Raw genomic sequence first — 57671 nt, forward strand, 5'->3', positions numbered from 1 at the left:
CATAGTTTAGTAACTTCTTCTCCATCTTCGCTACTTCATTGACGCCCCCCAAAATCTTCCTTGCTTCCACAGCAGTAATAATTTTTTGTTCTTTCAGCATCGTCGTATGCGCGCGATGAATCATAAACATCGCATCAAATAAGTAGTCACGCTGATCTTTGAAAACCGGTTTAAGCAGTTCGTCTACGTAGGTTTTCCCGGGAAAACAACCCCCATCTTCTAGCTCAAAATCTTCCTTTCTTTTATTCATGGTTTCACCTCATTGTACTAGAGCGTATTTTCTGATTTAACTCCGAAGAATTTATAAGAAATAATCATCACGATCGCAATAAGACCAACCTGAATCATGCCATAGGCTGCAGCCTGACCAAGATTAAACATCCTTAGTTGATTCATAATCTCAATGGAAATTGGGCGATTGTCTAACGTATACAACAAGACAGATGTCGGAAACTCTCCAACTGCCTGAACAAAAGCTAGCAGAGTTCCGCTTAGAACTCCTGGCATAATAATCGGCAAGACAACTCTTCTGAATGTATACAACCATCTCGCTCCTAAATTCTGTGCGGCTTCTTCTATCGAATCATCCATTTGCTCCAGTACAGCGTTCGTCGACCGCACGACGAGTGGTATAAAACGAATAAAATATGCGAGAGGCAAGATCCAGAATGTACCGACAAGTACTTGACCAAACGAGAAAATCGACTTACTGTTAAACGCTAAAATAAGATTCATTCCAACAACAGTAGCGGGTAATGCCCATGGAAGCATAACAAGAATATCTAGTAAATTCTTACCGAAGAATTTTCTTTTCACAAGTGCATAAGAAGTAATTATTCCGAATACAAAACATCCTAAGCATGCAATGAAAGCCATGATTAAACTATTACGAACCGGATCCCAGATATTCGGATCCTCAAACAGTAAACGATAGTTTTCAAGATTGAAAGAAGTAGGATACTTCTGCCACGTCCACGCGCCTTCTGGAACAAAAGATAGTATCGCTAAAACCGCATGTGGCAGTAAAAGCACAATCATCGCTACTATTCCAAGAGACACCATCATCCATTTTAGGATTGGGTTATTGACCTCACTTCTGTGAGCACCAATCCCTTTTGATCCCATTCGATAGTCTTTTCGATTTTGGAACCAACGCATAAATAATAGGAAGGTAATCGAAACGGCTGAGAGAATAACAGATTGCGTTGCCGCCATTTCCAAATCGCCATTAATTTTGGAAAAGTAGATTTGGAGACTTAGCACTCGATACCCTCCAGCAAGTAGAAACGGAGCACTAAAGGAAGCCATCGAAACCATAAAGACAAGCAGGGATGCTGCAACTAAAGCGGGTGTTAATAATGGAAATGTGACCTTCCAAAATACGCCTAAACGTCCTGATCCAAGATTGGCTGCTGACTCTTCCAGCGATGGGTCGACATTATTAAGTGCTGAAGAAACCGTCATATAGAAATACGGATACATTGTATAAGCGTGAACGAGAAGAATTCCCGTCACACCGCCTATGCTAAATGGAACTTCCTCTAAATTCAGTAAGTCTTGAAGCGCTACCGGGATAAGTCCCGCTTCTCCGTAAAGCCACATAAATGCCATTACTCCAACAAGTGAAGGTAAAACAATTGGCATGATCGCTATTCCTGAGAAAAAGGAACGACCAGGAAAATTATACCTTGTAAAAATAAACGCAAGTGGTACGCCAATACATGCACTTAGTAAAACAGATAATAAGGATATGTAAACCGAGTTCCATAGTGCTTCTAAATTTGCTTGTGCTTTCGGGCCAAAAAAGTCCACATAGTTTTGTAGAGTAAATAACCCATTTTTCTTAAAGCTTTCTATAAACGTTTCAACTGTTGGATAGAGAACATATCCAACGAGGACCAGGATAATCGGTATAAGAAGAAGGATCGTTTTTCTTTTCTCTGCATTTAACAATCTCTATCCCTCCTTTGCCACTGGAACGATTCGAACCTGATCAGGTGGTAGTTGAACATAAATATCAGATCCTTCTCGTAGATATGTACTCGGTCCCCGGTTTAAATCGGTTACTTTTAATGTGGTGTGACCTTCATTAACTTTAATGAAGCTATGAACAGACTCACCTGTGAATTGAACAAGATCTACTTTTCCTTTTAAAACATTCAAAGCTTCTAAATTTGTTTTTGATAAAATAATGGCTTCCGGTCGAACGGACATTTTAAAGCTGTCATTCTTACTGAAGACTTCTTCACCAGGGGGATCAGTATGAACAAGAAGGTTTAATGCCTCACAAAAAAACCCTCCATCCCTTTGCTTCACTTCAAACAAGTTCGTTTCGCCAATAAATTCAGCAACAAAATCATTTACCGGCTGATTGTAAATTTCTGTTGGTGTCCCAATCTGCTGGCAATTCCCCACGTTAAACACCGCGATGCGATCACTCATCGTAAGTGCCTCTACCTGATCATGCGTTACGTAGATTGTGGTAATTCCATATTCGCGCTGCAAGCGAAGAATTTCATTTCTCATCTCATCTCGTAATCTCGCATCAAGATTACTTAATGGTTCATCTAGTAATAAAATATCCGGCTCAATAACAAGCGCCCTTGCTAACGCGACCCGTTGCTGCTGTCCACCGCTTAACTGACTTACCTGACGATCAATAAATGCCTTTAAGCGCACTTTTTCTAACACATCTTCTACTCTTCTTTTTACCTCAGCTTTACTCACTTTTCTTACTTTTAACCCAAAGGCCACATTTTCAAAAACGGTCATATGAGGGAAAAGGGCATAGTTTTGGAAAACCATGCCCGTGTTTCTTTTTTCAGGTGACACTGTCGTCATATCACGATCATCGAATTTCACTTTCCCAGCTGAAGGATAATAAAATCCTGCGATCATCCTAAGAGTTGTTGTTTTTCCGCATCCACTTGGTCCAAGGAAAGTAAAAAATTCCCCTTCTTTAATCGTGATATCCAACTCTTTCACGGCAGTGACATCGCCAAATTGTTTTGTAATATTAGATAAGGTTACTGCAGTCATAACCAACAACTCCTCTTTCTGGAGATCTACTCTTCTTTTTGCTTTTCACTGTTTTTAATATTGTTGTCCCAGTATTCCATCCACTCATCAGACTTCTCCTGGAAAACTTCCCAATCGATCTCCATCGCATTGATTTCTGTTTCTTCAATCCACTCTGGAAGATCACTGATATCATCACGCGTTGGAATTCTGTAATATTTCTCGGCTAGCAACTTGGCAGCTTCTTCTGAATTAACAAACTCGTAAAAAGCTTTCGCAGCTTCTGGATGTGGCGCACCTTCAACAATCCCGATTCCTTCTGTTAAAACTGGAGTTCCACTCTCAGGAATCACATAGCTAAATGGATATCCCTTCTCTTCCGCTAACATAACAGTATCCGGCATATTCCAAACCGAAAGATTGCCTACGCCTTTCGCTACCTGGTTGTACATAATCTCTGGATTGGCCGCGTACTCTTTCGTATTCTCATCTAACTTCTGTAGCCATTCATACCCAGCATCAGGGCTATCAGTCTCTTTGTAATCCTTATAGATGATAGAAGAATAAATCGTGCGCATTGTACCTGAAGCAAGTGGATAACGAATGATTAATTCATCTTCCCATTTCGGATCCACAAGATCATCCCAGTCCTTCGGAGCGTCTTCTTCTGAGATTTCTTTATTATTGTAAAGAATCACTTCAGGTGTTTGAGAAGTACCTGTCCAATACCATTCTTCGTCATGATACATATCATCTAATGAACCAGCATAGCTTGGCTCATATTGCTGCAAAAGCCCATCCGTCTTGGCTTCATCGAACATCACTTGAGGTGCACCCCACCATATATCCGCTTGCGTATTATTCTTTTCGGAGCGAACCCTGTCTAGAATTTCCTGTGAACCAAGGTCGAGAAATTCCATGTCTACATCATATTCCGCTTCAAATTGTTTCTCGAATTCACTCAAAATATCTTTACCGTGCGGTGAGTATACGACAACCTTATCTTCCAAATCACCTTCACTTTCAGAGCCAGAATCCCCATCGCTACTTGCTTCTTCATTCCCTGCCATACACCCTGTTAGGATGATGCCGAACACTAGCATGGTAATTAACATCATCCATCGAAATTGACGTTTCATACATTCATTTCCCCCTTCTCATAATTGGATAATCGAATTATGTTCTTCAAGGAATAGCGCCGCTGCTCCAACGATTCCGGCTTCCTTTCCAAACGTTGACGGTACAATTTTGCAGCTCTGTGGTGTGAAATGCTCTACAATTTCAATTAACGAATGCTTATAATCCTCAAATGACTCGCTTACACCACCTCCTATAATGACGAGGTCTGGATCGAATAAAGACACATAATTAGCGATGCCAAATCCTAAATGTTCGATTGCTTTTTCAACCACTTCACTCGCATCCTCATCTCCTTTTTTCCAACTAATAAAAGCTTCTTTTGCCGTTAACGGCGTGTTCTTTACTTCAGAAAGTTTATTCCCGATGGATGAACCACTTGCGACACTCTCAAGAAACCCATAGCCCTCATAAGTGGGGTGATAGCTTTTTGCACTTTGAAAATCTGTCACTAAATATCCCATCTCACCCGCACTGTAACGACTTCCTCGAAAAAGTTTTCCGTTAATGATCATCCCACTGCCTATTCCTGTACCTATCGCGATAAAAATAAGATTTTGTAGCGACTTTCCGGCACCAAGCCACTGCTCACCAAGAACGCTCGTATTGACGTCATTTTCAACATAGATTGGAAACGGAAAGTACTCACTCGCTATTTTCCGAACGGGATACCGCTTCCACCGTAAACTAGGGGCATCCAATACAATGCCATGTTCCATGTTCGTTACACCTGGGACACCGATTCCCATCCCAAGGATTTTCTCATTACTTAACTGTAAATCACGAAGCATACTATTTACGTCTTTTTGTAAGCGCTTAAATAAATCTTTTTCAAGGTATTCACTTGTGGAAAATTCCCGATAAGCATGAACCTCTCCGTTTAAACATGTCACCCCAGAAGCTACTTTTGTACCGCCGATATCGACGCCAATCACATAAGCTGCTTTAGGATTAAAAACGAGATGAACAGGCTTCCGCCCCCCACTAATCGTCGATTCACCCGGTCCTTTCTCCTCGATCCACCCCTCTTGTAACAATTGTTCAACGATCAGTGAAACAGAGGGTTTACTAATTTGAATCCTTTTGGAAATCTGCGAGCGAGAAATCGGTTCAAAATCGCGAATACACGTCAACACAAGTTGTTTATTTATATTTTTGATAGATGCGGCATCGCCCTTTTGCATAAATGTGTACTCCTTTATAAATGATAAAAAACAAGCAGAAACATCCTTAGTTAGTTAAGGTTACTTACTAACGATTACTTTCATTTATAAAGGCTGAACAGAAAAATGTAAAATACTGTTTATGCCCTTTCTTACAAACTGAGAGTTATTTTGCTCAATAATGCTTCTAATTGCTATCTTTTAATATAAATTTAGAAAATTTTATTTATTTTGTTAAATAGTGACTATATGACTATCCAAACAGTACAAAAGTAGGTTCCATTTATTGGATTGATCTGCTTATAATGGTTTTAAGTTAGTTATATTCTGTTACTAACTAAGTTCAGAAGATGAAGGAGGATTTATTTGAAGGACCTGGGGAAGATTTTATTATCGTTGGTTTTGATCCTTTCTGCCTTTGGAACAAGCTCCATTAGTTTTGCGGAAGAGTCATCTACACAGGATGCAAACTTAGCATTGTGGGAATCTGTCGTTCCATTAACAACCACAGCAAGTTTCATGAATACGGGTGCCCATCCTGATGACGAGCGGAGTCATTTCCTCGCTTATTTATCAAGAGGGCAAGGTGTGGACACGTCCTTTCTACTCTCCACTCGTGGCCAGGGTGGTCAAAATGAAATCGGCAGCGAGCTTGGCGATGGACTAGGTATCATTCGCACAAACGAACTGCAAGCTTCATCGAAAGTCTTTGGAATCGAAACGTTTTTCTTAAACGAAGATTTTGAAGACAGCATCAAAGACTTTGGCTTCTCTAAAACACCTGAAGAAACGCTGAACAAATGGGGAGAAACGGAAACCTACGAACGACTCATTCACGACATCCGAACATTTAAACCAGACATCATTATGCCCTCTTTTCGCAACGTTGACTCCCAGCATGGTCATCACCGCGCCATGACATTGCTTACCCAAAAAGCATTTGAAGACGCAGCCGACTCTTCTGTTTTTCCTGAACAGCTTGAAGATGGCTTAACCACCTGGCAAGTAAAGAAACTCTACCTCCCTGCTGAAACAGAAGATCAAACCACCACTTCTATCCAAATCGGAATCTATGACGAACACTATGACATGACTTACCCGCAACTTGGTGAAAAAGCGCGTTACTTACACGAATCCCAAGGAATGGGAAGAGATGTTGGAGATGGCCCAGAAATCGTCAATCTTCAGCTAGTTAAATCAACAGTTGGCGATATTCCGGAACAGGAAGAAAGCATCTACGAAAACATTCCCTACGATTTCGCGGATTACGCTAACACCCTTTCAAAAGGCGGCAATAAGTACAAACAAAAGCTGATCCATCTTCAAAAGGATCTTGAAAAGGTGAAAAGTGCCTATCCTCACCACGAGAACGTACTAACTCAAGCTGAAAATGCGTACAAACAGATTCAAAAACTTATCAAGCAGATGGAGAAAGACAACAAGCTATCTGAGGATTTAAGAAACACTTTAAATCATAAGCTTCAAGTAAAAGAAGAACAGCTTACAAATACGATGTTTACAGCAGCCCAGTTGGAAGTAAAAGTTGAAGTAGCCGATCCACAATTAACACCAGGTGATACAACAAATTTAAGCGTTTCGATCATGAACAATGGCTTTGAAAAGATTAAAGATCTTTCTTCTACCCTTTCCATCCCAGAAGACTGGGTCATAAAAGGCCAGCATCACTCTTCCTCTTTAGCACCGGGAGAAGAGGTAATGTTCGATTACAACGTAAAAGCTACATCCAGAAACTATTATGATGCCTACACACCGGATGCGATTAAATCTAATATTCGTTTTAAAGTGAAAGGACAACCTGTTACAAAAGCCTTCACACCAACTGAACGCGTTGCCCTATTACCAGAGGTAGCTGTGAAACCATCTCCTGAGAATTTAGTGATGAACACAAAAGACATTGAAGAAAGTGTCACGATGGATGTAGAAGTTGAAAAATTTGCGGAAGGTGCTCTTGAAACAGACGTCTCCCTCCAGTTACCAGAGGGATGGACAGCTAAACCTGAATCGCAGGAAGTTTCATTTGGATCTGATGAACAAATGAAAGCCATTTCGTTTACACTAACGCCTCCACAGAATGTAGAAGAAGGCGAATTTCAAATTGTTCCGCAAGCACAGAGTGGAAACGAAACGATTAGTAAAAACGTCCAAATGATTCAGTACGATCATACTGGTACAAACTATTATGTATCAGATGCCGCGGTTAACGGCGTAGCCTTCCCGCTCGACTATCCTGAGGATCTTAAAATCGGCTATGTCGATAGCGGATTTGATAAGGTTGCCGATCAGTTATCGAATGTAGGTATGGATATTACCCAATTAACCGAGCAGGACTTAGCATCAGGAGATCTCTCTCAATACGATACGATCGTCACTGGAATCAGAGCGTATCTTTCAAGAGAAGACTTGCTACAGCATAACGAGCGCTTACTCGAATACGTCAACAATGGCGGTCACCTTGTCGTGCAATACAACAAACCATGGGATAACTGGGACACGAACACTACCGCACCATATGAACTAGAAATCGGACAGCCCTCGATCGAGTGGCGCGTCACCGATGAAGATGCTCCGATTAACGTATTAAAACCAGAAGCGACAATCTTTAATTATCCAAACAAGATCAAGCAATCAGACTGGAATGGCTGGGTGCAAGAAAGAGGCCTCTACTTCCCAATGAACTGGTCAGATGAATTTGAAGCGTACGTTAGCGTCGCTGATCCAGGGGAAGAGGCATTTGAAGGCGGAATTTTGAAAGCAGACTATGGTGAAGGAACGTACATTTATACAAACCTAGTCTGGTACCGTCAAATTCAGAATCAGGTACCTGGTGGGTATCGTATTTTTACTAACTTGGTTAGTTATCCTTATTACGAGGAGTGAGGTAAATAGAAGAACCGCCTGGAGATTTTCCAGGCGGTTTTTTTATCGTAGTTAGCTGTATCGATTTTTTTTGCAATCAATACTAGTCTAGCGTTTAATTATTGCTCTAATCCCGCTATCCCGTAGCCCCCGGCCCCAGAATGAGTCGAAATCATACCGCCCGCTTGGATCCATCTTATATTTTGAAATCCGCTTTCTTTGGCAACCTCATCCATCCGCTGCTTGATCTTTTCATCAAGACCTATCGAATAAATAAAATAAAGCTGCTCTCGATCGATGTGGAATTCATTTAAGTAATCTCTCAAAAGCTTTTCACTAGCTCCGATCATTTTCCCGCGATACTTCTTTGTAGACATGAGCTTTCCATCCTTCAACTCGATGCATGGCTTTATTTTCAACAGAGCTCCAATCAGTGAAGCCATATTGCTTACCCTTCCTCCTGCTTTAAGAAAATCAAGGCTGCCTGGGATGAAAGCCAGTCTTGATTTAGGAACAATTGCCTCTATTTTTTCAACTAAGCTTTCCGCTCCAATGTCAGGTTCTTTTTCTAAAACTTTAGCGGCATACAATACAATCGCAGCTAATCCTCCAGTAACGTTCAGAGCATCAATGAGAAAAATGTCTTCAAATTCTTCCGCAGCAATGACGGCATTTTGAAAAGAAGAAGAAGCTTTTGATGTATACCCAATATGTACAATGATGCAATCTGGGGAATTCTCTCTTATCGTCGAAAAAAACTCTTGATACTCATGAGCATTTGTAGAGGTAGTAGAAGGGATTTTTTTCGTGTGTTCGTAATAGTCATAAATATCCTGGACCGGCAATGAACCGTCTAAATAATCCTTACCATCCATAATAATGTGCATGGGAACGACTTGAATATCGTACTTTTCAGCTAAATCCTCCGGTATGTCGGCACCGCTTTCAGTGGATAAGATAATCCTTCGCATTCGATTTCCCCCTTGGTTATATTTAGGACCGTCTACACTCTTCCTGCATTATGCTTTAACTATACAGGAGAAAACCTTATTAGCGTTGTGATTCATTTTTATCCTCCTTACTTTTAGTACATTTAGGTGGATTAATTAGTACTTCAGGAGAGAGAAAAAACGGCTTCTTTTCTCTCTCGCATACGCATTTCTGCCAAAAACTTCCCACTATTCCCTCCGCAGTTTCATCACAATACTATTTTTCTTATGTAAAAATGGTTCAATTCCCAAAATAGAATCAAAGAATCGTGGAAAATTTAGCTCGATTCATCGTCAAGATGTATTGAAAAAGGTAAAAAACCCCTCTTGCATATGCAAGAAGGGTTTCCAATGATGGAGCATAGCGGGCTCGAACCGCTGACCTCTACACTGCCAGTGTAGCGCTCTCCCAGCTGAGCTAATGCCCCGTATTATGACAGCGATTTCCTGTCGACAAGATTTATTTTATCATAGCTTTTATTGTGAGGGCAACTTATTTTTTGAAATATGCGAAAGTACATAAATCTCATTTCGAAATGGCAGCCTCTATATCAAAAGCCCCTTAACATCATACCAATGTACATAAAGTATAATGTACACAAAGTATTTTGAGGGGCTTTTACTCATTCTAAAACTTTTCTTCTTCTTCCCCTGCTTCTTCTTTTAATTCCAACTTCCTTTTTTCCAACTCCAGTTTCTTTTCCTCTACCTCTAACTTCTTCTTTTTCAAGTCAAAATTCATTACAAAATATAAAAAGATAAACGTCATCCCAACGATTACGGATATAAATAAAAATAGGTCCAAACAAATCTCCTCCAATATTTAGCTTCGTTCATTAAGTATACTTATAAAAATAAACATCATGTTCATTTTTCTTTATTCAACCTGCAATGTTGGTTGAATAAGCTGTTTTAAACTGCCTTACCTCTACCTGTTTAGTGATGCTATACTAAAAGATATATACAATTTTGATAAGGGAGATGAATTCATGAAAGATATCCTTATCCAATATATGAAACGGTTTTCGGATCTCAGTGAATCCGAATTAAGAAAGCTGACAATCGATATTCCTGTTGCTACGTTTAAGAAAGGAACGGTCCTTTTACATCAAGGTGAAGTTCCTGACAAATGCTATTTTGTTTTAAAGGGATGTGTACGGCTTTACGGTGTCGATAAAAATGGAAAGGAGAATACGTTCAATTTCTATACGGAAGAACAAAGTGTCACGATTTTTAATCAGCATACTCCCGACAAAATTTCTCCATACTCTCTTAGCTGCTTGGAAGACTGTACGCTTATTGTAGGTGATTTATCTACTGAGCAGGAAGCTTACGACATGCATCCGGTATTAGAAGAACTGACTCGCAAAATGATTGAAGAAGATATGGGTGCTATGAGGGATAATTTCGCCTCCTTCATTTCTTCGACGCCAGAAGAGCGCTACCACAATTTGATGGAAAAAAGACCCGATTTAATTGACCGGGTTCCCCAGTACCAACTAGCAAGCTACCTGGGAATTAAGCCAGAATCTTTAAGTCGTATCAAGAAGAGGTCCTTATCTAATCTCAGGATTGTAGATTAGTCCATTGTTATTTTTCTTCCTTTTACGAATAACCAGATCCCAAAACCTAATTCACCGATGACCATGGGAGCCATCAGAATTAATTCTAGTAGCCCAATAACGTTTTCAATTTGTGGGATGAAATTGTACATGAAATGAACTAGCGAGTAGCTGAAGCCTGCTAAAACAACTAGAATACTAATCACTTTTGGTATCATTATTGTTTTCATTGCGATCAACCCGACTACGATCAGATGAAGGCCAAAAATGATTAATCCAAATGACCAAATGGCTTCAAAAGCTGTGATGGAATCCCTCGCTTGCTGTGCCACGCGCGATGACGTACCTAACTCTGAATTTTGAACAACACTATTGGTTATCACTAGATGTGAAACCGCATTGGCTAGAATGGCTGTGTAAAGGAAACGAAGCCAGCCGGCTAATAATGCGTAACCAGGATGAAACGGCTTCAAGAAAACATAAAAGCCCCACGAAATAATTAAATCCATAATGATAATGATGAGCCATCCAAGTACCTCAAGACGAAACAAGACTTGAGATGCTTGGATGTTTTTTAATGTTGTTACTGCATCTCCCTCAATGACTAATGAGCTATGAACATACCCTTGAGCAAAAAATGCAGCAAATGTCATGATAAGTAATGCAATTGCTGAAAAGACTGCTGCTTTTTGCTGCATGTTTTGATTAGTTGTTGTCTTTAATTCCATATAAGAGCCTCCTCGACTTTGAAGTTAAATCTATTGTATTTCGTCTGAGGAAGACTTTCATTGACTTAAATCAAGAATATACTATTTTTTAAAATTTGGGCAGGTAAATAGCTTAGTAGTTCGATTCTATTTTACTTCAAAATAAAACCCTCTTACGGTTGCAAGAGGGTTTCTTCTTGTTCTATTACATAATAAAAGTCGTATAACCAATAAAAGAAACGCTGTCCCAGCGTTTCTCATCTCTTATCTTCTCTCCCGACTCGTTAATCCCATTGCCACAAACCGTACAATGAGTGATGCCACGATACTATACACAATCAGTGCAAACACTGCAGAGAATTCAACGACATATTGTCCAGCGAATTCCGTCGTTGGAAAGATGTTTCGAAATGGATATAATAATGGCGCTGAAAAGTCATAGATCCACTGCACGAATGGAGCTGTTGGATTTGCGCTGAATAATTTCAGCAATATGCGAATTCCAAGAATCGCTTGGATAATGCCAAAGATCAGGCGTACGAGCGAGACGAGGAATGATGATAGTGCTCTCATGTTTCTTCACCCTTTTTGTCCTGTCATATCCTTTCTTTACCCTGTTGCGATTGATCACACACGTGTCGTTTTTTTCCAGTGATTGATGGGCATAATGGATGTGGAGAAAGGAGCGTTTTACTTTGAGATTACGTGACTTAGTTTATTATATATCCCGCTATCCGCCTGTATTACAACTAGGTGCACTGATTGTGCTGATTCTTATAACGATGGGCTTTATCATGCATCTGGTGGAGCCGGAAATGTTTCCGACCGTTTTCGATGGGGTGTGGTTTGCGATCGTGACGGCTTCCACGATTGGGTACGGTGATACATCACCTGAGACGGTGAGAGGGAAAGCTTTTGCGATGGTGTTTATTATGTTTGGCGCTGGCTTTATGACGTTTTATATGGCGAAGCTTGCTTCTTCCTTTGTGATGACGCAGGGTGCGCTTGGCCGTGGAGAGCGAAGTTACGAGCGAGCCAATCATGTAGTTGTGGTTGGTTGGAATTCGCGCAGCAGACATACGATCAAGGCACTGTTATCCAATCAGCCTGAACGATCCATCGTGCTCATTGATCATTCGCTTACGGAAAACCCACTTCAAAAAGAAGGTATTCATTTCATTCGTGGAAACCCTGGTGAGGACAGCACATTACGAAAGGCGAAGATTAGCGATGCGCATACCGTTCTTATCACAGCGGATCAGTATAAAAGTGAAATTGAAGTGGATATGCAAACAATTCTTACCCTTTTAACTGTAAAAGGGATCAACCCTTCGGTGTATACAATTGTGGAAATTCTTTCGCCTGAGCAAATTGTGAATGCTGAGCGAGCTGGTGCAAATGAGGTAATCGAAAGTGCCCACCTACTCAGTACAGTTATGACGAATAGCGTCTTTTCTCATGGGATTTCGACCACTTTACTTGAGATGTTAACGCATTTAAAGCCTAATCAGCTTGATTTCATGAGTGCTGAGTCGTTTAGTGAAGAGTCCTTTTGTGATGTAGCACAGCAACTAAATGAAAAAGATATCCTGATGATCGGTGTAAAAAGAGGGAGTGAGCTCGTCATGAACCCCTCCCCTTCATTTCTTATTGCATCTGATGATCTCTTACTCGTGATTCACACATAAGATGAGAGCGCGGCGTCTAGTTCTTTCACGTATCGCTCTCCGTATTTCAGCCATTCTTCATCAATTTCAGCATCTTTATTTGTGGGCTCTTGGAACTGATTAAACGACGCTGAGATATTCCCGATATTGCCCTCAGGATCAACACCTGCCTGATACATATGAGAGAGCATGAAAGGCTGTCCAATTTCAACAATTGCCCCATCCGCATCAAGCTCTTTTTTCACAGCTTTAATTGGTACTCTTAGAAAAAGATATCCGTCTTCATCATCGATTTTATAGTCGAAATAGCCGTGATCGTATTCCCAGCCGCCTCCATAGCTATAGCCTAATTGGCGGAGCTTGTCTCCCATAATACTAAGTTCGATCGTTTTCCCTTCAAGCACGGAATTCATTGGAATCATGTGCGCTTCCTCCCTGTTTACGTAGTCTACGCTTATCGTGTCCAATGAGGGAGATTTCATGAATAAAAAAGCGCAAGCGCTCGATTAGTTCCGACAAGTGCTGGAGCTAGACCTCACTGAATTTTATTCTTACTTATCTTTGAATAAAAAAAGAGAGCGCCGAGGCACTCTCTCTTGTTCGTTCTATTCGTTTGTCTTAAGGCGATCCTCAAGCTCAGCTTTTTCTTTTTCGAATCCTGGTTTACCAAGAAGCGCAAACATGTTTGTTTTGTATGCTTCTACTCCTGGCTGATCGAATGGATTCACGCCAAGTAGGTAACCGGAAACAGCACATGCTTTTTCAAAGAAATAAGCAAGGTAACCGAAGTGGTAAGGCGTCATTTCAGGGATGTTCACAATCAAGTTCGGAACATCACCATCTGTATGAGCAAGCATTGTACCTTCGAATGCTTTCTGGTTAACAAAGTCCATTGTTTCACCAGCAAGGTAGTTCAGCTTGTCTAGGTTCTTGTCGTCTTCTTCTATTGTGATCTCATGACGCGCTTTCCCAACGTTCAATACTGTTTCAAACAGGCTACGACGGCCGTCTTGAACATATTGACCCATGGAGTGAAGATCTGTTGAGAAATCAACGGATGCTGGATAAAGACCTTTGTTGTCTTTTCCTTCACTTTCTCCAAAGAGCTGTTTCCACCACTCAGAGAAATAGTGTAGAGATGGCTCATAGTTCACTAGAAGCTCGATGTTCTTGCCTTTGTTGTAAAGGGCATTACGAACCGCTGCATACTGATAAGCCTGGTTAGATTCAATGTCAGATGTGTCCAAGTCATCTTGTGCATCTTGAGCACCTTTCATCATCTCTTCAATGGAGATTCCACTTGCTGCGATTGGAAGAAGTCCAACAGCTGTAAGAACAGAATAACGTCCACCAACATCATCAGGAATCACGAAGCTTTCGTATCCTTCTTCGTCAGCTAGTGTCTTAAGAGCACCTTTTGACTTGTCAGTAGTCGCATAGATGCGACGACGAGCTTCTTCTACGCCGTATTTTTCTTCAAGGAACTTACGGAAAATACGGAACGCGATTGCGGGCTCTGTCGTTGTACCTGATTTTGAAATGACGTTAACGGAAACGTCTTTGCCTTCAAGTACGCTAAAGAGATCCTGTACGTAAGTTGAGCTAATGTTGTTACCTACGAAGAAAACTTGTGGTGTTTTGCGCTCTTCTTTTGTTAGAACGTTATAGAAAGAATGGTTCAGCATTTCGATTGCTGCACGAGCACCTAAATAAGAACCACCGATACCAACAACAAGAAGCACGTCAGAATCTGATTTGATTTTCTCAGCAGATTTCTGAATGCGTGAGAATTCTTCTTTATCATAATCATGTGGAAGCGTTAGCCAGCCAAGAAAATCGTTGCCAGCCCCTGTTCCATTATGTAGCGCATCGTGTGCAGCCTTCACTGCATCCGCCATGTATGTTACTTCATGTTCGCCAACAAACGACAATGCTTTTGAATAATCAAAACTTACTTTTGAAGTCATAATTAGCCTCCAATTATCATTTTTTTGTTCTTCACTCACGTTTTACTTTAGCCCAAGACCCATTCGAAATCAAGAACACCGACCCATGTAAGCGATTACCTGGAGAGATTTCTTTCTAAACTCGTTTGACCTTGTGTCCTTATTCACTTCGGAGGACAAATTTCTTCGCTCGATTTTTGACACATTCGATTGAAACCTGAGTTTCAATCGCCTTTAAGCTCCGCTTAAAGGTCGCTGTGTTCGGCAGCCCAGGTGAGCAAATTCATTTGCTCTAACCGGGGCTGCCGAACACAGCGAAAATGGGTCAAAAATCATCCCTAGCTAAAAAGCATAACAAAAAGAACCGCTCCAAAACGGAACGGTCCTATCATTTCACCTTATAGAGAAGCCTTCAAAATCGCCATCACGTCGTCGCGCTCAAGGGATTTGAAATTACCAAACGCCCCATTAGCCATCGCACGGTCAGCGATAAGATCAAGCTGGCTATCGTCAATGTCGTAATCAGCAAGACGGTTTGGTGCACCAAGGCTGCTCCAGAACGCACTTAGCTTGTCGATACCTTCAAGCGCAACATCGCGATCTGATTTACCTTCTTCGCTTACGCCAAGAACTTTGACAGCAAGACGCTTGAACTTATCAACGTTCACGTCAAGGTTGTGTTTCATTAAGTTCGGGAAGAGAATTGCAAGGCCACCAGCGTGTGGAATATCATAAACAGCTGATATCGCGTGTTCAATGTTGTGAGAAGCCCAGTCGCCGCGAACACCCATCTGTAGAGATTGGTTGAGCGCTACTGCACCACTCAACATGATTGTTGCACGGTGGTCGTAGTTTTGCATATCTTCAAGAAGTTTTGGAGCTGTGTTCATCACTGTTTCAAGAACAGAGAACTGCATGTTTTCTTGTAGCTCTGTATTTGATTCAGGGTGAAGGTACTGTTCAAGTACGTGAGACATCATGTCCACCATGCCGTAAACTGTATGGTTTTTTGGCACTGTGTACGTATTCTCAGGATCTAGAATAGAAAATTTCGGGTGTACAAGTGGATGTCCCCAACCGTATTTCTCTTGTGTATCCCAGTTTGTGATAACAGAACCTGGGTTCATTTCTGAACCAGTTGCTGCTAGCGTTAGAACTGTACCGAATGGAAGAGCTGCTTCAGGGAATGCTTTTTTCGTTACGAAGTCCCAAGCGTCTCCATCATATTTAGCACCTGCAGAAATAGCTTTTGTGCAGTCAATAACACTACCGCCACCTACTGCTAGGATGAAATCAATGTTGTTTTCTTTACAAATATCGACACCTTTATGAACAGTTGTTAGGCGTGGGTTTGGTTCAACGCCGCTAAGTTCAAATACTTCAGCACCGATTTCGTTTAATGTGTTCATTACGCTATCGTAAACACCATTTTTCTTGATGCTTCCTCCGCCATAAACAACGAGGACTCTTTTTCCGTATTGTGGCACTTCAGTTTTGAGCGCTTCTAGCTGCCCTTTACCGAAGATCAATTTTGTTGGATTTTGGAAAGTAAAATTATTCAATGTTATGTCCTCCTTTAATTCAAATCACGTTTAACTTCGCTTTTAGGCGCAATAAAAACTCACCCTTTATCTTTAGTAATGCAAGAAATTTAGGTGAGAGTAAATGACCACCAAAACGATTGATTCGTGCAACTAACCATCAGAAATAAATAGCTTTGATGGAAGTTCCATTTTATTATGCCTCAATCAATTATTAAAATAAAGCAATCTGCTTATAGGAATTAAGTGGAGCCGCTATGTATAATTTGGTGAAGTTTTAATCATCTTATAGAAGAATCATTATGTTTCCTAATAAAAGGAGGTATTCTTATGAGCACATTACAACGATTTGCTCTTGCGTTAGTGATCATCGGAGCGGTCAACTGGGGCCTCATTGGATTTTTCCAATTTGACCTTGTCGCGACAATTTTCGGTGGACAAAATGCTGCACTTGCTCGAATTGTCTATGGCCTAGTTGGGCTAAGTGGGCTATATTGCCTAACATTACTTTTCAAACCTACAGAAGAGCTTTCACATGATCCCGATCGCGCAACAACATAAAAAAAAAGAAGGCAGCCGCGGCTGCCTTCTTTCGTCATTACTTACTTCTTCAGACGCTTGTTCAATTGAGCTTGACGGTCGTTAGATTCTTTCAACCAGTCTTTAAGCTTATCTTCAAGCGTGTTGAAGCCTTGTGGAGAAGAAGTTTGTTGTGGTTTCTTGTTTCCGCCGCTCGGTGCTGCCGGGCGAGGCTTTCTTTCCGGACGCTCAGGTTTAGGCTGAGTAGCACGGATTGAAAGAGAGATTTTACCGGAACCTTCTTCAATGTTAAGGATTTTAACCTTAACTTCGTCTCCTACAGTAAGTTGATCTTCGATATTTTTTACGTACCCGTGAGAGATTTCAGAAATGTGAACTAGTCCTTGCTTTTGGTCGTCAATTGCAACGAAAGCACCAAAAGGCTTAATACCAGTTACCTTCCCTTCAACGATATCACCGACGTTATATTGCTCTGCCATGAAAACACTCCTAACAAATTTTTTCAACTTTACTAGTATAACATAGATTTCTAATCTAGACAAAACATCATACTAGCCTTTTCTAAGAATCATACCTTTCTATTGAAGGAATAGCAAGACAAGAATGTATTATAAAGCATTTACTTTCAAATTAAAATAAACAGAGGGAATGGCTGGTACTTCAGTAATATCAAGGTTTATAGCGTGTGGTAAATAAATACATGAATATTTGATATTGACTGAATTCTTTCCGCTCGCTATAGTGATAAAATGCCATTCAATTGGACTTACTATATTGTATGAGGTGACAAGATGAAATCAAATGATCAATGGTCGTCAAGATTCGGATTTATTTTGGCTTCAGCTGGATCAGCTATCGGGCTTGGTGCACTGTGGAAATTTCCATATATGGCGGGTACAAATGGTGGAGCAGCATTTTTCCTTATTTTTCTTCTTTTCACTGTTTTAGTCGGTGCGCCAATGCTTCTTGCGGAATTTGTTGTTGGGAGACACTCACAGCAAAATGCCGTTTCTTCTTATGAATCCATTTCTGGGAAAGCAAGCTGGAAATGGCTTGGTTATCTAGGCGTTATCGCCTCCTTCATTATTCTTTCCTTCTATAGTGTCATTGGAGGATGGGTGATTACGTACTTAACAAGAAGCTTCTCGGGGTCACTTACAGGACTTCAAAATAGCCGTTACGAAGAGTTGTTTGGGGAAGTCATTGGAAGTCCTTCAACCGCTCTTCTCACACAGGCTCTTTTCTTAGCGATAACAGTAGCCATTGTGCAATTCGGTATTCAAAAAGGGATCGAAACAGCAAGCCGTTATATGATGCCAGCTCTCTTTATTCTTTTTCTTGTGCTTGTTGGGCGTTCGCTTTCTCTTGATGGCGCAATGGAAGGGGTCTCCTTCTTTTTAAAGCCTGATTTCTCTATGTTATCAGCAGAAGGTGTTCTTGATGCCCTTGGCCAATCGTTCTTTGCGCTCAGCGTCGGGATCTCCTTAATGGTTACGTACAGCTCTTACCTTGATAGAAAAGCTGATTTAACTGGATCTGTAGTATCAGTCGTTAGCCTGAACGTGTTAATCTCATTTCTAGCTGGACTTGCCATCTTCCCTGCTGTTTTTGCATTTGGATTTGAACCGACAGAAGGACCTGGACTTATTTTCACTGTTCTTCCTGCTGTTTTTAATCAAATGGCATTTGGCGGTTTGTTTTTCACAGTTTTTCTAGCGCTTTTGCTATTTGCAACGTTAACATCAGCTTTTTCCTTGATGGAAATCATTGTTTCTACAGTAACGCGCGGTAAAGGAAATCGTAAGAAAGTTTCCTGGATCGCAGGATTCTGCGTATTCTTACTCGGGATCCCTTCCGCTTTGTCATTTGGTGTCCTTGGAGACATATCCATATTTGGCAGAACAATTTTTGATACGATGGACTTTCTGGCAAGTAACTTATTAATGCCAATCGGTGCCCTTCTTATCTCTATTTTCGTTTCTCGGAAGATGAAGAAAGAAATATTAGCTGACGAAGTGATGATGTCTTCTAAAATAGGGCGGGTCATTTTCCTACTCTGGTATGGTTTAATTCGTTACTTTGTCCCAGCTGCCATCACAATTGTCCTCGTTACATCTTTACTTTCATATTAATTTCTTTTATATGTATATTCTTTTTCTAAAGTGGGAATAACAGGAGTAGTAAGCTATCTATATTCCCCCTTTTGAAGACGAGGCCAACGCCTCGTCTCTTTTTTTGTCTTCTCATTCGGCCCTTCAACTTTATAAGAGTAGGATAAAGTATGACTAAGTAAGCCAAACTTTAAATAGCGAATGGAGGAGAGGTGATGAAACCATGTCTATCCCAAGTAAGGAACGGATACAAATCGACAACGTGACGTTGGCATATGAGTATTACAAACATACTAACCCTCATGTCCATACACTTGTCTTCATTCATGGCTTCCTTTCTTCTTCCTTTAGTTTTCGTAAGCTTCTTCCCCTTCTTAAAAAGAACTATCACTTATTGTGCTTTGATTTACCAGGCTTCGGCGAGAGCGAAAAGAACTGTGATATCCATTATTCGCTTCATGAGTATGCTGCTCTTACAAATCGACTTCTTGAACGAATGCAAATTTCAAAAGCTATCTTGATTGGACATTCAATGGGCGGACAAATTGCTCTTCGCGCTTGTATTCAGCACCCAGAACGAATTGAAAAGCTTATTCTCCTATGTAGCTCAAGCTATATTAAATCGTCTTCATTAGGTATTCGATTATGCTCTTATCTCCCTTTCTTTCCGTTTTGTCTTAGCTTCTCAATGAGTGCCATTAATTTAAGAAAGAATTTTGAACATCTCGTTTATGACCATAAGCTACTCACGCAAGAAGTCATCGATGGCTACACATCGAGTTTTAATGAAAAAGGTTTCTTTCTTGCGCTTTCTCGCCTCATACGAGATCGAGAAGAGGATTTATCTACGAGCACATTAAATAAAATTAATTTCCCTACCCTCTTAATTTGGGGAACCGACGACCGTCTTGTACCTATACGCGTAGGTGAACGCATGAAAAAAGACCTGCCTGACGCAGATCTTCTTACCCTCTCTCATACTGGACACCTTATCCCAGAAGAAAGGCCTGTGGAAGTGTCACAAGCCATTCACCAATTCCTACAAACATAACAAAAACCGCACCTTGGAGAGCGGTTATTTGTTTGCGACTAATTGTGGTTCTTCTTTTAATAAAATACTTAAAAATCCTGAAGTTACGAGAAAAGCTGCTGGGATAATATAAAAAACCGATAGAAAAATAATTCCTCCTGCTGCTGAAACGAGGAGGCTAAACCCTCCTACAATAGGTCTTGTTTTCACAAAATAACAACCTAGTACAGCAAACGCTGGAAAAATAAAAGCAGTTAAAAACGAAATATCTTTGACTTGAATTAGAGGTATCACATTAAACCTTGAGAGCACTGCTGCGATAATGCCTAGAACACATCCAGCAACGGCCAGTTTAAACATGCGCTTTTGTTTCATTTTATTCCCTCTCTCATTTTGAACCATACTCTTCTTACATCTATTCGAGTTCGAAACGCTTCATCCTTCTCTTCTTTCATACTTTCCACTAAACGATTCCATTTTAACATGAAAATTCAGCCTTAAGACTGAGAAAAGTTCAATCGTAAGAAACTCCAATTCCCTCACATATTCCTATACACTCTAGATAGAGACGGATTGATAACAATTATTAATATTTCACTATTGTAACCGCGATCGTATTTGGAAACTAGTATCAAAACAAACCATTACACCACACTATTTCCCTAAAAGGAAATATATTCTTCCAGATTCAAGTTACTTCAAGTGACGATCCAGTGTTATTGCAGGAAACAAGCTATCAACTGTCAAATATGTTCATGTATAGGAGACAGAATGAATTGAGGAGATTAGATGAAACGTATACAAACTGGACGATTCCTCGCCGCGATTTTTTTCGTTGCTCTCGGAATCTTTCTTCTTCTTATAAATATCGGCATTATTTCCATGGAAATGACGGAGGCAATTGTCTTTTTTTATCCCTTCTTGTTGTTTCTGCTCGGTGGAAAGTACCTTTTTGATGCCCTCTTACCTTCAACGAGAAGGAAGAAATGGACAACCGGTGTGCTACTACTCACCTTTGGACTACTTCTGATCCTTGATCGTTTGGAGGTAATTGACTTTAGTTTCTGGAGTATTCGGAAACTATGGCCGCTTATATTCGTAATGATTGGTTTTAAGTTCCTGGGGAAATTTCGAAAAAGCCAGGGATTCAGTCTCGTGAAAGACCATTCCTATAATAAGCCAAATTGGCAGGTGCATACGATGAATGATTGGAGTTTTGTGTGCGATTATAACTTCGATTTTTCAACAACTCTTATCCCAGAGGAAGAAACCGTTATTACGCTATCAGGATTTGTTGGTGATATTAATATTATTTTCCCAGATGATATCCCATTTAAGATTGACGGCACAGCCCATGTACTTTCGGCTACAATTGATCAGCATAATCAGGACAACGTCGGAAAAGGTCACGGCTTAACTTACAAAACAGACGATTTCGATGACGCTCTCCAACGAATCGTATTCTATCTTGACTTCTCCGTACTTGATTTACGAGTTGATCGGATTTAGAGAAAGGTGCCATAGATGTGAATAAATCAACGCTCAGATGGAAATTACTCAAGTCGCTTCTTTATACTGCTTTATTTACCGGGGTTCTTTATTTCCTAGTTATCCAAATTGCACTGTTTTTCCAGCCTAATGCCGTATCTGTGCTATTCAGTTTACTATCACCGCTTTTAGTCATGCTTCTTGTGGTTCTGTTAGGAAGCTATTTCAGCTATAAAGATACACTCTCCATCAGAAATCGACTTGAAGATATCTCCACCCAAATCATCATTCTTTCGAGAGGCAAGTTCACTGAAAAAATGGAAATGACAGACAAAGATGAAATTGGTCGGATTAGTAATGAATTAAACGAACTGGCTGATAAGCTTCAGAAGCAAGTAACCTCTCTACAGAATTTAGTTAACCAAAAAGCGGATTTAGCTGAGAAAGCAAGAGGAGCAGCCATTATCGAGGAACGTCAACGACTTGCAAGAGACCTTCATGATGCTGTCAGTCAACAGCTTTTCGCGCTAAATATGATGTCTTCTGCTTCCATAAAGATGATGGATCGAGATATTGAAACCGCTAAATCACAAATGTTGGATGTCGCAGATCTCGCAAGTAAAGCACAAGTTGAAATGAGAGCACTTCTACTCCACCTCCGTCCGATTCACCTATCTGAAGATTCATTATGCGAAGGGGTGAGAAAGCTTGTCGATGAGTTAGAAAAAAAATCCGGGGTTACCTTTCACGTCACACTAAATGATCTTCCCGACCTTTCTAACGGAATTGAAGAGAATTTATTCCGAATCGTTCAAGAAAGCCTCGGGAATGCACTCCGGCATGCTGAAGCATCTGTAATTCGAATTACTGTTAAGCTTAAGAAAAACCAGTTTTTATTACATATAAAAGATAATGGAAAAGGGTTTGAAATGAATGAAAACAAAAAAGGAGCATACGGACTAGGTTCTATGCAAGAGCGATGCGATGAAATCGGCGGACAGTTCCGCATCTCTTCTCGCGCTGGTGAAGGAACCCTGGTTGAAGTACGTGTGCCGTTGGAGGGTTTGAACGATGCCAGAGATTAAGATGATGATTGTTGATGACCACGATATGGTCCGAAAAGGATTGAAAGCTTACCTTCTGACAGAACCAGATTTTCAAATCGTAGGCGAAGCTTCTAATGGTAAGGAAGCTGTCACTCTAGTGAATGAAATGGATCCTGATGTGATCTTAATGGATCTTATTATGCCAGAGATGACGGGCATTGAGGCAACAAAAGAAATCATGACCCTGAGGCCAAATGCAAAGATCATTATCATAACAAGTTTCTATGATGATGAGCAGGTGTTTCCTGCGATTGAAGCAGGTGCCTTTAGCTACCTTCTAAAAACAGCTTCTGCTGATGAAATTATCTCGACCATTCGTAAGGCTGTTCAGGATGAAAGCGTAATCGAACAGAAGGTCGCTCAAAAAATGATGAACCAATTACGCTCAAATCAAAAGAAGTCTTTGCATGATGATCTAACAAAACGCGAAAAAGAAGTTCTGCTATTAATAGGCGAAGGAAAAACAAATAATCAAATTGCCGAAGAACTATACATTGGATTAAAAACAGTGAAAACACATGTAAGTAATATTTTGGGGAAACTCGGTGTCAATGATCGAACTCAGGCTGCAGTTTATGCGATAAGAAACGGCATGGTTCGTTAACACGTAACCTTCTAGAATATGCCTTTTAGTTTAGCACCCCTCTTAACTGCCTCGCATTTACTATAGGGAGTAGTGATTGAAGGAGGAACTAGCTATGGCAGAGAATTATAAAAAATGGTCAGAGCTTCCGTATGCAGGTGAAAACGAGCCGCCTCATAATCCAGAAGAACCTTACGCTGGATCATGGCCGGATTATTATATCCGTAATAAACCACCAGGGCGTTTTACCACATTAAGCGGAAGACCCTTTCGACTGGACATCAAGCCACCAGCATCGATCGATTGGGACAGTGAGTTTAAAAAGGTCAAACATGCACAGAAAGACCTTAATCCGAAGCAAGCCACTTTAGCTGAATATTGGGGGACTGGTGTAGCCAGTAAACAATGGACTCCGATTATTGATAAGTTAATTGATACGTACAACGTAACAGCACCTCGAGCAGCAAGAATTCTTGCAGGCGTAGCAACCGGCATGAATGATGCTTTTACAACGGCTTGGTATTTAAAATACCGTTGGAATGTTGCAAGACCAAATCAACTGGATCACAATTTCAAATCCCTGCTCTGTACCCCAAGACATCCCACCTATCCATCAGGACATGCGACGGTAGGAGCAGCTACAGCAGAAATACTTTCTTATTTCTTTCCTGCAGAGCAAGAACGATTAAGAGAACTCGCGAAAGAGTGCGCTGACTCAAGACTCTATGCTGGTGTTCACTTCCCAGTTGATAATGAGGAAGGACTTCGCCTCGGAAAACAAATAGGTTCTATCGTCGCCGCTGAGTTAGAAAGTCAAGATAATGTTCGTGGGCAAACAATTGATGTGCCATACCGAGAAAGTCATCACGCTAAATTAGCACCTCCGCCATACAAGCAGGCAATTGAGTATCCATTCGATTCGAAATGTGATTCTTCAACTAAAAATCCTTTTGTGCGAAGTAATACAAAACAACCTAAACCAAAACTCTTTTTCTAACGATTCTATCCCACATTTGAATTGGATCACTTTGCGATAAATCATAAAGTGATTCAATTTTTCTATGTCTTCTTACCGTACAAATAGAGGAAGTTTCGTTATAATAGATGGAAGATTAGCAGATGAAAGGATCTTACATATGAAGCATTTACTACTTCTTATCCTTATGGTGTTCTCCATTGCAGGATGTCAATCAAGCAAAGAAGAAACAGCCAATATAACGGTTGCCGCGGCGGCTAGTTTAAGTGATGCGATGAAAGAGTTAAATTCTCTTTACGAACAAGAACACCCTGATACAGAAATCACTCTAAATCTTGCATCATCCGGTGTTCTAGCCAATCAGATCAAGCAAGGCGCACCTATAGATGTCTACTTCTCTGCATCAGAGTCTTATTTCGATGATATTAAAAAGGAAGACCTGCTTGAAATCGAAACAAATATACTGCGAAATAAACTCGTTCTAATTAAAAGCCAATCATCTAAATTGAGTAGCTTTGACCAATTAGATGAAAGTCATAAAGGTCGTTTTGCGATCGGAACGCCTGAAACAGTCCCAGCTGGAGCCTATGCAAAAGAAGCGCTGCAATACGCAAACAAGTGGGATAAGCTAGAAGATCAGCTAATCTTCAGTAAAGATGTGCGACAGGTTCTGACTTACGTTGAAACAGGTAATGCCGATGCAGGTATTGTTTATGAAACCGACTATCGCTCTTCTAGCAAAGTAACCTTGGTAGAAGATGTACCTACCCAATCGTATTCACCGATCATTTATCCTGCTGGGATCGTCAAAGGAGCTAACGAAGAGGCCAGGGACTATTTCACATTCTTACAAAGCGATGAAGCATTAGCGATTTTTGAATCCTATGGTTTCCAAAGTGACGTGACCGCAAATGACTGAATTCCTTGATCCCATATTAATTTCAATTAAGATCTCTCTCGTCGCAAGTATCATCGTGACTGTCCTCGGTATTATCATTAGTCACCTAATGGCAGGAAAGAATTTTCGCGGAAAAAGTTTGATCGATACCGTTATTATGCTCCCGCTTGTGCTTCCTCCTTCGGTTGTTGGCTTTATTCTACTCGTCCTCTTTGGCGCTTCAAGTCCAATTGGTCAGTGGATTGAGACAATCTTCGAGCACTCACTCGTTTTCACGTGGCAAGCAGGTGTTGTCGCGGCAAGTGTCGTTGCATTCCCGCTCATGTATCAATCAGCTAAAGTCGGTTTTGAATCAATAGATCGTGATATTGAGGATGCGGCACGGGTAGATGGAGCAGGAAAATGGACGGTTCTAAGAGTCATCTCAATTCCACTTGCTTCAAACGCTCTTATCTCTGGGATTATCTTAAGCTTTGCTCGTGCACTTGGGGAATTTGGAGCGACTTTAATGTTCGCCGGAAACCTACCTGGAAAAACACAGACCATGCCCACGGCTATTTATGTTGCCATTGACTCTGGTCAAATGACACTTGCTTGGTCCTGGGTAATCGTAACTATTACCATCTCAACGATCATGCTTTTTTTATCTTACCGAGTAGCGGTTAAAATATAAAAAACTCGCTTACGCGAGTTTTTTACTCTTCTGTATTCCTTTCTTCTTCCTCAGGCTCTAACGATGCTGGATAAAATTCTTTCCGCAAATGAATTTTCTCAATGGAAGGGGCTTCACTCTTACCTTCCGTTCCATAAATCGTCACATCAGTAAAACCTTCTATAAGATAGATCGTTACAGGCTTCTCAAATGGATTCGACCCTTTTCTAACCTCTTCCACTTCAAAACCTAAACTCGCGAGGAGAAGGCGATTATCCTCAAGGTAACGTAACCCTTCTGGAAAATAATTCATCTCAACGGCAACATTATCTTTGAAAATAACTTCACCATTTTCAAATGTCATTTTCATTGGATCCTTGCGATCTGGCTCAACGCTCTTAGGGAAGTTCGATAAAAATTCCTCACGTGATAAACCTAGTAACTCCGGAGCATTTACAATCAATTCAATCGATGAAGGTTCAAAATCAATCTCTTCTTCAATCTGAGCTTCTTCTTCCTTCACATCATTTGGGACTTCATCCTCATTTTGCTGACTGTTTCCTGATGATTCATTTCCATTCCCGATCGCTTCATCAGTTGGCGCACCGCCAAAGGTCGGAACGCCCCAGACGACTATGTATAGCAATAGCCAAAAGCCGGCAAACATTGCTGCTCTTTTTCTAGAAGATGTTACAAAGGGTTTAATGATATTAGCCGTCATAAGAAGAAATGCGATAACCACCACTGCTTTTAAGAAATCCATCCTCATTCACCTCACAATTAACTATAGGATTATTTGTTCAGCAAATACAACCATTTTCTTCACTATTATCTCGAAACTGTTTTGGTCCTACCGTTCCAATGGTAAAAAGAAGGAGAAATGGTTTATGTATCTAACTACAAGAGTAGGCTCATTTATAGGAGGTTCATCATGTCAGCAAACCGTTACGTTAACTTAACCGTCAAAAACTACCTATCTGCTCGAAATGACATTCAAACAGGCGACCTTCTCCTTTGTAGTGGCTCTTACCCAGTTAGTAAAATCATTCAGAACGTATCCAAATCCCAATTCAGTCACGTTGCCCTTCTATTTCGGTGGATGGATCGCATTATGATGCTAGAAAGCGTGGAAAGTTACGGTGTACGCATCGTACCGTTATCTCATTATTTCCAGGACTATCGCAATTCAGGTCATCCATACAAAGGAAAGCTTTATCTTGCAAGGCATTCTCTCACAAAGAACTTAGACGAAAGTAAGCGTAATGCAATGCTAAGAAGAGGCGCTGATCTAACAGGTAAGCTTTATGACATAGAAGAAATCCTTAAAATCCTGGCAAGCGTCGTGATTGGCGACCTTGAATCGATACCAAATGACAAATACATCTGTTCAGAGTTTATTCAGGAGTGTTTCCAAAAAGCAGGCATCTCTTTCTCAGACGATGGCCGAGGCTTCATTTATCCAGAGCATATTGCAAGTGATCCAGCTGTTCAACCACTATATAAACTCACTCCGTAACATGAACCACTATAATTTTTTATTGAACAGTTACACTATTGACTGTGGTAAAAAGCCTATTTTCAAGAAACTTCTCCTAATTGTACGGTTTGTCCAGACAGATTGAATTGGTATAAATATACTAATAGTATCCGACAATGATGGAGGGAGTCACTTGACGTTAATCATAATTGATCCAGGGCACGGTGGTACAGACCCTGGTGCAACGTATAAAAATTATCAAGAGAAAAATTTCAACCTTGCTATTGCTCGTATGGTAAGAGATCGTTTATTTTCAAAATACGAAGTAGAAGTGGCATTAACACGCGAATCCGATAAAACCATTGACTTAAAACCTAGAACAAATTTTGCAAATGCGATCAAAGCTGATTTCTACCTTAGCATTCACCATAATGCTGCAGGTGGGAGCGGGTTTGAAACATATATCTTTAATGGCACTGTTCCAAATGAAACCGTCCAACTACAATCGACTATCCACAACAAAATTTCAACCGACATATTAAAGAAATACAACATCTTGGATCGCGAAAAAAAACGCGCCAACTTTCATGTCTTACGCGAAACGAAAATGAATGCATTGCTTATTGAAGTGTTATTTGTTGATAGTGAAAAAGACCTTAAACTCCTCACCAACCCTGCATTTATGACAGACATATCGACTGTCATTGCTGATGCAACTGCAACCGCCATGAAACTACCGTTAAAACCTAAGCCAGTCGATGGCACTTTATATAAAGTGATTGCGGGAGCTTTTAGCAAGCGAGAAAATGCAGAAACCTATCTGAACATGTTAATTCAAAAAGGCTTTGGGGGTTTTATAGCCACCACTGTCGTCAACAAGGAAACAATCTACCGCATTCAAGTTGGCGCATTTAAGGAAAAAGAAAATGCAGAAGTCTTAGCAGAAAAATTAAACAAAGCAGGTATAGAAACATTTATACTAGTTGAAAAAGGAAACCCTCCCGTGCCGGTTCCAGACAAAGGTTATAAAATACAGGGCAATGCGGTCTTATCAGCTGAGCAAATGGATGCTTATACAAGAACCATTAATCCTGGAGCACCAGATCTTGCTGCCCTATATTTGGCCCATAGTAAGAAATATTCCATTCGCGGTGATATTGCTTATGCTCAAGCACTTCACGAAACAAATTTCTTTCGTTTTACTGGCGATGTGAAACCAGAGCAAAATAATTTCGCGGGAATTGGAGCGATCGGAGGCGGAGCAGCAGGTGCCACCTTTCCAAATGCTTCGACTGGCGTTCTTGCTCATATCCAACACCTCTATGCATATGCTTCCACATCTCCTCTTCCGGCATGGGACGAAAAAGTTGATCCAAGATTCGATCTTGTGACACGTGGCTCTGCCACAACATGGCAGGCATTGAATGGAAAGTGGGCTGTTCCTGGTTCCAATTACGGTGAGCTCATTCTCTCTTTGTACAAAAAAATGCTCGAATCGGCATTAGTCAAACTTGAAAAAGAACAGGCAACATTGCAAACGACACTCAAAAACCTTGAAATTTAACATTTAGATGAAAGAGCGTTCCCCGCTTTAGGAGAACGCTCTTTTTCTATAACCGGCTATTTTTATACTTTGAAATAGCAGCCTGTACGTGTGGATGATAGGTTGTTTTTATGTAATCCGTTCCTGATGAAATCCACTTTATCGCCGTTTCTGCACGTACCCCAGTAATCATGATATCCACCCCAAGGAGGTTCAATGAGCCGCATAACTTTAACATCATTTCAGAAAACTCTTGATTGAGAGAGGTAACAGACGATAAATCGATAATAAGTGTATTCACTTTCATATCAGCTACTTTTTGAAGTCCTATATCAAGAAGGAATTGAAAACCTACTTCTTCCACAACAGGTTGAAGAGGTAATAATCCCAGTTGATCCATAAGAGGGATTACGTTCACTGCCATGTTCTCCATGCGATCAATCAGTTCTTCTTGTTTTTCATACAAATGAGTCATATCCCGGAATTCTACCATTGCTCCATACATTTTATCAGATTCTCGTAAAACCCTTGTTTGAATGGTTAAATACAGGTTATAAACTCCCCAGCTATACGGCATAGCTTCAATGAAAAACTCTTCTCCCGTTTCAATCGTCCGCTCCACATGGCGCACTTCTTCTGGCGCTAACGGGAAAACTTCGTATACATTTTCCCCTAACACATCTTCACGCTTAACTTTTAGAATCTTTTCCGCTACTTCGTTAATGTGTATGATGCGAAAATCTAAGTCGATCGCTAAAATACCACATGATATATGATTCAATATATGATCCTGTACTATACTCACTATATCACTCCTATTAGATCAGACTCATAAAACAAAAGGAGAAGATCGGCTACTCAATTCGTCCATTACATCTCTGTCAGTCTATTATGGGGCTCCAAGCTTTCCCATTCCTATTTATTATAACTATCTAAATTCTACATCCATCTTTATTTCCCTGTTTTTGTAAACGAATCGTTTTGTCTACTACAAAACTCTCACCATATCTAGTTACTTTCTGAACAAAAAAAACTGCCAAAAAGGCAGTTTTCAATCCCAAGCAAATCGCTGTTCTTTCCACAGGTTACCATACATATGATAACCATTCCGTTCCCAAAAGCCCTGCTGATTTTCTGACCGAAATTTAATTGCGCGAATCCATTTCGCACTTTTCCAGAAATACAGATGGGGCACTACCATTCTGATCGGATAGCCGTGTTCTGGGGTTAACAATTTCCCGTTATGTTTGTAAGCAAGAAGGCTCGATTCTGCAAGAAAATCTTCAAGCGGAAGATTCGTAGTCCATCCTTCTTCTGCCTCTAACATAACAAACCTAGCTTCCTTTCGAATGCCCACATGATCTGCTATCGTCCGTGTTGCAATGCCTTCCCATTCATTATCAAACTTTGACCAGCCTGTCACACAGTGAATATCATTTGTTTGTGACGTCTCAGGTAGAGCCATTAGCTGTTCAAAGGTTAGAACCGTAGGGCGCTCAACAAGGCCTCCTATTCTTAAATCCCAATTTGAAAGATGTTTTTCATAATATGGCACGTCACCAACGTGTAGAACTGGCCATCCCTTCGTTACGCGTTGATTAGGAGGAACACGATCGCTGTTTTGCTCCTTTACTTTACCAAAGTACATACGCCACCTCATTTCATAGCTGTTTTATTTAGTGTAACAGAATACACCGAACCTTCTTTTATAGAATGCTCTATAATAAGCAAAAAGAAAAACACGGAGAGCACTCTCCGTGTTTTTCTTAGTTAAAAGATCATAGCTGCAATCCAGCCAAATAAGATAAGCGGAATATTATAGTGTAAGAACGTTGGAACAACCGTATCCCAAATGTGATTATGCTGACCATCTGCATTTAGTCCTGATGTAGGGCCTAATGTACTATCTGATGCAGGGGAACCCGCATCTCCGAGGGCGGCGGCAGTTCCGACAAGCGCAATTGTTGCCATTGGGCTAAATCCTAATTCCATAGCAAGTGGAACATAAATCGCTGCAATAATTGGAATGGTTGAGAATGATGATCCGATTCCCATCGTAATAAACAATCCGACGATTAACATCAAAAGAGCCGCTAGCGCTTTATTATCGCCTATTAATCCGGATGCTTGTGTTACAAGCGATTGAACTTCACCCGTTTGTCTTAGAACTTCAGCGAACCCATTCGCTGCAAGCATCACAAAACCAATGAATGCCATCATTTTCATACCGTCTGTTAAAATCGCTTCAGATTCAGCCAATCGAATGCTCCCCGTAATATAAAGGACGATAATACCTGAAAGTGCGCCTAGAATCATTGATTCAGTTGGAATCTGAACAGCAAGGGTAACGACAACAGATAAAATGGCAAATAGGATGGAGCGATTTGAATAACTATATGTCTCAGATGTATCTTCCTGAGCAATAGATAGCTGTTTATATGTCCTTGGCTTGCGGTATGAAAAGAAGACCGCAATAAGGAGACCAACGACGAGACCTGCTGTTGGCAATAGCATAGCTGTCGGTATAGAGGAAAGTTCAATTTCCATGCCACTATCAGCCATATTCGACTGAAGAATTTCGTGAAATATTTTACCGAAACCAGCCGGTAACAGAATGTATGGTGCGGTTAGTCCAAAAGTAAGAACAGCTGCTACCGCTCTACGATCCATTCCAAGTTCATTTAACACTTGAAGAATAGGTGGGATAAGAATAGGAATGAACGCAATGTGAACAGGCACTAGGTTCTGAGAGAAACATGCGATGAGAAGAATGACAAAGAGAATAAGAACTTTAGCAAGTCCCTTCTTCCGATCTCCTCCACGACGATTAACCATCTTTAGAGCACGCTCAACAATTAATTCAGGAAGTCCAGTGCGAGTAAGACCTACAGCAAAGCTACCAAGCAACGCATAGCTCAATGCAACAGTCGCTCCTCCTCCAAGCCCTGAACTAAACGCTTCGATTGTATCATTAAGAGAAAGTCCTCCTAATAAACCACCGGCGATCGCTCCAATAACAAGTGCAATGACAACATGTATACGAAAAAGGCTTAGCCCTAGCATGATGAGAACTGCAAGAATAACGGCATTCATAACGTAACAACCTTTCAATCAATCCTTTAGTTTGGTAAATCACTAATAAGTTAACACGAAAGAGAAATCGTGTCAATGGAAGACGCTGGTGCTTCCCCATCTTACCATGTGTCAAATCACAACTTCACAGGGATATGGTATAATAGACTGACAATTTCATGTATTATATTCCTTGTTTTAAATGGAAGTTAGGTAAGGATTTCATCCCCTAAGATTAAATTGAACCACCAAATGAGCAAAGACTTGAAAGTTTATCCTCAACCGATCTCCATTACTTCAATCATTCACTCGATTGAAAGTAAATTTCTTCGGGTACACCATTCAGTAGGAACAGTTTAGAAAGGAAGATGTTGTCACTCATGGATATTTTGCTAAATTTCCCCCTTTGGGCAGCGCTATTTGGCGTTGTATTTGCCCAGTTTCTGAAAGTACCGATTTATTTTATTGCAACGAAACAAATTAATTGGTCCCTCTTCAACGCAACAGGCGGCATGCCAAGCTCTCATTCCGCCGCTACGACAGCTTTAGCGACTGGAGTTGCACTTGAGACTGGCCTTGATTCTCCTATATTTGCCGTAGCAGCGATGTTCAGCATTATTGTGATGTTTGATTCAACCGGTGTTCGCAGACAAACAGGAGAGCAAGCCATTGTACCAAACCAGCTTGTTCTTAATTTCAATAGATTCGTTTCTGAAGCGAAAAATTGGCAGCAAAAGCAAGAACGAGAGAAAATTGAAGAATTAAAAGAGCTATTAGGGCATAAGCCAATCGAAGTTCTCGTTGGTGGCTTGCTTGGAATTATTTCAACTTTAATTTTATACTATGCTTTTCAAATTGCTTAAATATAGGAGGACTTAAATGCGAATTGTTTCATTGTGTCCTAGTAATACTGAGCTATGCGCCTACCTTGGTTTAACAGATCAGCTTGTCGGTGTTGATGACTTTTCCGACTGGCCAGAACAAATCAGGAGTCTTCCACGTCTTGGTCCCGATCTTTCAATTGATTTGAAGCAAGTTGAAGCGTTGAAACCAGACCTTATTCTCGCATCACTGAGCGTTCCAGGAATGGAGAAAAATATTGAAGGCATGGACGAACTTGGTCTATCTTATACAGTATTAAATCCCAATTCCCTTGAGGATATTTGTAACGATCTCGTTACTCTTGGAGAGCTTACAAATAAAAAGCAGGAAGCCCTCTCCCTTTCCAATCGTTTCAGAAAATTGATTCAGGAGTACAAGAAAATCAGTGATCAAATCCCAGAGAAGCCGGATATCTATTGGGAATGGTGGCCAAAGCCCATTTTCACACCTGGTAAAACAAACTGGCTGACTGAAATTAGTGAACTGGCAGGAGCGAGAAATTCTTTTCGTGATGTGGAACTCGCTTCTGTTCAAACAGATTGGGCAGATGTCGTAAAGCGAAGACCAGACCATATTTGTCTTGCCTGGGTTGGCGTTCGACAGAATAAAGTAAATCCAAAAATCGTTCAAAAACGTCAGGACTGGGACAAGCTTCAAGAAAGTCCCATTCATGTACTAGAAGAATGGCTTTATTGTCGCCCTTCACCACGTTTAATGACCGGCCTCGTCAAACTTGCAGCCATTCTTCATCCTGATCGCTATCCCTCTTTTGAAGGGGAAGATGCTTTCTTAGAAAATGAGAGGTAAACGCAAAACGTCGGAGAGTATACTCTCCGACGTTTTGTAGCTCCTGTTATTCTTTCTCACTCATTAACTCTTGTCTGAAAACTTGCATCGACTCTTCTTCATTCAAAGTTAACAACATTTCTTCCGTTAAGGTTCCATCACCTTTTTCGATCAGATATACGTCGAGTGTCTTTTTCCCCCACTCATTATAAACATCATTAACTGTGTCGTAATAGAGATCAATTCTCTTCCCAGTTATCGCACTTCCTGTATCTGCTACAACCCCAAAGCCATACTCAGGAATAAAGAGTACACTACCAATTGGAAAGACGGACGTATCGGCAGCGATCGTAGAGTAGAGATCCCGCTTTACCTTTACGCCAGAATAGGTGATGCCATATGCAGGATGCTCAGGTGTTTTCCCTGTTGATTCCTCACCTGCCGTATAACCTGTAGCCGTTACGGTATGCGTTGGATACTGTGACCAATCCTGAGAGGTCGCTAGGCTTGTCCTATCCTCTTCACTGAGTACAGTCTGCTGAGGAAAAATCCACTTCGTTACATCTTGCATTGATAAACCCGATAATAATAAATAAGTTGATAGCAACGCTGCTGCAAAAAGACCTGTAAAGATCATCCCTTTTGCGATCAGCATGATAAATCGCACATTTTCCACTCCTCTCATGATCTATTCATTTCCAGAGAAGTGAAAACCTATTCATCAAGATAACGTGCTTTTACACATATAAAAAGCTTCTGCCAACAATTGGCGAAGCTTTTAAAACATCTGATATCCTCTTACACGAAGCATTCTGATCGCAACACCAGCGAACACAGCTCCAACAAGTCCAGCAGTTAAAATAATCGCATCGGCACTTCCTAGTGAAAGAAGATCAGTACCTAACGCTTTAAATGAAGAACCTGGTGAGGAAAAATATTGAAAAAACGTAACGTTATCAATAATCATGATAACGATTACAGGATAGACAACTGCCATAATCCATGTCGAGCGTAGAAGCATGTTAAGCAGGAATCCAATTCCAAAGAAAAGCACAATAAACAGCAGCATCGAAATAATCAGCTGTGGAATCGCCATCGTTTCACCCCCGAGTAATCATTGTTAGTTTACTGGATTGTCCCATTTTAGTCAATGAACAGAGGGTGAACAAAAGAAAAGCGCAAGCGACTGGTAGGTCCGACAAGCGCTGGAGCTAGAACAAGAAAAGCGCAAGCGTCCGGTAGGTCCGACAAGCGCTGGAGCTAGACCTCAATCCATACATTCTTATTTTGAACCAAAAGAAAAACTAAGCGCTCTCAAACGCTTAGTTAGTTGGATTTTGTTTTGCTCCACTTCCTCCACAGTTATCACATGTTTCCGATCCACCAAGAAGTAGTTGAAAGTACCCCTTTCCCTGGCAATAAGGGCAATCAGTTGCTTTCGCCTTATTTTGTTGTCTTCTCACATCAACCACTCCTTTGTTGTAATTTTCTGATAATATATCAAGAATCGTTGAAAAAGAAAAACACCAAATTTCACACTGACAGCCCGTGTAAGCGAATACATCGTTAGTTATCAGATTATTTCGTCATTTATCAAATCATTTCAACCATTAGGAGGTGATGTGAGCGAATCGGACTTTTCCATCTATAACCGAAGGGTCTCCATTCATCTTAAAGTTTTTACTTTTTATTGAGGCTCGAATATAACAATTTGTAAGACGTATACTGAAATTGATTTCCAGGATTCATCTCCGTTATAAACTGATCCATTCCATTCAGAAAAGAAGGAATCATAGACGACGTACGTGGATCAGTAAGCAGTTCATCCTTTGTTAAAAATCGGCACTCTTCAATTTCATTCGTTTCGGACGTTTGCGTGCCTCCGGTTCTTCTCATATAAAAAACCACTAGGTTATCACTTACATCTTTGTTAATGACACCTGAACGAATTCCTGCTATTCCAGTCGTTTCTGCAACAATACCCGTTTCTTCAAATATTTCTCGGACAGCGGCTTCATCAACTGTTTCACCCGGATCCACAAATCCAGCAGGAAAAGACCATCTCCCTTTTAATCCACCATACTTCTTCATCACGACGAGATACTTCCCCTCAAATTCCACAATGCCTGCTGCCGCCAACCATACTTTTCCTCTTTCGGTCAAATCGAAGTCCTCCCCTGGTATAAATAAAGTAGTACGTTCATAGACTTTACTATAGCCCCTATTCTATTGAATAGATTAGAAAAACTTGGCTGATCGTCATCTCCTTTATGACGATCGCCTTCGTTTTTCTTATTGTGCTGATCACAAATGAATCATTTCATAAGAGCAAAAAAAGGCAAAGACATGACGTCTTTGCCCTCTTTATCGAATGATCTTAAAATAGCTTAAGCTTACCTTTTTTCCAGACAAGCCCAGGCCCACCAAGCATGAAGAGATAGCGATTATCAATCACTTTTTTCATAGCAGACGCTGTGCTACCATAGAGCTTTTTATTTCCCACTTTACCAATCGCTTCGCCTTTACCAAGTGAAGCAACCGTACCTTTGATGTCAGGAGTAAAGCTCTCAAGCTCTTTCCCACGCACAAGGCTCAATAAGTTCTTAGAAACAGCTCCAGCAGCTTGAATCGCAACCTGAGCCGTTGGAGGGAATGGACGATTGATTTCTTCGTTAATAAGAAGAGCACAATCTCCAACAACGAAAACATTATCGTAATCCGGTGTACGCTGATCTTTACGAACAGGAACACGGCCGCGGTTTGTTTCGAAGCCAGAATTTGCAACAATGGAGTTGCCTTGCACGCCACCAGTCCAAACAACTGTCGCCGCTTTTACTTCTTCATCCTCGCCCAAAATGACGCCGTCTTCTGTTACTTCTTTGATCATTGTGCTCGTACGGAATTCCACACCTTTGCGTTCAAGTAGATTCATTCCGTATTCTACAAGCTCCTCATCAAAACCAGGAAGAACAGTTGGGGACGCTTCCACATTAATGATTTTAACGCGATCACGAGGGATATCGAACTCTTTGCACAGTTCAGGAACACGTTCAGCAAGTTCACCAACAAATTCAATTCCAGTGAATCCTGCGCCACCGACAATAATGGTTAGAAGATCATCGCGACGCTTAGACTCATTATTGTAGCTTGCGAACTGGTATTCAATGTGTTCACGAATTTTACGAACGGAGTTTACGCTACGAATACTGAAAGCATTTTCTTTAAGACCCTTAATACCAAACGTAGCTGGTTCAAAACCAAGTGCTAGCACAAGGTAATCGTATTCAAGTTCACCGTTAGAAAGAATGACGCGCTTTTCATCCGGCTTTACTTCTACGACTGTGTCTTTAATAAATTTGATTTTGTTCATATCAATGACATCTTTGATCATAATTCTTGTTTTGTCATGGTGCATTGTTCCTGCAGCTGGTTCATGAAGCCATGTTGTTTGGTAATGATAGTCATGCTTATTCACAAGCGTAACTTCCACTTCATTTGTTCCCATCTCTTTTTGAAGACGAGCTGCTGTCATAATACCGCCGTACCCTGCACCTAAAATTGCGATTTTTGGCCTACTCACTTGAATCACATCCACCTTTTATCGGTATTTTTTTAGGACATATTGTAGATTTCCCTGCATTGTCCCATCGTGAAACGTCAATAAACGCTAAATATAAGGAATCTCTTTCTCAAAAATGAACAATATTGAATAAGATCAAGAGACATTGTTAAGTATTTCACGTTCTAGACCGAAAAAAATGGTGATCTAGCCCGCACTTTGTCATAAAATTTTCAAATCTGACGCTCCATTCTAATCATATTCTTTTTTTTTTCCTTTTTCAACCTTTATAATGAAAGTTCTAGAGGTGTTTTCACCTTAGGGGTTTAGTTCCGTTTTTATTATGATTATAATAATGAAAGCACATTGAATAAATTATAGGGGGACTGACTTATGACTGACCAACATGAACTTTATGATATAACGATTATTGGTGGAGGTCCTGTTGGCTTATTTACCGCATTCTACGGTGGTATGCGCCAACTTAAAGTAAAGATTATTGAAAGTATGCCACAGCTTGGAGGGCAGCTCTCTGCACTCTATCCTGAAAAATACATTTATGACGTCGCTGGCTTTCCTAAAGTTCTCGCACAAGATCTTGTCGATAATCTTGTCGAACAGGCGAATCAATTTCAACCAGAGGTTGCTTTGGAGCAGTCTGTTGAAGAAGTAACAAAACAAGAAGACGGCACTCTTTACCTCCGTTCAAACACAGGAGAAGAGCATTATACGCGAGCGGTTATTATTACTGCTGGTGTTGGGGCCTTCCAACCTCGTCGCTTGAAAGTAGAAAGTGCTGATCTTTATGAAGGAAAGAACCTTCACTATTTCGTAAATGATCTCACAGCATTTGCAGGACAAAAAGTTCTTATTGCTGGTGGAGGAGATTCCGCAGTAGATTGGGCTAATATGCTTGAGCCAATTGCTGAGGAAGTAACACTTATTCACCGTCGCGATAAGTTCAGAGCTCACGAACACAGCGTTGAACAGCTTATGAACTCTTCTGTAAACATTCAAACGCCGTATAACATTACTGAATTCATTGGTGACGGAGAACGCATTAACCAGGTTGTTCTCGAGCAAGTTAAAGGTGAAGAGAAAATAACGAAAGACGTGGATGCAGTTATTGTGAACTACGGCTTCATTTCTTCTCTTGGACCAATTAAAGAATGGGGCCTTGATATTGAAAAGAACTCCATTGTTGTTAATACCAAAATGGAAACAAACATTCCTGGTATTTATGCAGCTGGTGATGTTGCTACATATGACGGCAAAGTAAAGCTTATCGCCTCTGGATTTGGTGAAGCACCAACAGCTGTTAATAATGCAAAATCCTATATGGATCCTGATGCAAAGGTACAGCCGCTTCACAGCACTAGTCTTTTCGATAAAAAAAAGTAAGTTCAAGGAAAGTGAGGGGTACACATGGATGAGATTCTCTTTATCATCGTGATGATAGCAGGTCTTGGCTTCTCTCTTTATAAAAGTCTTAAAGATACGCCAAAACCGAACTGGAAAACCGTTAAACAAAACCTTTTCCATTCTTCTCACTAAGACGTTAAAAACCCCGTACACTTGTACGGGGTTTTTAATATGTATGTTTTCACCAACCAAGCCCTACTTTGGTTGCTAGAATTTCTTCACCTGAACCATTCAACGTAATTTCATAACGCCCTGAACGATTAGAGTATGTGAGCGTTTTTTCTTTAAATGCGACATTAGCTTGATAGCGCACTTCAAAATTCTCCACCTCTAAATCTCCAGATCCCTCTTCATGTATCTTTACAGTAAACAACAAAATCCCCTCCTTATACAGTCATTTTATCACCGTCAGAATTCTTGAGATATGACAAATAGTTTACACTAGTACCGTATTTTTCCATGAAAAATATTTTCTTAACAGCACATTCCTTGTGATTATTTTCTTCTTGAAGCGGGTAAACCCAAAATAGACTTAAAATAATCTGTTTACAGGAGGACTTATCAATGAGTAGATTACAAAATAAAACAGCGGTAATTACTGGAGCTGCAACTGGTATTGGACAAGCCACTGTTGAGCTTTTCGCAAAAGAAGGAGCTACGGTTTTATGTGCTGATGTTAATACAGAAGAGATGAGTAAAACAGCTGAGAAGCTAAATAACAACGGAGGTAATGTAAAAACTTTCCACGTTGATGTATCAAGTGAGGATAGCGTAACGAGTTTTGCTAACCAAGTCAAAGAGGAATATAGCACGATTGATGTTCTCTTTAATAACGCAGGGGTTGACCAGGAAGGTGGAAAAGTCCACGAATACCCAGTCGAATTATTCGATCGTATTGTTTCAGTTGACTTGCGCGGTACATTTTTAACAAGCAAATACTTACTTCCACTCATGATGGATAACGGCGGATCGATTATTAATACGTCATCGATGTCAGGTCGAGCAGCTGATCTGGATCGTTCAGGCTACAACGCAGCAAAAGGTGGCATTACAAACTTTACGAAAGCCATGGCGATTGACTATGCAAGACAGGGAATTCGAGTAAACTCTCTCTCTCCAGGTACGATTGAAACGCCACTAATTGATGAGCTTGCAGGTTCAAAAGAAGAAGAAATGGGTCAGAAATTTAGAGATGCGAATAAGTGGATTACACCACTTGGTAGACTTGGCCGCCCGGATGAAATGGCGAAGGTCGCTCTTTTCTTAGCATCTGATGATAGCTCTTATGTGACAGGTGAGGATATTACAGCTGATGGTGGGATTATGGCGTATACTTGGCCTGGTAAGATGTTAATCGATGAGCAATGGAAAAAGGAAACAGAGTAAGACAAGGAAGCAAAACCCCGATGCAACGAGCATCGGGGTTTCTTTATAAATAAACTTAAGCCCACCACATCTCAGTCGGCTGGTCAACAATTAAAACAGATTGAAGGTTCTTAACAGCCGTTTGGAAGCCTTCGCTAATAGACATAAGTGGATCTTCGTGTTCAATGCTTACAACATGGTCATAGCCATATGTACGAAGTGCGCTCATCATGTGAGACCATTCTTGATTACTATGTCCACAACCAACAGAACGGAACGTCCATGCTCGTGTCTTCACTTCTCCATAGGGCTGCATGTCTGTTAATCCATGCATGTTCACATTATCCTGATCGATATACGTGTCCTTCGCATGGAAATGATGAATCGCATTTTCTTTTCCAAGAATTTTAATGGCTGCGACAGGGTCAATTCCTTGCCACCACATGTGACTTGGATCGAGGTTTGCACCGATTGCGTCACAAGTTAGCTCACGAAGCTTAAGCATCGTGTAAGGTGTATGGACAAGAAAACCACCATGAAGTTCAAGACCTATTTTCACATTATGATCCTTAGCAAATTGCCCCCACTCTTTCCAATAAGGAACTAGCTTCTCTTCCCATTGCCACTTCAAAATATCTGAGTACTCCGCTGGCCATGGCGTTACTGGCCAATTTGGGTTTTTCGCGTCTTCGCTATCACCGGGCGTTCCTGAGAATGTATTCACTACTGGAACGTTCATTGCCGATGCTAATTTCACAGTCTTAACGAAAGTGTCGTGGCACTCCTCAGCAAATTTCTTATCAGGAGAAATCGGATTTCCGTGACAACTAAAAGCACTAATTTCGAGTCCTCTTGAATGAACTTTATCAAGATATTCCAAGCGCTTCTCTTCACTTTCGAGCAATTCATCCAGATTGCAATGAGCATTACCTGGATAACCTCCCGTTCCGATTTCCACCGCTTTAAGTCCAGATGCTTTCGCATGATCGAGCATCTCTTCGAATGACTTATCTGAGAATAGTACAGTAAATACACCTAGTTTCATAGGACCACTCCTCTTATGTTTTTAATCAAGTCGAATGCTTCTCCCAGTTGTACAGCTTTCATAAATTGCTTCAATTACTTGTGACACACGTCTCGCCTCTTCCGATTTTACGATCGGTTCCTCTAGTCCAAGACAGCTGTTCACAAAATTCGCAGCTTGAGGCAATCCTGGGTCCTCATCTCCTGGTACCCATTGACTGCTCGTATTTAAAAGCATGCCGTGCTGAGCTTTATTTAATTGAAATGGAAAAACATCGAGACCCCCATCACTACCGGAGATACTAACAGACTCTTTGTCCTCTGCAATGTTGGCTGACCAGGATGTTTCAAAGAGCATAGAAATATTATTATCAAAACGGATATATGCCGTGACATGATCATCCACATTAAACGTCTCGTGATCAAATGCTCCCCACTGGTTCACTTGTTCAGGTGTTTTGCTTAAACGATTGTATGTTGTTCCTGACACTTCAACAGGCTTCGCGTTGCCCATTAGCCACATACTTAAATCAAGAAAGTGGCATCCATAATCTATTAAGCTACCGCCGCCTTGAAGCTGTTTATTCGTAAACACGCCCCAGCCAGGAACCTTTCGGCGACGAAGGGCTTGAACTCTTGCAACCATTGGATCACCGATTTCATTCTCTTGAATAAGTTGACGTGCCGCACGCGGTTCCTTCATGAAGCGATAATGATAAGCGATGGATAAGATTTTGCCAGACTTTTTCTCTGCTGCAATCATCCGATCACATTCGGCAACTGTCATCGCCATTGGCTTTTCACAGAGAACATGAACACCTGCGAGTAGAGCTTGCTCAGCTAGATCCGCATGAAATTTATTCGGTGTGCAAATCGTAACGGCATCTACTTCATTTAGCATATCCTGTACATGCTCGTACACATTAGGAATATGACAAGAAAGCCCTACCTGCTGCGCTTTTTCATAATCGACATCATAAACACCAAACAACTCTACTTGTTCAGAGAGCTGCTGGTATGCTGGGATATGCCGGGACTGGGCGATGCCGCCAGACCCGATAATCCCCATACGTAATTTATTCACTTGATCACCTCAGGTTAACGATTTTCTTCGTTTCATTTGATTCTAGTGCTGCGAGAACCACTTGAAGAGAATTCATCCCTTCCATACCGCTTACAGGAACGTCTTTATCCGACACAATGCTATCTACGAACTTGTCGATAACCCGTGAACTCGATTGGCCGCCGCTATCATTTGTTTGAATACCACCAAGCTCATATTTCACCACTTCACCTGTCTGATACTGAACAACAAGCGAATTCACTGGATCGTCTTCAAGTCTAAGAATCGCTTTTTCGCCATAGATAATCGTTGAATTATCTTCACTCGCTGTATAAGCCCAGCTTGCAGCTAGCGTTCCAATAATACCGCTTTCGGATTTTAAAATACACACTGCATTATCATCAACTGTAGCAAACTCCTTCGCACTTGTTTCAACAAACGAGCCTACCTCTACGATCTCTTCATTTAATAAATAGCGGATAAGATCGGTCTTATGCACACCAAGATCTCCCATTGCTCCAATAAATGCTTTCTCTTTCTCGAAGAACCAGCTATCTTTCCCATCCACACTCCAACCTTCAGGTCCAGGATGTCCAAAAGCTGTTCTAAAGCTATACACTTTGCCAATTTCACCGCTTGCTAGAATGTCTCTCGCCTTTGCGTGGGAAGGAACGAAGCGTTGATTGTGAGCAATCATTAAGTTCTTCCCACTTGTGCGAGCTGCTTCAATCATTTCTTCGGCATCTGCACGTGACGTTGCCATTGGCTTTTCGCAAAGAACATGCTTTCCTGCTTTTAATGCAGCAATAGAAATCGGGGCATGAAGGTAGTTTGGCGTACAAACACTTACAGCATCAATCTCACTATTTTGCAGTAGCTCCTCATAGCTTTCATAGGACTTTGCTCCGTAAAGAACCGCTGTTTCATCTGCTCTTGTTTTCACAATATCGCACACAGCAGCAATTTTTATTTGTGTGTTTGCCGCGTATTCTGGTAAATGACGGTGTTTCGCAATACTCCCACATCCGATAACACCAATTTTTAATTCATTCATGGTTTCTCCTCCTCATTCAATCTCTTATTTAGACGCAATGGTTTCTAGCGGTTTTGCATTTCCATAGACTGGCTTTGGTATCGTCGTAGGTTTAGCCCAGGCTACAGCATTTTTCATAACCTGCTGGATCTCTTTATTGTAATAAGTTGGGTATGTCTCATGACCAGGTCTGAAATAGAAAACCTTTCCTTGTCCTCTCTTATATGTACAACCGCTTCTGAAGACTTCTCCGCCTTCAAACCAGCTTACAAACACAAGTTCATCTGGTGCTGGGATATCAAAATGCTCACCATACATTTCTTCTCTCTCAAGCTCAATTTTCTCACCAAGTCCCTCCGCAATCGGATGGGTTGGATCGACAATCCACATTCTCTCTTTCTCATCCGCTTCACGCCATTTCAAATCACAGCCTGTCCCCATTAGCTTCTTGAAAATTTTAGAGAAGTGACCAGAATGAAGGACGATAAGCCCCATTCCATCAAGAACTCGTTGATGAACGCGATTCACAATTTCATCAGATACTTCTTCATGCGCGATATGTCCCCACCAGAGAAGAACGTCCGTGTTGTTCAGCACCTCTTCAGATAAACCATGTTCAGGCTCGTCCAAAGTGGCCGTTTTCACTTCAAAATCCTCTTTTAGAAATTCAGCAATGGCACCGTGAATTCCGTTTGGATACACGCTTCTTACTTCTTCACTACTCTGTTCATGACGATTTTCATTCCATACGGTTACGTTTAGCATTAAAATCCACTCCTATTTTTATCTATTCTTTAACTGAACCTGATGTTAATCCTGACACGATTCTTCTTTGGAAAATCAAAACCATAATGACAAGAGGAACGGTTACAACAACGGTCGCTGCTGAAATTTCTCCCCAAGGGATCGTATACTGACCCTGAAACAGGGCAATTCCGACCGGGACCGTTTTAAACTTATCAGCCGTGTTAATCGTAAGGGCAAACAAGAATTCATTCCAGGCTGCAATAAATACGAGAATGGCTGTTGTAAAAATACCTGGTACAGCAAGTGGCATAATCACTTTCCAATACGTTTGCCATAGTGATGCTCCATCGATTTTCGCTGCTTCTTCAAGATCGAACGGAATTTTACGGAAGAACGTAACGAGAAGCCAGATCGATAATGGCAGCGTGATCGTTGTGTACGGGATGATTAAGCCAAGATAGCTATTTGTAAGACCTAAGTTTTTTAGAAAAATATAGATTGGTGAAATCGTCGCTACTTGTGGGAACATAGATACAGATAAGACAATCCCCAATATAATCGGTTTTCCTTTAAAATTCAGACGCGCGATGGAATAAGCAGCGAATGAAGCGACCAGTACGGTGTACACAGTCGTAATTGTCGCTACAACGGTACTGTTCCAAAGATAGCGAGGGAAAGGATAATCTACGAAAACGGATACATAGTTTTGTAGAGTTGGGTTATTCGTAAAAGGATTGAACGCTTTTTCACCAAAGAGCTCTGTTAGTGGTTTAATCGAACTTGCAAGCATCCATAAGAACGGAAACATGACAACAAAAACAAACACAACTAGGAAAACGTAAAACATCGGTCCCGCTTTCTTATTCATCTGGCTGTCCCTCCTTCTTCATGATAAAATACTTTCTCATTTCTTTCCAGTTCCGTCGTTTATTAGTTCTGCACCGAGTAATTTAATAAAGATTCCAGAAATTATGGCAACACAGATGAATACAACTACTGAAATAGCTGAACCTTCACCAAAGTTTGTCTGAGTAAACATCAATGTATAAGCGAGCATCGAGATCGTTTCGGTTGAATTCGCTGGACCTCCGCCAGTTAATACATAAATTAAGTCAAACACTCGGAATGCATCTAGAGTACGGAATAAGAGAGCAACGAGAAGACTTGTTTTCAAAAGTGGTAATGTAATCGTTACAAACTGCTTCCACTTATTCGCTCCATCAATTGATGCGGCTTCATAGAGGGAAGATGGGATCGTTTGCAGTCCTGCTAGAAGAAGTAAAGCCATATATGGTGTCGTTTTCCACACATCAGCGAAGATAACAGAGAACATTGCACCTGTATCCGTAGTGAGAAGCATCGACATGCGATCGATCAATCCAACATCTTCAAAGAGCTTCGCTACAATACCGTTTTGACCATCATAAAGGAACTTCCACATGAGGGCTGCTACCGCTGTTGGAATCGCCCACGGAATTAGGATACTTGCACGAATTAATCCTCGCCCTAAGAAAGCTTTGTTAATAAGGAGAGCAATCGCTAGACCAAGTATTAGCTCAGCTAGAACAGAAATAAATGTAAATACACTCGTGTTCCAAAGAGACTTCCACATCCGCTGATCAGTTAAATTTTCTTTGTAATGCTCAAGTCCAATGAAGTTCGGTTCAACAACAATTTCAGTTAGTGCGGATGATAAACCAACAATCTTATCGCCTTTTTCCAAACTTCCATTTTCATTGATCGACATTAAATCATTATTGATTGTTTTAACGGAAGACGTAAAATCCTCTGCTACGCTTTCATCAATTTCAACGTACTTCATATCGTCAGGAATATTTTCAAACTTGTCTAGCTTTTCATTAATCACGTCATAATTTTCTGCTGCTTGCGGGTTTTCTTTAATACTGGCATCGAGATTTTCTAATGTTGTTTTCATCTCGGTCAGCTCTTCACTTGAATTTCCATTATCAATTTCAGAATTAATTGCCCCGACTAGGAAGGGATAGTTTTGCAAATAGCGGTCCAGGTCAATTTGATAATCGAGATGGACTTCTGATTTAGTTGGTTCATTGAGACGAAGGTCGAAAAGACTAAAATAAAATGACTGGAAAACTGGCCAAATAGAAATTGCTAGAATTAGAATCAGTGCTGGGGCAAGAAGTAAATAACCGACAACCGCATCGTTTTTTTTCTTCTTTTTGGGCTGTTTCTCCACTTTAATAGGCTCTTTTGGATCGATATCTGTCTGCATACCAACGCTCCTCTCTTTAGGAAAAAGTGTCTTGTTGCTCACTCAGTTAAGATCGCAACTAAACACCGCTTTTTGATACTATGAAATTTCTTTCAAAGAATATGTAGGAAAGACATTAGCCTTCGTATTGAAGGCTAATGACCTTCTCTATTATTTTTCTAGCTTTTCATTCATTTCTTTTTCCATTGCAGCCGCTGCTTCTTCAGGAGTTTCTTCTCCTGCGATCGCTTTAGAAATGTGAATTTGAATGATTTCAGAGATTTCAGGGTAGTTTGGTGCTACCGGACGTGAAACCGCTGCTTCAAGAGCTGTTTGGAATCCTTCTTCTCCAAAGAATGGGTTCGCTTCGATAATTTCTTCATCTTCGAACAGAGCAGGAATTGTTGGAGCGTGTGAACCTTTAATTGCATCAATTTTTTGTCCTTCTTTACCAGTCATAAACTTCAAGAACTCCCATGCTTCTTGAGGATGTTCAGAGAAATTATTGATGGCTGCCATCCAACCGCCAAGGGCTGAAGCAGAACCAGCGTCACCTTCAGGAAGTGGAGCTACTTCTACGTTTCCGACAATCTTAGACTGTTCTTCATCATTCGCAAGTGCGAATTGATATGGCCAGTTACGGATAAATGGAGATTGACCTTCAATAAATGCAGTATGAGATTCTACTTCAGTAAACGTATTGATGTTACCTGGAACGAAATCAGAGTTTGCGATTTCAACCATTTTTGAAATACCTTTGATCGCTTCAGGGCTATTGATAACAACTTCTCCATTCTCATCAATAAACGCACCGCCGTAAGAACCGACAAATTCAACTGCGTTTGTTACAAGACCTTCATATTGCTTCGCTTGCATGAGGTAACCAAACTTCGTACCGTCTTCACCTTTTAGCTCAGAAGCTTGAGTCATCAAGTCATCCCACGTTTTTGGAGCTTCAGATACTAAGTCAGAGCGATAGAAAAGCATACCAGTATCAATAAATTTAGGCATCGCCCACTGCTTTCCGTTAAATGTTGCTGCCGTAACTGGTCCCTGGTTGTAATCGTCCATGTTAATACCGTCTTTTTCAATAAAACGGTCTAATGGAAGCACATATCCTGCTTGAGCGAATTCAGCTGGCCAGATTACATCGATATCGAATACATCAATTTCTGATGATTCAGCGTTCAACATTGTGACATAAGCATCGTGCTGTGCTCCTGTGTCGGTCGGCATCTCGCGGAATTCGATTTCGATATTCGGGTTTTGCTTCATAAATTCCTCAACCATTACATCGGTTGCACCTGTTGCATCTTTACCACGCGCATAAACGAGTGTTACTTTCTCTTCGTCACCTGAACTTGCATTTTCATCACCAGAACTGTTGTTATTACTTGAAGAATTGTTTGAAGAACTACATGCCGATAGAACTAGGATAAGAGCCAAAACGATAAAAAGTAGTTTACTATTCTTCATAATTCGCATAATACTAAATCCCCCTTAGATTTGGTTGAAATCGATTTCAAAATTGTAATCGATTTCAATAAACAAATTAACGCTTACATTTATCGCAAGTTATGTAGAGTTACGAATAACAAGCGATAGTGGTAATTCTTTAACACTTTGAGTTGTACGCTCACACTGCCCTTTTAAACAATCAATAAAAATAGACATAGCTTGTCCGCCAATTTCTGCACCGGGTTGATAAATGGTTGTTAGCTCTGGTTCAATTAAGCTGGCAATTGGCTGATCGTCAAATCCGAGTATAGCTATATCTTTCGGAACATCTAATCCATTTCGCTTTGCTTCCTTCACCATTGCAGCTGCCACTTCATCTCCTCCGGTAAAGATAGCCGTTGGTCGTTCAGTTAATTCAAGAATTTTGTTAAACGTTCTTACGCCGTCTTCCATTGTGTATGTATCTTGGAAGATCCATTCTGGCTTTATTTCTAGGCCAGCTTCTTCAATCGCTTGAAAGACTCCTTTACGGCGATCATTAGACAACCCGCTTGTTGAGCCCATACAATAAGCAATCCGCTTATGTCCTCGCTCAATTAAATGCTTTGTTCCTAAATAACTCCCCTGAACTTGATTCAATCGAACCATTGGTACCGTCGCATCGTGATGATATTCATTACAAAGTATAATCGGTCCATGTGCCGTGTAGGACTGAATTTCTTCCCAATTATTTTCAATCGAAGTGAAAATAACACCATCAACTTGCTTCGTCTGTAACAAATTCAAGTATTCGAGTTCCTTCTTTTTACTAGATTTCGTCTGACAAATGATCAATTGAAATCCATTCGCTTCAGCCACGCTTTCGATTCCATTAAGAACCAGTGTAAAAAACGGATTCGTTAATCTTGGAATTAACACAGCTACTAGATTTGTTCTTCGATTTCGCAAGTTTCTAGCTGATGTATTAGGAAAGTAACCTAGTTCCCTCATTGCCTTATGAACTAATTCACGCTTGTCTTTAGTTACGTGTGGATAATCATTGATGACACGTGACACAGTCGCTCGTGATAGACCTGTATAGTGTGCGACATCAGCAATTGTTGCCATGTTTCATCCTCCTCAGAAAGTACAAAAGAACCTCCCTTCGTTTGTAACCGATTTCATGAAATCGATTACAAACAGCATAACGTAAGTTCACAGAATCTTCAACATTATTTTTTGAATATTTTAACCATTTTATTTTTTTAGCTGTATTTCTCTTAAATATTTATAACTCTGAGTCACACTTTCAATCGGATCAACATCACATTCATCCTGCTCAACAACCCACCATTTTACGCCGCATGCCTGCCCCTGCTCCACTACTTCCTGAATCGCAATGTTACCAGTGCCAAGAATAGCCGTTGCTTCTCTCTCATCATCCGAGCGGTCCTTTAAATGAATGATTGGTGTTCTACCTGAGAACTTTTGCATCCACTCAACTGGATCATGACCAACCTGGTTAAGCCAATAAATATCAAATTCAGCCTGAATGGAAGAATGCGCCTCTAAAATTCCGAACAGCTCACTACCTTCAATACTTCGACCAAGTTCAAAATCATGATGGTGATATCCTAATTCCATTTGATGCTCAGTACAAATTTCCGCTGCATTCTTCATGATCTTAGCTACCTTTAAAAAGTCCTCATGACTTCTTCTTTCAGGTGGAAGCCACGGGCAAATAATTCGGCTGTTTCCAAGTACTTTTTGTTCCTCTATAACAGTTTCCAAATCGTTTTCAATCCGCTCAATCGGGATATGATGTCCAATGACGCTTAACCCAAGTTCATCTAATTTGTTTTTTACTTCTGATGGTTCATATCCATGCAATCCTGCAAGTTCAACACCTTCGTAGCCTATGGCCTCTACTCTTATTAACGTTTCGAAGAAATCCTTGTCACATTCGTTTCTCAACGTGTAAAGTTGTAACCCAACTCCAATTTCAATCATGTGTGACACTCCTTTTCATAATTAGAATAGACATTCCATTCTTCCTGGCAAAGTCGATCAATTTGTAAATTTACAAATTGATCGTTTGAATGTTAACTCTCATAGAAGATAAATTTTCTTCACCATCACTGTGTTCGATGGAACGACTAAAATCCCTTTTTTTAGACATAAAAAAAGAAATTTTTCATTATTGAATCTGGATTAAGGTTACATTTAAAAAGCTCATAAATTGTTCAGAGAGCTTAAGGCAAAACCTATAATGGAAAGAGAGTAATAAAAAAACTCCCCCACACGTTCAATAAACAATTGAACGTTGGAGAAGCTTTAAGATACGGGTCATGACTCACCCTATCCGATATTTAATTTCTTAACAATTCTCCGGCGTACCAGCGTTGGTCGCTGTTTTAAACGAAGAACCACAGCCGCATGATGCGATCGCGTTCGGATTATCGATGGTGAATCCGCCGCCCATCATGTTTTGTTTATAATCAATATTCACACCGTTTAAAACGGGTGCGCTTTCGTTATCCATAATAATCGTTACGCCATGCTGAGCGTCGAGAGCTTGATCATCTTCCTTCATTTCTGTATCAAAGCCCATGCCGTAGCTTAAACCAGTACAGCCGCCACCTTTAACACCTACGCGTAAATAAAGATTGTCGCCTTCTTCTTGCTTCATCATTTCTTTTACCTGTGCTGCTGCAGCTTCAGATAAATGGATCATTTAAATCCCTCCAATCACCGTAATGCTACTATTAGTATATCGTGCTATAGAACTAAGCTCAACAATTGAACACTATCAAACAGAAATACTCACTTCGCTAGCCTGATGATTGTATTTCAACTGTAATATCAGATTATGCTTCTTATCAAGTTTTTGACCATATGCCAATAGTTCCGGGTAATTCAAGCCAAGTACTATATCGGCTTGAGTCATTTTTGCGCATAGAATTTCACGCCGTATCTTTTCACAGTCGGAGTCTTGAATGATCCTTCTATTCATAACCACTTATTATTCTAAATCAATATCCTATCATTTACAAATATCCAGTTATTTCCCTGTATAATAAACTCCAGTTGATATCGTCACTGCTGGACCTGTCATCCAGATGTGATCATCTTCATCCCACGTAATTTCCAGATCGCCGCCTGCGAGATGAACTGTCACCTCTGTACCCTTTAATGTTTTGTTATTTAATACGCCTGCTACTACTGCTGCACATGCGCCTGTTCCACAAGCTTGAGTAATACCAGAGCCTCTCTCCCATACTCGAAAATGGTATTCACTGCTAGAGACTACTTCAACAAATTCAACATTAATACTTTCTGGGAATAGCTGATGATCTGTAAAATAAGGTCCTGCTGTTGTGAGAGGAGCCTTTTCTATATTATCGACAAACATCACCATGTGAGGATTCCCCATCGATACTCCCGTCATTTGAAGCGGTTCTTCTTCAAAAAACACCGTTTCATCAATAACTTCGTCTTCTGAATTTCCGATCATGGGAAGACTTCCTCTTGTCCACTCCGGTCTCCCCATATCAATCGTAACAGTCTCCACACGATCACCCGCTAAATGAACTTCTGCCTGTACAAGTCCTGCTAGCGTTTCAATGGCAAATTTCGTTGAAGAAACCAGCTGGTTTTCATATGCATACTTAGCTACGCAGCGGAGGCCATTGCCACAGTTTTTCCCTTCAGAACCATCTTTATTAAAAATTCTCATCTTCACTTCTGCTTGATCGGATGGGCAAATCAAGATCATTCCATCCGATCCTATACCCGTGTAAACATCCGATACTTCTCTTGCGTATTGAGGAAGGTTCTTTTCTTCTAACTTTTGCTCAAATAAGTTGATGTAAATGTAATTGTTACCAAGACCATGCATTTTTGTATATGTTATCTCTTGCAATGCTTTCACTCTTTCTATATTTTAATGGCTCTTTCGAACAGCTTCTGTCGTCCAGAAATAATCACTATCAATTTTCTCAATCATGAGCTTGCCGTTACAGCAAGGCATCACAAGTCTTGTTTTGATTTCTTCACAACCTTGTTGGTAATCTCGTTCTGTCATAGGCGTTAAAACATTCTCACTATGACAAAATGGACAATGCGGAACATAGACGTCCCCCATCATACGATCATATGGCAATGTATGTTCAAAGCTACTCACGAGTGATCCCCCCTGTCTATTATTTAGACAAGTATACCGTAAAACAGGCAAAAAACAACACCGCTTCGCCTTCCGTTTTCAATACAACCAATCAAAACGATATAAAAAAAAGCCTCTATAAAAGAGGCTTTCAAAATTAGAAAATTAGCATACCTGCGATTGCAGCATTTAAAAGGTTTGCAAGCGTACCTGCAAGGATTGCGCGCATTCCAAGCTTTGCAATTTCAGGGCGACGTTTAGGCGCCAGACCTCCAAGGCCTCCAAGTAAAATAGCAAGAGAAGAGAAGTTCGCAAATCCACAAAGAGCAAAACTGATAATCGCAACTGATTTGTCAGTTAGGTTTCCAGCACTAATTTCTGGACCGAAAGAAGAGAAAGCTACAAATTCATTAAGGATCAACTTCTGTCCAATGTAGTTACCTGCTTGAACAGCATCTTGCCACGGAACACCAATAACAAAGGCAAGTGGTGAGAAGATATACCCAAGAATTTGCTGAATCGTTATGCTTCCTGCGCCAAACCATCCACCAACTGCTCCAAGTAAACCGTTTAGCAAGGCAATCAATGCGATAAACGCAAGAAGCATCGCTCCAACGTTTAAAGCAAGTTTCAGACCGTCTGATGCACCATGTACAGCAGCGTCAATCACGTTTACGTGATCTTCGTTTCTTTCCATCTTAATTTCTTTCGCTGTTTCTGGTGTTTCTGTCTCTGGCATGATGAGCTTAGCCATTAACAAACCACCTGGTGCTGCCATGAAACTTGCCGCTAGTAAATACTCAAGCGGTACACCTAATAAAGAATAACCAATCAGGACAGAACCAGCTACCGAAGCAAGTCCTCCTGTCATAACTGCAAAAAGTTCTGATTTCGTCATTTTATCTAAATAAGGTTTGATGACAAGTGGCGCTTCCGTTTGACCAACAAAGATATTTGCAGTAGCTGATAGTGACTCCGCTTTACTTGTTCCAAGCGCCCATGAAATCGCTCCACCAAGTAGACGGATAACCCACTGCATAATCCCAAGGTAATAAAGAACAGAAATAAGAGAAGAGAAGAAAATAATGATCGTTAGTACTTGAAATGCAAAGATCATTCCAATGTCTTCATTTCCAATTAAGCCACCGAAAAGAAAGCCAATTCCCTCATTAGCATATCCAATAATATCCTGAACGAATAATGATAGTTGCTTTAAAGCAGTCTTACCTGCTTCCCATTTTAATACTACAAATGCAAATGCAACCTGAATGGCAAGTGCACCCAGTACCGTACGAAGGTTAATCGCTTTGCGATTTGTAGAAAAGATTAGTGCGATGGCAAATAACACAGCCATACCACCGAATCCCCATAAAATTTGCATATTTTACACCCCTTGTTAATTATTGAACCCGTTTATAAGCATAGCCTACCCCATTACCAGATTTTAAATAGAAATATTATAGCAATTAGCTAAATACAGCGCTTACAAACAGTGTTTTGTTATCTGAATATTCGACATTTTTCGCGTGTACGCGGAAAATAAAAAGTCCGTTCTCTCTCTATTAGACTTCAATGGACCTTTGTCATTATAACACAGAAACTGAGCAATGAAAGCCCTTAATTTTCATCGATTAATTTTCGCATTATTTTCTCTATTAAAGCTTCAGATGTATCCGCATTTACTAAAAGTCCATCTACGATAGCAAAAGACTCAGAGTAGCAGTTCCCACAATAACCAAGACAGCCGTAGTCAATTAATTCAATATCGTGGATCTTCTCCAGGGCCTCCCATACGAGCTTATTCTCTCTCAAGTTTCCCGCACAAAATTCGATTGTCTTCACAGTAAAGCCACTCCTCAGTTAAGCATTTAAGAAATGTTATTGTACATAAGTCACAGTTTCGCTATACTTTTAACTGTCATAACATAATGAATCGTATAACTATATTATAGCGCGTGTCGCTTCCTTTTTTCTTCCTAATTCTTCATTTCTTCTTCATCTTTTCTACTTATTATAGGGAGACAGCGTTATGCAATTTTATTAAAGGGGACCTCTTATCATGAAAAGGCTAGTGCTATTAGGCGGCGGATACGGTGGTATGCGTATCCTACAGAAATTATTTGCATCTGATCTACCAGAAGACCTCACAATTACGCTTGTTGACCGCAACCCTTATCACAGTATGAAAACCGAATATTATGCCCTTGCCGCTGGAACAGCAAGTGATCATCACATACGTGTTCAATTCCCAGTTCATAAGAAGCTAGAAATCAAATACGGCGAAATCACTAGTATAAATCTAGATTCAAATGTCATTCACCTAAATGACGATGATGACCTTGCATATGACACGCTCGTCATTGGACTAGGATGCGAAGATAAGTATCATAACGTACCAGGTGCAGATGTTCATACTCTAAGCATTCAAACGATTGATTCATCTCGAAGAACGTATGAAGTATTGAACAACCTCGGCGCTAAATCTGTCGTTGGTATTGTTGGTGCAGGACTTAGTGGAGTGGAGCTAGCAAGTGAACTTCATGAAAGTAGGCCAGATCTTCAAATTAAGCTATTTGATCGAGGACACACTATTCTTTCTGCCTTCCCAGAACGACTTGGAAAATACGTTCAATCCTGGTTTGAGGAGCGTAATGTAGAAGTTGTTAGTGAATCAAATATTACAAAGGTCGAACCCAATACGCTCTTTAATCATGGAGAGCCTGTCCACTGTGATTCAATTGTATGGACAGCTGGCATCCAGCCTAACAAAATCGTAAGAGATCTTGACGTTGAAAAAGATGCCCAGAAGCGTATTGTATTAAATGACTATCATTCTGTTCCAAGTCATGAGAATGTTTTTGTTGTAGGAGACTGTGCAAGCTTGCCACATGCACCAAGTGCTCAGCTTGCTGAGGAACAAGCAGAACAAATTGCTCTCGTATTGCAGAAGCAATGGAAAAAAGAAACGCCACCTGCGCTTCCACCAATTAAAATCAAAGGAACGCTTGGCTCACTCGGAAGCAAGCATGGCTTTGGTGTCATGGCGAATCGTCCACTTACTGGCCGAGTTCCTCGTCTACTCAAGTCAGGTATATTATGGATGTATAAGAATCATAACGGTTAATAAGGTTGACCTTTATAAGAAGTAAATATACTTTTTCGTAAGATAAAACCCGTGAACAAATTTGTTCACGGGTTTTATCATTTAAGCCGTTGCAGAACGGTCTTCTAGAACAGCATATAAGTCTTTTAATTTAGGGTTACCTTCTGACACAATTTCATTTCGGACGACAACAACTGGATAGAACAGATCTTCATCAATCACTTTTGAAGCAAAAGCCGCCTCATAACCGGAGAGTTTACTATGAATGTCAATATATCGAACGACTATTTGGCGATCAGGATACTTGCGGTCGAGGGCCGCTTTAAGCCATTCAGCCGTTTCTTCTGAAGAAGGCAAGTTTACACAGCTTGCACAGCGCTCACCTGCTCCATAGACGAGTACTTCTTCCATGGTGAAAACGTCCTTTCTATTCAATCAATTTACCTTCATTGTACCCTATTCCTATCATGTAGAAAAGAAGCATTCGCCTTTTTCATGTTCCAATCTTGTATATGGATTCATACCATGATAAAGTTAGGATGAGAATTATAATCATTCTACATTAGCACATAGATTTTTAACTTAATCATTAGTATAATGGAAGTATGAAGGGAGTCGATGAATGATGCAAGAGCAAGTACAAGATGTATTGAATAAACTACGTCCATTCCTTCTGCGTGACGGTGGAGACGTAGAGCTTGTAGACATCGAAGAAGGCGTAGTTAAAGTACGTTTAATGGGAGCATGCGGCAGTTGCCCTAGTTCCACTATCACACTTAAAGCAGGTATTGAACGCGCACTTCTTGAAGAAGTTCCTGGCGTAACTGAACTCGAGCAAGTATTTTAAACCAAACACATCCACCCCCTCTGTCATGGAGGGGGTTTTTATTTTTAACTTAACCAATCTACTCTTCTCATTTGCTTGCCATATTCACCCATCAATTCCTGAAACAACAAACGGTACATTTCCTCCCTTTCTCCTTCTCTTCTCACAAGTTGCTTTAAATTCACAAAACTTTTTTCTTTCTCCTTTAAATTGCCATCACTATAGTAATGCTCCACTGTCTCTACATATGGAAGAGGGAATAACAAACGAGCATACAGTAGATTCCAGTCCATTTGAGTTAACGTACGCCTCTCATGATAATTCCACATAAATTGCCTGATGCCTTCAAAATTCCCCTCGCCCTCAACTAGCTCATATCTAATCCACTCAGCAAGATCTCTCGCTGGATGGTCAAGGATGAGATCATTCGGAAATAGCCCTTCAGATGTACGGTGATAATTGGCTGTATACCGATTAAACGCAAGAGTTCTAATCTGAAATGGATTCATTCCCATGTCAATACCACAGTCCACAATGTACTGAATCGCATTCTCTGATAAGCCAGAATAATAGGGGAATGTTTCTATAAACCATTCATCAAATTCTCTGAGAGGCTGAGTCTGATTCTTCAATTCCTCACGAAAAGATTCAAGTTGGTCTATCCTGTACTGCCACCGCATCTGCCAAGGTTGAATTTCTGGTAATTCACTATAAGCTGCTAGGAGATTACCTGCTTTCCTATGAAATAGCGCTAGCCGACTCCCATCATTGTGATGAATGCGAATATTTCGATCATACGGTTTTTGATAAAGAACATACGCCTCATTCTGAATTGTCTCTATATACTTCCCTCTTCTTGAAGAAATCGGTAACATTGTAGGTTCATTCTGTTGATTAAGAAAGTTTGCAACCATTACATACCAGGGAAATTCACTTTCTTGTTCACTTAATGCACGTCTTAAAATAAATTCAGATTGATCAGATGTACGAAGCAAATATCCACTATTTTTAACATTATGTTGATCTATAACGATTCCATATTGATGAAAAACCTCTCGTTCAAGCATATTGACCCTCCGGCAATTCGTCTTAATACCGTACTATATGCCCCGCGCGCCCAATCGGTGTAAAGTAGTCACAGAAGTTTAGTGTCATATTTCTTCCTGACTTACCATATACTAATATAATCAATAACATCCAATACCAATTTACTATAAAGTTAGGTGGGACAAGAATGGGCCAAGAACCTATGGACCTTGTAGAACAAGCAGCGAGAAGTAAATTAAAAGAACGTGGTGTCGAGATCAAAGATATCGCAGACCTTGTTTTCTATCTCCAAGAAAAATATCACCCTAACCTTGAAATGGAAACTTGCATACAAAATGTAGAACGTGTACTTTCAAAAAGAGAAGTGCAAAATGCAGTGCTCACGGGAATTCAGCTTGACGAACTTACGGAAAGAAAACTGCTAGATCAGCCTCTACAAGATATATTAATGAAAGATGAAGGACTATATGGCGTAGACGAAATCATCGCTCTTTCAATTGTAAATGTATATGGATCGATTGGCCTTACGAACTATGGTTTTATCGATAAACAAAAGCCTGGTATTCTCGAAAAGTTAAATGATAAATCCAGTGGTGCATGCCATACCTACCTCGACGATATTGTTGGAGCTATTGCGGCAGCTGCATCTAGTCGACTTGCCCATAGAGCTCAAAAAACAGAATAATGGCAAATATAAAAACGCCCCAAGGGGCGTTTTTATATTTGCCATTCATCTAGCGTAAGAGCTGTGTACTCTGGTTGCTTTTCGACTGATAACAAGTGTTCTTTCGTTGTTACACCTGTATGAACAAGCAATGTATCCAAACCGGCATTGATGCCTGCAAGAATATCGGTGCGATAATTGTCCCCAACCATCAACGTCTCTTCTTTCGGTGTTCCAAG

General features: G+C 40.6%; 63 protein-coding genes and 1 tRNA gene (2 of these 64 cut by a window edge). 22 read left to right on the top strand and 42 right to left on the bottom strand.

Annotated features, from left to right (window positions below):
- The 5 genes in view from argH to ACIFPW_RS02265 are tightly spaced (at most 26 nt apart) and all read right to left on the bottom strand, a layout consistent with a single transcriptional unit that may run on beyond the window.
- Window positions 1–250 carry the 5' end (the start) of an argininosuccinate lyase gene (argH, locus tag ACIFPW_RS02245; protein ID WP_430241697.1) on the bottom strand. 1226 nt of this gene lie to the left of the window's left edge, so only the first 250 of its 1476 coding nucleotides appear in the window; it begins with the start codon at window positions 248–250; its stop codon lies beyond the left edge, outside the window.
- Between the two features lie 17 nt (window positions 251–267).
- On the bottom strand, window positions 268–1953 hold the full coding sequence (locus ACIFPW_RS02250) for an ABC transporter permease (protein WP_430241699.1): 1686 nt from the start codon (window positions 1951–1953) through the stop codon (window positions 268–270).
- A gap of 3 nt (window positions 1954–1956) precedes the next feature.
- Window positions 1957–3039: an ABC transporter ATP-binding protein gene (locus ACIFPW_RS02255; RefSeq protein ID WP_430241701.1), complete on the bottom strand. Its 1083-nt coding sequence runs from the start codon at window positions 3037–3039 to the stop codon at window positions 1957–1959.
- 26 nt (window positions 3040–3065) lie between these two features.
- Window positions 3066–4157, bottom strand: a complete 1092-nt coding sequence (locus tag ACIFPW_RS02260) for an extracellular solute-binding protein (protein WP_430241703.1) — start codon at window positions 4155–4157, stop codon at window positions 3066–3068.
- 18 nt (window positions 4158–4175) lie between these two features.
- Window positions 4176–5339 (bottom strand): ROK family transcriptional regulator, encoded by a 1164-nt coding sequence (locus ACIFPW_RS02265; protein WP_430241704.1) that lies wholly within the window; start codon window positions 5337–5339, stop codon window positions 4176–4178.
- 345 nt (window positions 5340–5684) lie between these two features.
- On the opposite strand from ACIFPW_RS02265, the gene ACIFPW_RS02270 reads away from it, so the two are divergent.
- Window positions 5685–8216, top strand: coding sequence for a PIG-L family deacetylase (locus tag ACIFPW_RS02270; RefSeq protein ID WP_430241706.1), 2532 nt, complete (start codon window positions 5685–5687; stop codon window positions 8214–8216).
- Window positions 8217–8314: 98 nt separating this feature from the next.
- On the opposite strand, the gene ACIFPW_RS02275 is transcribed toward ACIFPW_RS02270, so the two are convergent.
- The 3 genes from ACIFPW_RS02275 to ACIFPW_RS02285 all read right to left on the bottom strand — a co-directional run bounded on the left by ACIFPW_RS02275 (window position 8315) and on the right by ACIFPW_RS02285 (window position 9989).
- On the bottom strand, window positions 8315–9166 hold the full coding sequence (locus ACIFPW_RS02275) for a DegV family protein (protein ID WP_430241708.1): 852 nt from the start codon (window positions 9164–9166) through the stop codon (window positions 8315–8317).
- Window positions 9167–9539: 373 nt separating this feature from the next.
- Window positions 9540–9612, bottom strand: a tRNA-Ala gene (locus tag ACIFPW_RS02280).
- 200 nt (window positions 9613–9812) lie between these two features.
- Window positions 9813–9989 (bottom strand): hypothetical protein, encoded by a 177-nt coding sequence (locus tag ACIFPW_RS02285; RefSeq protein WP_430241709.1) that lies wholly within the window; start codon window positions 9987–9989, stop codon window positions 9813–9815.
- A gap of 184 nt (window positions 9990–10173) precedes the next feature.
- Between ACIFPW_RS02285 and ACIFPW_RS02290 the strand changes: the two genes are divergently transcribed.
- Window positions 10174–10767 (top strand): Crp/Fnr family transcriptional regulator, encoded by a 594-nt coding sequence (locus ACIFPW_RS02290; RefSeq protein WP_430241711.1) that lies wholly within the window; start codon window positions 10174–10176, stop codon window positions 10765–10767.
- Here ACIFPW_RS02290 and ACIFPW_RS02295 read toward each other — a convergent pair.
- Window positions 10764–11474, bottom strand: a complete 711-nt coding sequence (locus tag ACIFPW_RS02295; RefSeq protein WP_430241712.1) for a DUF4386 domain-containing protein — start codon at window positions 11472–11474, stop codon at window positions 10764–10766. The genes ACIFPW_RS02290 and ACIFPW_RS02295 overlap by 4 nt on opposite strands.
- Before the next feature lie 243 nt (window positions 11475–11717).
- Entirely contained in the window at window positions 11718–12026 is a 309-nt protein-coding gene (locus ACIFPW_RS02300) for a YggT family protein (RefSeq protein ID WP_430241714.1), read from the bottom strand.
- Window positions 12027–12148: 122 nt separating this feature from the next.
- Between ACIFPW_RS02300 and ACIFPW_RS02305 the strand changes: the two genes are divergently transcribed.
- A complete protein-coding gene (locus tag ACIFPW_RS02305; RefSeq protein ID WP_430241715.1) occupies window positions 12149–13141 on the top strand; it encodes a potassium channel family protein in 993 nt (330 codons plus the stop codon).
- On the opposite strand, the gene ACIFPW_RS02310 is transcribed toward ACIFPW_RS02305, so the two are convergent.
- From ACIFPW_RS02310 to ACIFPW_RS02320, 3 genes are all read right to left on the bottom strand, one after another.
- Window positions 13132–13542: a YugN-like family protein gene (locus ACIFPW_RS02310; protein WP_430241716.1), complete on the bottom strand. Its 411-nt coding sequence runs from the start codon at window positions 13540–13542 to the stop codon at window positions 13132–13134. The two genes, ACIFPW_RS02305 and ACIFPW_RS02310, sit on opposite strands and share 10 nt — an antisense overlap.
- A gap of 183 nt (window positions 13543–13725) precedes the next feature.
- Complete coding sequence (locus ACIFPW_RS02315; protein WP_430241718.1) at window positions 13726–15087, bottom strand: glucose-6-phosphate isomerase; 1362 nt, start codon at window positions 15085–15087, stop codon at window positions 13726–13728.
- A gap of 377 nt (window positions 15088–15464) precedes the next feature.
- Complete coding sequence (locus ACIFPW_RS02320; RefSeq protein ID WP_430241720.1) at window positions 15465–16628, bottom strand: iron-containing alcohol dehydrogenase; 1164 nt, start codon at window positions 16626–16628, stop codon at window positions 15465–15467.
- A gap of 309 nt (window positions 16629–16937) precedes the next feature.
- Here ACIFPW_RS02320 and ACIFPW_RS02325 point away from each other — a divergent pair, with 309 nt between their 5' ends.
- Window positions 16938–17168 (top strand): DUF378 domain-containing protein, encoded by a 231-nt coding sequence (locus ACIFPW_RS02325; protein ID WP_430241721.1) that lies wholly within the window; start codon window positions 16938–16940, stop codon window positions 17166–17168.
- Window positions 17169–17209: 41 nt separating this feature from the next.
- On the opposite strand, the gene yugI is transcribed toward ACIFPW_RS02325, so the two are convergent.
- Window positions 17210–17626 carry a S1 domain-containing post-transcriptional regulator GSP13 gene (gene yugI / locus ACIFPW_RS02330; RefSeq protein WP_098444801.1) on the bottom strand — a complete coding sequence of 139 codons (417 nt, stop codon included), beginning with the start codon at window positions 17624–17626 and terminating at the stop codon, window positions 17210–17212.
- 312 nt (window positions 17627–17938) lie between these two features.
- Between yugI and ACIFPW_RS02335 the strand changes: the two genes are divergently transcribed.
- Both ACIFPW_RS02335 and ACIFPW_RS02340 read left to right on the top strand, forming a co-directional pair.
- Window positions 17939–19279 carry a sodium-dependent transporter gene (locus ACIFPW_RS02335; protein WP_430241723.1) on the top strand — a complete coding sequence of 447 codons (1341 nt, stop codon included), beginning with the start codon at window positions 17939–17941 and terminating at the stop codon, window positions 19277–19279.
- Between the two features lie 202 nt (window positions 19280–19481).
- Window positions 19482–20309, top strand: coding sequence for an alpha/beta fold hydrolase (locus ACIFPW_RS02340; RefSeq protein ID WP_283153756.1), 828 nt, complete (start codon window positions 19482–19484; stop codon window positions 20307–20309).
- A 24-nt stretch (window positions 20310–20333) separates the two neighbouring features.
- Here the strand turns inward: ACIFPW_RS02340 and ACIFPW_RS02345 are convergent, their stop codons facing one another.
- The gene (locus tag ACIFPW_RS02345) at window positions 20334–20663 is read right to left on the bottom strand and encodes a hypothetical protein (RefSeq protein ID WP_430241725.1); all 330 of its coding nucleotides are present in this window, start codon (window positions 20661–20663) and stop codon (window positions 20334–20336) included.
- Between the two features lie 414 nt (window positions 20664–21077).
- On the opposite strand from ACIFPW_RS02345, the gene ACIFPW_RS02350 reads away from it, so the two are divergent.
- The 6 genes from ACIFPW_RS02350 to modB all read left to right on the top strand — a co-directional run bounded on the left by ACIFPW_RS02350 (window position 21078) and on the right by modB (window position 26012).
- Entirely contained in the window at window positions 21078–21797 is a 720-nt protein-coding gene (locus ACIFPW_RS02350; RefSeq protein WP_430241727.1) for a LiaF domain-containing protein, read from the top strand.
- 17 nt (window positions 21798–21814) lie between these two features.
- Window positions 21815–22861: a HAMP domain-containing sensor histidine kinase gene (locus ACIFPW_RS02355; protein WP_430241729.1), complete on the top strand. Its 1047-nt coding sequence runs from the start codon at window positions 21815–21817 to the stop codon at window positions 22859–22861.
- On the top strand, window positions 22848–23486 hold the full coding sequence (locus ACIFPW_RS02360) for a response regulator (RefSeq protein ID WP_430241730.1): 639 nt from the start codon (window positions 22848–22850) through the stop codon (window positions 23484–23486). The genes ACIFPW_RS02355 and ACIFPW_RS02360 overlap by 14 nt, the downstream gene beginning before the upstream one ends.
- A gap of 94 nt (window positions 23487–23580) precedes the next feature.
- The gene (locus ACIFPW_RS02365; RefSeq protein ID WP_430241732.1) at window positions 23581–24462 is read left to right on the top strand and encodes a vanadium-dependent haloperoxidase; all 882 of its coding nucleotides are present in this window, start codon (window positions 23581–23583) and stop codon (window positions 24460–24462) included.
- A gap of 139 nt (window positions 24463–24601) precedes the next feature.
- Window positions 24602–25360 (top strand): molybdate ABC transporter substrate-binding protein, encoded by a 759-nt coding sequence (gene modA / locus ACIFPW_RS02370; RefSeq protein ID WP_430241734.1) that lies wholly within the window; start codon window positions 24602–24604, stop codon window positions 25358–25360.
- Window positions 25353–26012, top strand: a complete 660-nt coding sequence (gene modB, locus ACIFPW_RS02375) for a molybdate ABC transporter permease subunit (RefSeq protein WP_430241735.1) — start codon at window positions 25353–25355, stop codon at window positions 26010–26012. The genes modA and modB overlap by 8 nt, the downstream gene beginning before the upstream one ends.
- A gap of 22 nt (window positions 26013–26034) precedes the next feature.
- Here the strand turns inward: modB and ACIFPW_RS02380 are convergent, their stop codons facing one another.
- On the bottom strand, window positions 26035–26754 hold the full coding sequence (locus ACIFPW_RS02380; RefSeq protein WP_430241737.1) for a hypothetical protein: 720 nt from the start codon (window positions 26752–26754) through the stop codon (window positions 26035–26037).
- A gap of 168 nt (window positions 26755–26922) precedes the next feature.
- Between ACIFPW_RS02380 and ACIFPW_RS02385 the strand changes: the two genes are divergently transcribed.
- Together ACIFPW_RS02385 and ACIFPW_RS02390 are read left to right on the top strand one after the other, a co-directional pair.
- Window positions 26923–27507, top strand: coding sequence for a YiiX/YebB-like N1pC/P60 family cysteine hydrolase (locus ACIFPW_RS02385; RefSeq protein WP_430241739.1), 585 nt, complete (start codon window positions 26923–26925; stop codon window positions 27505–27507).
- 154 nt (window positions 27508–27661) lie between these two features.
- Entirely contained in the window at window positions 27662–29032 is a 1371-nt protein-coding gene (locus ACIFPW_RS02390; protein ID WP_430241740.1) for an N-acetylmuramoyl-L-alanine amidase, read from the top strand.
- 46 nt (window positions 29033–29078) lie between these two features.
- Here ACIFPW_RS02390 and ACIFPW_RS02395 read toward each other — a convergent pair whose 3' ends face one another.
- The 3 genes from ACIFPW_RS02395 to ACIFPW_RS02405 form a co-directional block, all read right to left on the bottom strand.
- On the bottom strand, window positions 29079–29816 hold the full coding sequence (locus ACIFPW_RS02395) for a PAS domain-containing protein (RefSeq protein WP_430241742.1): 738 nt from the start codon (window positions 29814–29816) through the stop codon (window positions 29079–29081).
- Window positions 29817–30062: 246 nt separating this feature from the next.
- Window positions 30063–30659, bottom strand: a complete 597-nt coding sequence (locus ACIFPW_RS02400) for a sulfite oxidase-like oxidoreductase (RefSeq protein WP_430241744.1) — start codon at window positions 30657–30659, stop codon at window positions 30063–30065.
- A 122-nt stretch (window positions 30660–30781) separates the two neighbouring features.
- Window positions 30782–32104 carry a Na+/H+ antiporter family protein gene (locus ACIFPW_RS02405; RefSeq protein ID WP_430241745.1) on the bottom strand — a complete coding sequence of 441 codons (1323 nt, stop codon included), beginning with the start codon at window positions 32102–32104 and terminating at the stop codon, window positions 30782–30784.
- A gap of 359 nt (window positions 32105–32463) precedes the next feature.
- Here ACIFPW_RS02405 and ACIFPW_RS02410 point away from each other — a divergent pair, with 359 nt between their 5' ends.
- Together ACIFPW_RS02410 and ACIFPW_RS02415 are read left to right on the top strand one after the other, a co-directional pair.
- A complete protein-coding gene (locus tag ACIFPW_RS02410; protein ID WP_430241747.1) occupies window positions 32464–32946 on the top strand; it encodes a divergent PAP2 family protein in 483 nt (160 codons plus the stop codon).
- A 16-nt stretch (window positions 32947–32962) separates the two neighbouring features.
- Window positions 32963–33772 carry a cobalamin-binding protein gene (locus ACIFPW_RS02415; protein WP_430241749.1) on the top strand — a complete coding sequence of 270 codons (810 nt, stop codon included), beginning with the start codon at window positions 32963–32965 and terminating at the stop codon, window positions 33770–33772.
- A 46-nt stretch (window positions 33773–33818) separates the two neighbouring features.
- On the opposite strand, the gene ACIFPW_RS02420 is transcribed toward ACIFPW_RS02415, so the two are convergent.
- From ACIFPW_RS02420 to ACIFPW_RS02440, 5 genes are all read right to left on the bottom strand, one after another.
- Window positions 33819–34406 (bottom strand): 3D domain-containing protein, encoded by a 588-nt coding sequence (locus tag ACIFPW_RS02420; protein ID WP_430241796.1) that lies wholly within the window; start codon window positions 34404–34406, stop codon window positions 33819–33821.
- Window positions 34407–34529: 123 nt separating this feature from the next.
- Entirely contained in the window at window positions 34530–34847 is a 318-nt protein-coding gene (locus ACIFPW_RS02425) for a YuiB family protein (protein ID WP_194219021.1), read from the bottom strand.
- A gap of 226 nt (window positions 34848–35073) precedes the next feature.
- Window positions 35074–35214, bottom strand: a complete 141-nt coding sequence (locus ACIFPW_RS02430; RefSeq protein ID WP_194219020.1) for a YuiA family protein — start codon at window positions 35212–35214, stop codon at window positions 35074–35076.
- Between the two features lie 217 nt (window positions 35215–35431).
- Window positions 35432–35914, bottom strand: coding sequence for an NUDIX hydrolase (locus ACIFPW_RS02435; RefSeq protein WP_430241751.1), 483 nt, complete (start codon window positions 35912–35914; stop codon window positions 35432–35434).
- Window positions 35915–36128: 214 nt separating this feature from the next.
- Window positions 36129–37331, bottom strand: a complete 1203-nt coding sequence (locus tag ACIFPW_RS02440) for an NAD(P)/FAD-dependent oxidoreductase (RefSeq protein WP_194219018.1) — start codon at window positions 37329–37331, stop codon at window positions 36129–36131.
- A gap of 372 nt (window positions 37332–37703) precedes the next feature.
- On the opposite strand from ACIFPW_RS02440, the gene ACIFPW_RS02445 reads away from it, so the two are divergent.
- Entirely contained in the window at window positions 37704–38711 is a 1008-nt protein-coding gene (locus ACIFPW_RS02445) for an NAD(P)/FAD-dependent oxidoreductase (RefSeq protein ID WP_430241753.1), read from the top strand.
- 24 nt (window positions 38712–38735) lie between these two features.
- Window positions 38736–38864: a hypothetical protein gene (locus ACIFPW_RS02450; RefSeq protein WP_276511800.1), complete on the top strand. Its 129-nt coding sequence runs from the start codon at window positions 38736–38738 to the stop codon at window positions 38862–38864.
- Window positions 38865–38913: 49 nt separating this feature from the next.
- Here the strand turns inward: ACIFPW_RS02450 and ACIFPW_RS02455 are convergent, their stop codons facing one another.
- Window positions 38914–39105 carry a hypothetical protein gene (locus tag ACIFPW_RS02455; protein WP_430241755.1) on the bottom strand — a complete coding sequence of 64 codons (192 nt, stop codon included), beginning with the start codon at window positions 39103–39105 and terminating at the stop codon, window positions 38914–38916.
- A 191-nt stretch (window positions 39106–39296) separates the two neighbouring features.
- On the opposite strand from ACIFPW_RS02455, the gene ACIFPW_RS02460 reads away from it, so the two are divergent.
- Window positions 39297–40118, top strand: a complete 822-nt coding sequence (locus tag ACIFPW_RS02460; protein ID WP_430241757.1) for an SDR family oxidoreductase — start codon at window positions 39297–39299, stop codon at window positions 40116–40118.
- 55 nt (window positions 40119–40173) lie between these two features.
- On the opposite strand, the gene ACIFPW_RS02465 is transcribed toward ACIFPW_RS02460, so the two are convergent.
- The 14 genes from ACIFPW_RS02465 to ACIFPW_RS02530 all read right to left on the bottom strand — a co-directional run bounded on the left by ACIFPW_RS02465 (window position 40174) and on the right by ACIFPW_RS02530 (window position 53634).
- Window positions 40174–41142, bottom strand: coding sequence for a sugar phosphate isomerase/epimerase family protein (locus tag ACIFPW_RS02465; RefSeq protein WP_430241759.1), 969 nt, complete (start codon window positions 41140–41142; stop codon window positions 40174–40176).
- A 21-nt stretch (window positions 41143–41163) separates the two neighbouring features.
- Window positions 41164–42204, bottom strand: coding sequence for a Gfo/Idh/MocA family protein (locus tag ACIFPW_RS02470; protein WP_430241761.1), 1041 nt, complete (start codon window positions 42202–42204; stop codon window positions 41164–41166).
- 4 nt (window positions 42205–42208) lie between these two features.
- Complete coding sequence (locus ACIFPW_RS02475) at window positions 42209–43237, bottom strand: Gfo/Idh/MocA family protein (RefSeq protein WP_430241763.1); 1029 nt, start codon at window positions 43235–43237, stop codon at window positions 42209–42211.
- A gap of 24 nt (window positions 43238–43261) precedes the next feature.
- Window positions 43262–43981, bottom strand: coding sequence for a ThuA domain-containing protein (locus ACIFPW_RS02480; protein WP_430241764.1), 720 nt, complete (start codon window positions 43979–43981; stop codon window positions 43262–43264).
- 22 nt (window positions 43982–44003) lie between these two features.
- Complete coding sequence (locus ACIFPW_RS02485; protein ID WP_098444829.1) at window positions 44004–44831, bottom strand: carbohydrate ABC transporter permease; 828 nt, start codon at window positions 44829–44831, stop codon at window positions 44004–44006.
- Window positions 44832–44867: 36 nt separating this feature from the next.
- Window positions 44868–46214 carry a carbohydrate ABC transporter permease gene (locus ACIFPW_RS02490; RefSeq protein WP_430241766.1) on the bottom strand — a complete coding sequence of 449 codons (1347 nt, stop codon included), beginning with the start codon at window positions 46212–46214 and terminating at the stop codon, window positions 44868–44870.
- A 150-nt stretch (window positions 46215–46364) separates the two neighbouring features.
- Complete coding sequence (locus tag ACIFPW_RS02495; protein WP_226615069.1) at window positions 46365–47678, bottom strand: ABC transporter substrate-binding protein; 1314 nt, start codon at window positions 47676–47678, stop codon at window positions 46365–46367.
- 90 nt (window positions 47679–47768) lie between these two features.
- A complete protein-coding gene (locus tag ACIFPW_RS02500) occupies window positions 47769–48758 on the bottom strand; it encodes a LacI family DNA-binding transcriptional regulator (protein WP_430241768.1) in 990 nt (329 codons plus the stop codon).
- 129 nt (window positions 48759–48887) lie between these two features.
- The gene (locus tag ACIFPW_RS02505) at window positions 48888–49640 is read right to left on the bottom strand and encodes a sugar phosphate isomerase/epimerase family protein (protein WP_430241770.1); all 753 of its coding nucleotides are present in this window, start codon (window positions 49638–49640) and stop codon (window positions 48888–48890) included.
- 367 nt (window positions 49641–50007) lie between these two features.
- The gene (locus ACIFPW_RS02510; protein ID WP_283153732.1) at window positions 50008–50364 is read right to left on the bottom strand and encodes a HesB/IscA family protein; all 357 of its coding nucleotides are present in this window, start codon (window positions 50362–50364) and stop codon (window positions 50008–50010) included.
- A gap of 327 nt (window positions 50365–50691) precedes the next feature.
- Window positions 50692–51552: a diaminopimelate epimerase gene (gene dapF / locus ACIFPW_RS02515; RefSeq protein WP_430241772.1), complete on the bottom strand. Its 861-nt coding sequence runs from the start codon at window positions 51550–51552 to the stop codon at window positions 50692–50694.
- 21 nt (window positions 51553–51573) lie between these two features.
- Window positions 51574–51813, bottom strand: coding sequence for a hypothetical protein (locus ACIFPW_RS02520; RefSeq protein WP_226615075.1), 240 nt, complete (start codon window positions 51811–51813; stop codon window positions 51574–51576).
- A 136-nt stretch (window positions 51814–51949) separates the two neighbouring features.
- Window positions 51950–53173 carry a NupC/NupG family nucleoside CNT transporter gene (locus tag ACIFPW_RS02525; protein ID WP_430241775.1) on the bottom strand — a complete coding sequence of 408 codons (1224 nt, stop codon included), beginning with the start codon at window positions 53171–53173 and terminating at the stop codon, window positions 51950–51952.
- A 236-nt stretch (window positions 53174–53409) separates the two neighbouring features.
- Entirely contained in the window at window positions 53410–53634 is a 225-nt protein-coding gene (locus ACIFPW_RS02530) for a DUF1450 domain-containing protein (protein WP_430241777.1), read from the bottom strand.
- 217 nt (window positions 53635–53851) lie between these two features.
- On the opposite strand from ACIFPW_RS02530, the gene ACIFPW_RS02535 reads away from it, so the two are divergent.
- Window positions 53852–54916, top strand: a complete 1065-nt coding sequence (locus tag ACIFPW_RS02535; protein ID WP_283153730.1) for an NAD(P)/FAD-dependent oxidoreductase — start codon at window positions 53852–53854, stop codon at window positions 54914–54916.
- An 81-nt stretch (window positions 54917–54997) separates the two neighbouring features.
- On the opposite strand, the gene ACIFPW_RS02540 is transcribed toward ACIFPW_RS02535, so the two are convergent.
- Entirely contained in the window at window positions 54998–55306 is a 309-nt protein-coding gene (locus ACIFPW_RS02540; protein WP_194218999.1) for a DUF1462 family protein, read from the bottom strand.
- 211 nt (window positions 55307–55517) lie between these two features.
- Between ACIFPW_RS02540 and ACIFPW_RS02545 the strand changes: the two genes are divergently transcribed.
- Window positions 55518–55742 (top strand): NifU family protein, encoded by a 225-nt coding sequence (locus ACIFPW_RS02545; RefSeq protein WP_194218998.1) that lies wholly within the window; start codon window positions 55518–55520, stop codon window positions 55740–55742.
- Between the two features lie 44 nt (window positions 55743–55786).
- On the opposite strand, the gene ACIFPW_RS02550 is transcribed toward ACIFPW_RS02545, so the two are convergent.
- Window positions 55787–56788: a hypothetical protein gene (locus ACIFPW_RS02550; RefSeq protein ID WP_430241778.1), complete on the bottom strand. Its 1002-nt coding sequence runs from the start codon at window positions 56786–56788 to the stop codon at window positions 55787–55789.
- Between the two features lie 167 nt (window positions 56789–56955).
- Here ACIFPW_RS02550 and ACIFPW_RS02555 point away from each other — a divergent pair, with 167 nt between their 5' ends.
- On the top strand, window positions 56956–57453 hold the full coding sequence (locus ACIFPW_RS02555; protein ID WP_194218996.1) for a phosphatidylglycerophosphatase A family protein: 498 nt from the start codon (window positions 56956–56958) through the stop codon (window positions 57451–57453).
- 32 nt (window positions 57454–57485) lie between these two features.
- On the opposite strand, the gene ACIFPW_RS02560 is transcribed toward ACIFPW_RS02555, so the two are convergent.
- Window positions 57486–57671, bottom strand: partial view of a TIGR01457 family HAD-type hydrolase gene (locus ACIFPW_RS02560; RefSeq protein ID WP_430241781.1) — the 3' portion only. 579 nt of this gene lie beyond the right edge of the window; 186 of the gene's 765 nt are visible here — the last part of the coding sequence; its start codon lies beyond the right edge, outside the window — the gene reads right to left on this strand; its stop codon occupies window positions 57486–57488.

The sequence above is a fragment of the Pseudalkalibacillus sp. NRS-1564 genome (assembly GCF_050467905.1).
GTDB lineage: Bacteria > Bacillota > Bacilli > Bacillales > Guptibacillaceae > Guptibacillus > Guptibacillus hwajinpoensis_B.

Bases quoted from the DNA above. Each gene is read 5' to 3' on its own strand.
- ACIFPW_RS02255 (WP_430241701.1), bottom strand. From the start codon at position 3,039: ATGACTGCAGTAACCTTATCTAATATTACAAAACAATTTGGCGATGTC.
- ACIFPW_RS02260 (WP_430241703.1), bottom strand. From the start codon at position 4,157: ATGAAACGTCAATTTCGATGGATGATGTTAATTACCATGCTAGTGTTC.
- ACIFPW_RS02265 (WP_430241704.1), bottom strand. From the start codon at position 5,339: ATGCAAAAGGGCGATGCCGCATCTATCAAAAATATAAATAAACAACTT.
- ACIFPW_RS02275 (WP_430241708.1), bottom strand. From the start codon at position 9,166: ATGCGAAGGATTATCTTATCCACTGAAAGCGGTGCCGACATACCGGAG.
- ACIFPW_RS02290 (WP_430241711.1), top strand. From the start codon at position 10,174: ATGAAAGATATCCTTATCCAATATATGAAACGGTTTTCGGATCTCAGT.
- ACIFPW_RS02295 (WP_430241712.1), bottom strand. From the start codon at position 11,474: ATGGAATTAAAGACAACAACTAATCAAAACATGCAGCAAAAAGCAGCA.
- ACIFPW_RS02300 (WP_430241714.1), bottom strand. From the start codon at position 12,026: ATGAGAGCACTATCATCATTCCTCGTCTCGCTCGTACGCCTGATCTTT.
- ACIFPW_RS02310 (WP_430241716.1), bottom strand. From the start codon at position 13,542: ATGATTCCAATGAATTCCGTGCTTGAAGGGAAAACGATCGAACTTAGT.
- ACIFPW_RS02315 (WP_430241718.1), bottom strand. From the start codon at position 15,087: ATGACTTCAAAAGTAAGTTTTGATTATTCAAAAGCATTGTCGTTTGTT.
- ACIFPW_RS02325 (WP_430241721.1), top strand. From the start codon at position 16,938: ATGAGCACATTACAACGATTTGCTCTTGCGTTAGTGATCATCGGAGCG.
- yugI (WP_098444801.1), bottom strand. From the start codon at position 17,626: ATGGCAGAGCAATATAACGTCGGTGATATCGTTGAAGGGAAGGTAACT.
- ACIFPW_RS02335 (WP_430241723.1), top strand. From the start codon at position 17,939: ATGAAATCAAATGATCAATGGTCGTCAAGATTCGGATTTATTTTGGCT.
- ACIFPW_RS02340 (WP_283153756.1), top strand. From the start codon at position 19,482: ATGTCTATCCCAAGTAAGGAACGGATACAAATCGACAACGTGACGTTG.
- ACIFPW_RS02345 (WP_430241725.1), bottom strand. From the start codon at position 20,663: ATGAAACAAAAGCGCATGTTTAAACTGGCCGTTGCTGGATGTGTTCTA.
- ACIFPW_RS02350 (WP_430241727.1), top strand. From the start codon at position 21,078: ATGAAACGTATACAAACTGGACGATTCCTCGCCGCGATTTTTTTCGTT.
- ACIFPW_RS02360 (WP_430241730.1), top strand. From the start codon at position 22,848: ATGCCAGAGATTAAGATGATGATTGTTGATGACCACGATATGGTCCGA.
- ACIFPW_RS02365 (WP_430241732.1), top strand. From the start codon at position 23,581: ATGGCAGAGAATTATAAAAAATGGTCAGAGCTTCCGTATGCAGGTGAA.
- modA (WP_430241734.1), top strand. From the start codon at position 24,602: ATGAAGCATTTACTACTTCTTATCCTTATGGTGTTCTCCATTGCAGGA.
- modB (WP_430241735.1), top strand. From the start codon at position 25,353: ATGACTGAATTCCTTGATCCCATATTAATTTCAATTAAGATCTCTCTC.
- ACIFPW_RS02380 (WP_430241737.1), bottom strand. From the start codon at position 26,754: ATGGATTTCTTAAAAGCAGTGGTGGTTATCGCATTTCTTCTTATGACG.
- ACIFPW_RS02385 (WP_430241739.1), top strand. From the start codon at position 26,923: ATGTCAGCAAACCGTTACGTTAACTTAACCGTCAAAAACTACCTATCT.
- ACIFPW_RS02400 (WP_430241744.1), bottom strand. From the start codon at position 30,659: ATGTACTTTGGTAAAGTAAAGGAGCAAAACAGCGATCGTGTTCCTCCT.
- ACIFPW_RS02405 (WP_430241745.1), bottom strand. From the start codon at position 32,104: ATGAATGCCGTTATTCTTGCAGTTCTCATCATGCTAGGGCTAAGCCTT.
- ACIFPW_RS02410 (WP_430241747.1), top strand. From the start codon at position 32,464: ATGGATATTTTGCTAAATTTCCCCCTTTGGGCAGCGCTATTTGGCGTT.
- ACIFPW_RS02415 (WP_430241749.1), top strand. From the start codon at position 32,963: ATGCGAATTGTTTCATTGTGTCCTAGTAATACTGAGCTATGCGCCTAC.
- ACIFPW_RS02420 (WP_430241796.1), bottom strand. From the start codon at position 34,406: ATGCTGATCGCAAAAGGGATGATCTTTACAGGTCTTTTTGCAGCAGCG.
- ACIFPW_RS02425 (WP_194219021.1), bottom strand. From the start codon at position 34,847: ATGGCGATTCCACAGCTGATTATTTCGATGCTGCTGTTTATTGTGCTT.
- ACIFPW_RS02445 (WP_430241753.1), top strand. From the start codon at position 37,704: ATGACTGACCAACATGAACTTTATGATATAACGATTATTGGTGGAGGT.
- ACIFPW_RS02450 (WP_276511800.1), top strand. From the start codon at position 38,736: ATGGATGAGATTCTCTTTATCATCGTGATGATAGCAGGTCTTGGCTTC.
- ACIFPW_RS02460 (WP_430241757.1), top strand. From the start codon at position 39,297: ATGAGTAGATTACAAAATAAAACAGCGGTAATTACTGGAGCTGCAACT.
- ACIFPW_RS02465 (WP_430241759.1), bottom strand. From the start codon at position 41,142: ATGAAACTAGGTGTATTTACTGTACTATTCTCAGATAAGTCATTCGAA.
- ACIFPW_RS02475 (WP_430241763.1), bottom strand. From the start codon at position 43,237: ATGAATGAATTAAAAATTGGTGTTATCGGATGTGGGAGTATTGCGAAA.
- ACIFPW_RS02480 (WP_430241764.1), bottom strand. From the start codon at position 43,981: ATGCTAAACGTAACCGTATGGAATGAAAATCGTCATGAACAGAGTAGT.
- ACIFPW_RS02485 (WP_098444829.1), bottom strand. From the start codon at position 44,831: ATGAATAAGAAAGCGGGACCGATGTTTTACGTTTTCCTAGTTGTGTTT.
- ACIFPW_RS02490 (WP_430241766.1), bottom strand. From the start codon at position 46,214: ATGCAGACAGATATCGATCCAAAAGAGCCTATTAAAGTGGAGAAACAG.
- ACIFPW_RS02495 (WP_226615069.1), bottom strand. From the start codon at position 47,678: ATGCGAATTATGAAGAATAGTAAACTACTTTTTATCGTTTTGGCTCTT.
- ACIFPW_RS02500 (WP_430241768.1), bottom strand. From the start codon at position 48,758: ATGGCAACAATTGCTGATGTCGCACACTATACAGGTCTATCACGAGCG.
- ACIFPW_RS02505 (WP_430241770.1), bottom strand. From the start codon at position 49,640: ATGATTGAAATTGGAGTTGGGTTACAACTTTACACGTTGAGAAACGAA.
- ACIFPW_RS02510 (WP_283153732.1), bottom strand. From the start codon at position 50,364: ATGATCCATTTATCTGAAGCTGCAGCAGCACAGGTAAAAGAAATGATG.
- ACIFPW_RS02525 (WP_430241775.1), bottom strand. From the start codon at position 53,173: ATGCAAATTTTATGGGGATTCGGTGGTATGGCTGTGTTATTTGCCATC.
- ACIFPW_RS02535 (WP_283153730.1), top strand. From the start codon at position 53,852: ATGAAAAGGCTAGTGCTATTAGGCGGCGGATACGGTGGTATGCGTATC.
- ACIFPW_RS02540 (WP_194218999.1), bottom strand. From the start codon at position 55,306: ATGGAAGAAGTACTCGTCTATGGAGCAGGTGAGCGCTGTGCAAGCTGT.
- ACIFPW_RS02545 (WP_194218998.1), top strand. From the start codon at position 55,518: ATGATGCAAGAGCAAGTACAAGATGTATTGAATAAACTACGTCCATTC.
- ACIFPW_RS02550 (WP_430241778.1), bottom strand. From the start codon at position 56,788: ATGCTTGAACGAGAGGTTTTTCATCAATATGGAATCGTTATAGATCAA.
- ACIFPW_RS02555 (WP_194218996.1), top strand. From the start codon at position 56,956: ATGGGCCAAGAACCTATGGACCTTGTAGAACAAGCAGCGAGAAGTAAA.